Source organism: Microbacterium sp. CIAB417 (assembly GCF_022788845.1).
Genome location: NZ_JAHZUT010000001.1, coordinates 1,241,456 through 1,297,591 on the forward strand (window position 1 = coordinate 1,241,456; position 56,136 = coordinate 1,297,591).

The 56,136-nt window shown below is 70.3% G+C and carries 54 protein-coding genes (2 of these 54 only partly in view); 19 read left to right on the plus strand and 35 right to left on the minus strand.

Annotated features, from left to right (window positions below; all coding sequences use genetic code 11):
• The 17 genes from KYX17_RS06145 to KYX17_RS06225 form a co-directional block, all read right to left on the minus strand.
• On the minus strand, nt 1–153 hold the beginning of the coding sequence (locus tag KYX17_RS06145) for a DivIVA domain-containing protein (protein ID WP_243226022.1). Its footprint begins 438 nt before the window's first position; only the first 153 of its 591 coding nucleotides appear in the window; it begins with the start codon at nt 151–153; its stop codon lies off the left edge, out of view.
• 157 nt (nt 154–310) lie between these two features.
• Complete coding sequence (locus KYX17_RS06150; protein ID WP_243226024.1) at nt 311–622, minus strand: YggT family protein; 312 nt, start codon at nt 620–622, stop codon at nt 311–313.
• Nucleotides 623–625: 3 nt separating this feature from the next.
• Nucleotides 626–1,102 (minus strand): cell division protein SepF, encoded by a 477-nt coding sequence (locus KYX17_RS06155; protein ID WP_243226026.1) that lies wholly within the window; start codon nt 1,100–1,102, stop codon nt 626–628.
• A 45-nt stretch (nt 1,103–1,147) separates the two neighbouring features.
• Nucleotides 1,148–1,825 (minus strand): YggS family pyridoxal phosphate-dependent enzyme, encoded by a 678-nt coding sequence (locus KYX17_RS06160; protein ID WP_243226027.1) that lies wholly within the window; start codon nt 1,823–1,825, stop codon nt 1,148–1,150.
• A gap of 19 nt (nt 1,826–1,844) precedes the next feature.
• Nucleotides 1,845–2,990: a cell division protein FtsZ gene (gene ftsZ, locus KYX17_RS06165; protein WP_243226029.1), complete on the minus strand. Its 1,146-nt coding sequence runs from the start codon at nt 2,988–2,990 to the stop codon at nt 1,845–1,847.
• A gap of 189 nt (nt 2,991–3,179) precedes the next feature.
• Nucleotides 3,180–4,115, minus strand: a complete 936-nt coding sequence (locus tag KYX17_RS06170; protein ID WP_243226031.1) for an FtsQ-type POTRA domain-containing protein — start codon at nt 4,113–4,115, stop codon at nt 3,180–3,182.
• A gap of 3 nt (nt 4,116–4,118) precedes the next feature.
• Nucleotides 4,119–5,519, minus strand: coding sequence for a UDP-N-acetylmuramate--L-alanine ligase (gene murC, locus KYX17_RS06175; RefSeq protein ID WP_243226032.1), 1,401 nt, complete (start codon nt 5,517–5,519; stop codon nt 4,119–4,121).
• 12 nt (nt 5,520–5,531) lie between these two features.
• On the minus strand, nt 5,532–6,611 hold the full coding sequence (locus KYX17_RS06180; protein WP_243226033.1) for a glycosyltransferase: 1,080 nt from the start codon (nt 6,609–6,611) through the stop codon (nt 5,532–5,534).
• Complete coding sequence (locus KYX17_RS06185) at nt 6,608–7,810, minus strand: FtsW/RodA/SpoVE family cell cycle protein (RefSeq protein ID WP_243226034.1); 1,203 nt, start codon at nt 7,808–7,810, stop codon at nt 6,608–6,610. The genes KYX17_RS06180 and KYX17_RS06185 overlap by 4 nt, the downstream gene beginning before the upstream one ends.
• Nucleotides 7,779–9,314: a UDP-N-acetylmuramoyl-L-alanine--D-glutamate ligase gene (murD, locus tag KYX17_RS06190; RefSeq protein ID WP_243226035.1), complete on the minus strand. Its 1,536-nt coding sequence runs from the start codon at nt 9,312–9,314 to the stop codon at nt 7,779–7,781. Before murD ends, KYX17_RS06185 begins: the two co-directional genes overlap by 32 nt.
• The gene (gene mraY, locus KYX17_RS06195) at nt 9,307–10,419 is read right to left on the minus strand and encodes a phospho-N-acetylmuramoyl-pentapeptide-transferase (protein ID WP_243226036.1); all 1,113 of its coding nucleotides are present in this window, start codon (nt 10,417–10,419) and stop codon (nt 9,307–9,309) included. The genes murD and mraY overlap by 8 nt, the downstream gene beginning before the upstream one ends.
• Nucleotides 10,416–11,831, minus strand: a complete 1,416-nt coding sequence (gene murF, locus KYX17_RS06200; RefSeq protein WP_243226037.1) for a UDP-N-acetylmuramoyl-tripeptide--D-alanyl-D-alanine ligase — start codon at nt 11,829–11,831, stop codon at nt 10,416–10,418. Before murF ends, mraY begins: the two co-directional genes overlap by 4 nt.
• A 30-nt stretch (nt 11,832–11,861) precedes the next feature.
• A complete protein-coding gene (locus tag KYX17_RS06205) occupies nt 11,862–13,658 on the minus strand; it encodes a penicillin-binding protein 2 (protein WP_243226038.1) in 1,797 nt (598 codons plus the stop codon).
• A gap of 13 nt (nt 13,659–13,671) precedes the next feature.
• Nucleotides 13,672–14,253, minus strand: coding sequence for a hypothetical protein (locus KYX17_RS06210; protein WP_243226039.1), 582 nt, complete (start codon nt 14,251–14,253; stop codon nt 13,672–13,674).
• Nucleotides 14,250–15,188, minus strand: a complete 939-nt coding sequence (gene rsmH, locus KYX17_RS06215) for a 16S rRNA (cytosine(1402)-N(4))-methyltransferase RsmH (protein WP_243226041.1) — start codon at nt 15,186–15,188, stop codon at nt 14,250–14,252. The genes KYX17_RS06210 and rsmH overlap by 4 nt, the downstream gene beginning before the upstream one ends.
• Before the next feature lie 100 nt (nt 15,189–15,288).
• Nucleotides 15,289–15,720, minus strand: a complete 432-nt coding sequence (mraZ, locus tag KYX17_RS06220) for a division/cell wall cluster transcriptional repressor MraZ (RefSeq protein WP_243226042.1) — start codon at nt 15,718–15,720, stop codon at nt 15,289–15,291.
• A 283-nt stretch (nt 15,721–16,003) separates the two neighbouring features.
• Nucleotides 16,004–16,387 carry a DUF3040 domain-containing protein gene (locus tag KYX17_RS06225; protein ID WP_243226043.1) on the minus strand — a complete coding sequence of 128 codons (384 nt, stop codon included), beginning with the start codon at nt 16,385–16,387 and terminating at the stop codon, nt 16,004–16,006.
• A 102-nt stretch (nt 16,388–16,489) separates the two neighbouring features.
• Between KYX17_RS06225 and KYX17_RS06230 the strand changes: the two genes are divergently transcribed.
• On the plus strand, nt 16,490–17,578 hold the full coding sequence (locus KYX17_RS06230; RefSeq protein WP_243226044.1) for a polyprenyl synthetase family protein: 1,089 nt from the start codon (nt 16,490–16,492) through the stop codon (nt 17,576–17,578).
• Here KYX17_RS06230 and KYX17_RS06235 read toward each other — a convergent pair whose 3' ends face one another.
• The gene (locus tag KYX17_RS06235; protein WP_243226045.1) at nt 17,579–17,929 is read right to left on the minus strand and encodes an Rv2175c family DNA-binding protein; all 351 of its coding nucleotides are present in this window, start codon (nt 17,927–17,929) and stop codon (nt 17,579–17,581) included.
• A 131-nt stretch (nt 17,930–18,060) separates the two neighbouring features.
• On the opposite strand from KYX17_RS06235, the gene KYX17_RS06240 reads away from it, so the two are divergent.
• Nucleotides 18,061–19,236: a LysM peptidoglycan-binding domain-containing protein gene (locus KYX17_RS06240; RefSeq protein WP_243226046.1), complete on the plus strand. Its 1,176-nt coding sequence runs from the start codon at nt 18,061–18,063 to the stop codon at nt 19,234–19,236.
• 77 nt (nt 19,237–19,313) lie between these two features.
• Complete coding sequence (pknB, locus tag KYX17_RS06245) at nt 19,314–21,254, plus strand: Stk1 family PASTA domain-containing Ser/Thr kinase (protein ID WP_243226047.1); 1,941 nt, start codon at nt 19,314–19,316, stop codon at nt 21,252–21,254.
• A 39-nt stretch (nt 21,255–21,293) separates the two neighbouring features.
• Here pknB and KYX17_RS06250 read toward each other — a convergent pair whose 3' ends face one another.
• Complete coding sequence (locus KYX17_RS06250) at nt 21,294–22,634, minus strand: class II 3-deoxy-7-phosphoheptulonate synthase (RefSeq protein ID WP_243226048.1); 1,341 nt, start codon at nt 22,632–22,634, stop codon at nt 21,294–21,296.
• Nucleotides 22,635–22,672: 38 nt separating this feature from the next.
• Nucleotides 22,673–23,371 (minus strand): 1-acyl-sn-glycerol-3-phosphate acyltransferase, encoded by a 699-nt coding sequence (locus KYX17_RS06255; RefSeq protein ID WP_243226049.1) that lies wholly within the window; start codon nt 23,369–23,371, stop codon nt 22,673–22,675.
• A gap of 118 nt (nt 23,372–23,489) precedes the next feature.
• Here KYX17_RS06255 and KYX17_RS06260 point away from each other — a divergent pair, with 118 nt between their 5' ends.
• Nucleotides 23,490–25,319 carry a long-chain fatty acid--CoA ligase gene (locus KYX17_RS06260; RefSeq protein ID WP_243226050.1) on the plus strand — a complete coding sequence of 610 codons (1,830 nt, stop codon included), beginning with the start codon at nt 23,490–23,492 and terminating at the stop codon, nt 25,317–25,319.
• Between the two features lie 244 nt (nt 25,320–25,563).
• Here the strand turns inward: KYX17_RS06260 and KYX17_RS06265 are convergent, their stop codons facing one another.
• The 3 genes from KYX17_RS06265 to KYX17_RS06275 are packed head-to-tail and all read right to left on the minus strand — an operon-like array spanning nt 25,564 to nt 31,613.
• Nucleotides 25,564–26,055 carry a peptide deformylase gene (locus KYX17_RS06265; RefSeq protein ID WP_243226051.1) on the minus strand — a complete coding sequence of 164 codons (492 nt, stop codon included), beginning with the start codon at nt 26,053–26,055 and terminating at the stop codon, nt 25,564–25,566.
• Nucleotides 26,055–28,166 (minus strand): AAA family ATPase, encoded by a 2,112-nt coding sequence (locus KYX17_RS06270; protein WP_243226052.1) that lies wholly within the window; start codon nt 28,164–28,166, stop codon nt 26,055–26,057. Before KYX17_RS06270 ends, KYX17_RS06265 begins: the two co-directional genes overlap by 1 nt.
• 39 nt (nt 28,167–28,205) lie before the next feature.
• Nucleotides 28,206–31,613 carry a pyruvate carboxylase gene (locus KYX17_RS06275; protein ID WP_243226053.1) on the minus strand — a complete coding sequence of 1,136 codons (3,408 nt, stop codon included), beginning with the start codon at nt 31,611–31,613 and terminating at the stop codon, nt 28,206–28,208.
• A gap of 92 nt (nt 31,614–31,705) precedes the next feature.
• Between KYX17_RS06275 and KYX17_RS06280 the strand changes: the two genes are divergently transcribed.
• Complete coding sequence (locus KYX17_RS06280; protein WP_243226054.1) at nt 31,706–32,518, plus strand: ParA family protein; 813 nt, start codon at nt 31,706–31,708, stop codon at nt 32,516–32,518.
• A gap of 204 nt (nt 32,519–32,722) precedes the next feature.
• Here the strand turns inward: KYX17_RS06280 and KYX17_RS06285 are convergent, their stop codons facing one another.
• From KYX17_RS06285 to KYX17_RS06295, 3 genes are all read right to left on the minus strand, one after another.
• Nucleotides 32,723–33,268: a MerR family transcriptional regulator gene (locus tag KYX17_RS06285; protein ID WP_283818074.1), complete on the minus strand. Its 546-nt coding sequence runs from the start codon at nt 33,266–33,268 to the stop codon at nt 32,723–32,725.
• A gap of 99 nt (nt 33,269–33,367) precedes the next feature.
• Nucleotides 33,368–34,060, minus strand: coding sequence for a MerR family transcriptional regulator (locus KYX17_RS06290; RefSeq protein WP_243226055.1), 693 nt, complete (start codon nt 34,058–34,060; stop codon nt 33,368–33,370).
• Nucleotides 34,060–34,545, minus strand: coding sequence for an FHA domain-containing protein (locus tag KYX17_RS06295; RefSeq protein ID WP_243226056.1), 486 nt, complete (start codon nt 34,543–34,545; stop codon nt 34,060–34,062). The genes KYX17_RS06290 and KYX17_RS06295 overlap by 1 nt, the downstream gene beginning before the upstream one ends.
• 103 nt (nt 34,546–34,648) lie before the next feature.
• Here KYX17_RS06295 and KYX17_RS06300 point away from each other — a divergent pair, with 103 nt between their 5' ends.
• Both KYX17_RS06300 and lpdA read left to right on the plus strand, forming a co-directional pair.
• The gene (locus KYX17_RS06300) at nt 34,649–35,302 is read left to right on the plus strand and encodes a copper resistance CopC family protein (RefSeq protein WP_243226057.1); all 654 of its coding nucleotides are present in this window, start codon (nt 34,649–34,651) and stop codon (nt 35,300–35,302) included.
• 9 nt (nt 35,303–35,311) lie between these two features.
• Complete coding sequence (gene lpdA, locus KYX17_RS06305) at nt 35,312–36,709, plus strand: dihydrolipoyl dehydrogenase (protein ID WP_243226058.1); 1,398 nt, start codon at nt 35,312–35,314, stop codon at nt 36,707–36,709.
• 76 nt (nt 36,710–36,785) lie between these two features.
• On the opposite strand, the gene KYX17_RS06310 is transcribed toward lpdA, so the two are convergent.
• From KYX17_RS06310 to KYX17_RS06335, 6 genes are all read right to left on the minus strand, one after another.
• Complete coding sequence (locus KYX17_RS06310; protein ID WP_243226059.1) at nt 36,786–37,898, minus strand: NAD(P)/FAD-dependent oxidoreductase; 1,113 nt, start codon at nt 37,896–37,898, stop codon at nt 36,786–36,788.
• Nucleotides 37,891–38,598, minus strand: coding sequence for a methyltransferase domain-containing protein (locus KYX17_RS06315; RefSeq protein ID WP_243226060.1), 708 nt, complete (start codon nt 38,596–38,598; stop codon nt 37,891–37,893). The genes KYX17_RS06310 and KYX17_RS06315 overlap by 8 nt, the downstream gene beginning before the upstream one ends.
• The gene (locus tag KYX17_RS06320; protein WP_243226061.1) at nt 38,591–39,748 is read right to left on the minus strand and encodes a type III polyketide synthase; all 1,158 of its coding nucleotides are present in this window, start codon (nt 39,746–39,748) and stop codon (nt 38,591–38,593) included. Before KYX17_RS06320 ends, KYX17_RS06315 begins: the two co-directional genes overlap by 8 nt.
• Nucleotides 39,749–39,823: 75 nt before the next feature.
• Complete coding sequence (locus tag KYX17_RS06325) at nt 39,824–40,474, minus strand: CYTH domain-containing protein (RefSeq protein ID WP_243226062.1); 651 nt, start codon at nt 40,472–40,474, stop codon at nt 39,824–39,826.
• On the minus strand, nt 40,467–40,682 hold the full coding sequence (locus KYX17_RS06330; RefSeq protein ID WP_243226063.1) for a response regulator: 216 nt from the start codon (nt 40,680–40,682) through the stop codon (nt 40,467–40,469). Before KYX17_RS06330 ends, KYX17_RS06325 begins: the two co-directional genes overlap by 8 nt.
• Before the next feature lie 18 nt (nt 40,683–40,700).
• Nucleotides 40,701–41,177 (minus strand): A24 family peptidase, encoded by a 477-nt coding sequence (locus KYX17_RS06335; protein WP_243226064.1) that lies wholly within the window; start codon nt 41,175–41,177, stop codon nt 40,701–40,703.
• A 134-nt stretch (nt 41,178–41,311) separates the two neighbouring features.
• Between KYX17_RS06335 and KYX17_RS06340 the strand changes: the two genes are divergently transcribed.
• The 3 genes from KYX17_RS06340 to KYX17_RS06350 are packed head-to-tail and all read left to right on the plus strand — an operon-like array spanning nt 41,312 to nt 46,982.
• A complete protein-coding gene (locus KYX17_RS06340; RefSeq protein WP_243226065.1) occupies nt 41,312–42,070 on the plus strand; it encodes a hypothetical protein in 759 nt (252 codons plus the stop codon).
• Nucleotides 42,067–43,593, plus strand: a complete 1,527-nt coding sequence (locus KYX17_RS06345; RefSeq protein WP_243226066.1) for a DNA polymerase Y family protein — start codon at nt 42,067–42,069, stop codon at nt 43,591–43,593. The genes KYX17_RS06340 and KYX17_RS06345 overlap by 4 nt, the downstream gene beginning before the upstream one ends.
• Nucleotides 43,593–46,982 (plus strand): error-prone DNA polymerase, encoded by a 3,390-nt coding sequence (locus KYX17_RS06350; protein WP_243226067.1) that lies wholly within the window; start codon nt 43,593–43,595, stop codon nt 46,980–46,982. The genes KYX17_RS06345 and KYX17_RS06350 overlap by 1 nt, the downstream gene beginning before the upstream one ends.
• 25 nt (nt 46,983–47,007) lie before the next feature.
• Here KYX17_RS06350 and KYX17_RS06355 read toward each other — a convergent pair whose 3' ends face one another.
• Nucleotides 47,008–47,388, minus strand: a complete 381-nt coding sequence (locus KYX17_RS06355) for a hypothetical protein (RefSeq protein ID WP_243226068.1) — start codon at nt 47,386–47,388, stop codon at nt 47,008–47,010.
• 106 nt (nt 47,389–47,494) lie between these two features.
• Here KYX17_RS06355 and fepB point away from each other — a divergent pair, with 106 nt between their 5' ends.
• Genes fepB through KYX17_RS06385 form a run of 6 tightly spaced genes read left to right on the plus strand, consistent with a single transcriptional unit; the run spans nt 47,495 to nt 53,638 of the window.
• Nucleotides 47,495–48,493 carry a Fe2+-enterobactin ABC transporter substrate-binding protein gene (gene fepB / locus KYX17_RS06360; RefSeq protein WP_243226069.1) on the plus strand — a complete coding sequence of 333 codons (999 nt, stop codon included), beginning with the start codon at nt 47,495–47,497 and terminating at the stop codon, nt 48,491–48,493.
• Nucleotides 48,494–48,540: 47 nt separating this feature from the next.
• Nucleotides 48,541–49,557: an iron ABC transporter permease gene (locus tag KYX17_RS06365; protein ID WP_243226070.1), complete on the plus strand. Its 1,017-nt coding sequence runs from the start codon at nt 48,541–48,543 to the stop codon at nt 49,555–49,557.
• A complete protein-coding gene (locus tag KYX17_RS06370) occupies nt 49,554–50,597 on the plus strand; it encodes an iron chelate uptake ABC transporter family permease subunit (RefSeq protein ID WP_243226071.1) in 1,044 nt (347 codons plus the stop codon). Before KYX17_RS06365 ends, KYX17_RS06370 begins: the two co-directional genes overlap by 4 nt.
• A 16-nt stretch (nt 50,598–50,613) precedes the next feature.
• Nucleotides 50,614–51,417 carry an ABC transporter ATP-binding protein gene (locus KYX17_RS06375; protein WP_243226195.1) on the plus strand — a complete coding sequence of 268 codons (804 nt, stop codon included), beginning with the start codon at nt 50,614–50,616 and terminating at the stop codon, nt 51,415–51,417.
• A complete protein-coding gene (locus tag KYX17_RS06380) occupies nt 51,417–52,493 on the plus strand; it encodes an LLM class flavin-dependent oxidoreductase (RefSeq protein WP_243226072.1) in 1,077 nt (358 codons plus the stop codon). Before KYX17_RS06375 ends, KYX17_RS06380 begins: the two co-directional genes overlap by 1 nt.
• A complete protein-coding gene (locus KYX17_RS06385; protein WP_243226073.1) occupies nt 52,493–53,638 on the plus strand; it encodes an enterochelin esterase domain-containing protein in 1,146 nt (381 codons plus the stop codon). Before KYX17_RS06380 ends, KYX17_RS06385 begins: the two co-directional genes overlap by 1 nt.
• 3 nt (nt 53,639–53,641) lie before the next feature.
• Here the strand turns inward: KYX17_RS06385 and KYX17_RS06390 are convergent, their stop codons facing one another.
• On the minus strand, nt 53,642–53,848 hold the full coding sequence (locus KYX17_RS06390) for a hypothetical protein (protein WP_243226076.1): 207 nt from the start codon (nt 53,846–53,848) through the stop codon (nt 53,642–53,644).
• Between the two features lie 147 nt (nt 53,849–53,995).
• Here KYX17_RS06390 and KYX17_RS06395 point away from each other — a divergent pair, with 147 nt between their 5' ends.
• A complete protein-coding gene (locus KYX17_RS06395; protein ID WP_243226077.1) occupies nt 53,996–54,199 on the plus strand; it encodes a hypothetical protein in 204 nt (67 codons plus the stop codon).
• Nucleotides 54,192–55,310 carry a Vms1/Ankzf1 family peptidyl-tRNA hydrolase gene (locus KYX17_RS06400; RefSeq protein WP_243226078.1) on the plus strand — a complete coding sequence of 373 codons (1,119 nt, stop codon included), beginning with the start codon at nt 54,192–54,194 and terminating at the stop codon, nt 55,308–55,310. The genes KYX17_RS06395 and KYX17_RS06400 overlap by 8 nt, the downstream gene beginning before the upstream one ends.
• A gap of 3 nt (nt 55,311–55,313) precedes the next feature.
• Here the strand turns inward: KYX17_RS06400 and KYX17_RS06405 are convergent, their stop codons facing one another.
• Nucleotides 55,314–55,940, minus strand: coding sequence for an SGNH/GDSL hydrolase family protein (locus KYX17_RS06405; RefSeq protein WP_243226079.1), 627 nt, complete (start codon nt 55,938–55,940; stop codon nt 55,314–55,316).
• A 122-nt stretch (nt 55,941–56,062) separates the two neighbouring features.
• Between KYX17_RS06405 and KYX17_RS06410 the strand changes: the two genes are divergently transcribed.
• Nucleotides 56,063–56,136, plus strand: the 5' end (the start) of a protein-coding gene (locus KYX17_RS06410) for a DedA family protein (RefSeq protein ID WP_243226080.1). Its footprint extends 568 nt past the window's final position; only the first 74 of its 642 coding nucleotides appear in the window; the start codon lies at nt 56,063–56,065; its stop codon lies beyond the right edge, outside the window.

Here is a 56,136-nt window from a genome sequence, read left to right on the forward strand (position 1 = left end):
CTTGGCCTTCAGCTCCGCGTTCTCCTCGAGGGCCTTGCGCCACTCGACGACGATCTCGTCGAGGAAGTCGTCCACCTCGTCGGGGTCGAAGCCGTCCTTGAAGCGGACATGCTGAAACTGCTTGGTGACGACGTCATCCGGGGTCAGTGCCATGGGGTGGCTCCTCTTTCGATGAGTTCGGTTGCCAGTACTTCGACGATGGCGCGGTGTGTTTCCGGCGCGTACCCGGGGCGCGCACCTGGGAGCCAAGCATAGTCCCCGTGCCTGTGCGTCGCGACGGTGCGCGTTCCGCGTGGCGCTGATATGGGGATCAGGCGGCCGCGCCGCCGATGGCGCGGACGATCGCCATGAGGATGAGCACGACGAACATCGTCAGGGCGAATCCGAAGTCCAGCGAGAGCCCGCCGATGCGCAGCGGAGGGATGATCCGGCGGAAGAACCGGATCGGCGGATCCGTGACGGTGTAGACGGCTTCGGCCGCGATCAGCCCGAACCCGCGGGGACGCCATTCCCGGTTGAAGAGCGGGATGTAGTCGAGGATCAGCCGCGCGAACAGCACGAAGATGTACAGCAGCAGCACCAGATGAACGATGCCGGCGATGACGGAGACCAGCGAGCCCACGGGTTACGCGTGGTCGAAGGCTGCGGACTCGGCGTCCGCGTGCGCGATGCCCCCGTGACCGGAGACCGCGATGTTCTCCGGCGAGAGCAGGAACACCTTCGAGGTGACGCGCTCGATCCGACCGTACAGCCCCAGGGAGAGACCGCTCGCGAAGTCGATGAGGCGGCGTGCCTCGGCATCCGACATCTGCGACAGGTTGATGATCACGGGAACGCCCTCGCGGAAGCTCTCGGCGATCAGCTGCGCGTCGCGGTACTGCTTGGGGTGCACCGTGAGGATCTCGTTCACCGCGCCGGCGGCGGGCTGGCGCACCGCCACGGGACGACGCAGCGGAGTGACGGGCGCCGGGGCCTGCTCCTCGACCTCGCGGTCGCGTTCGCGGTGCGCACGAGCGGGCGCCTGGGGCGTCTCCTCCTGGTAGACCTCTTCCTCGTCGGCGAGGCCGAGATACACCATGGTCTTCTTCAGCGGGTTTCCCATCGTGTCCTCCGGTGTTCGAACGTCTGGGGCTGGTCTGATTCGAGGTTATCCCCGCACAGGGCGAGGACCGGTGATTGCGGAGCCGATCCGCAGGTGTGTCGCGCCAGCGACGATGGCCTCGGCGAAGTCGGCCGTCATGCCCGCCGAGATCCAGGACGCGTCGGGATGCTGCGCGCGCACGGCATCCGCGACGGAGCGCAGGCGGGCGAACGCGGAGGCGGGCGCCTCGTCCAGAGGAGCCACGGCCATCACTCCGCGCAGGCGCAGGGACGGCAGGTTCGCGATGCGGTCCGCGAGGGCGAGGGCCCCGTCGGGCTGCACGCCGCCGCGTCCGGGATCCTCTGTCAGGTTGATCTGCACGAGGACGTCGAGCACGTCGTCCCCCTCCGCCGCGCGGTCGAGCGCATCGGCGAGCCGATCCCGGTCCACCGAGTGCACCACGTCCGCCGAGCGGCGGATGGCGGACGCCTTGTTCGTCTGCGCCTGACCGATGTAGTGCCAGCGCATCGGCAGATCCGCGAGCTCCGCGCGCTTCGCCGTGAGCTCCTGCTGACGGTTCTCCCCCACGTCCGTCACGCCGAGGGCGGAGAGCTCCTGGACAAGGGAGGCCGGGTGGAACTTCGTCACGACGATGCGCGTGATGTCCGCGGCATCCCGACCCGCCAGGCGCGCGGCGTCGGCGATCTGCTCGTCGATCGCCGACAGCCGTGCCGCCAGGGTCATCGTGCGGTCGTCCCCGGGATCACTTGAGGAACTCGGGGATGTCGAGGTCGCTGTCGTCGGCGAACGCCGGCTCATAGCTGCTGGTCGCCGAGATCGGAGCGACGGGCTCCTTCTTCTCCTCGGCCACCGGCACCTCGATGCTCTTCTCCTCCGCGACCGCCTGCTCGGGCAGCGGCTCCGGACGGGAGAGGAACGTCGGGTCGAGGCGCAGCGACGGCTCGCCGCCGTCGAACCCGGCCGCGATCACCGTCACGCGCACCTCGTCGCCGAGCGTATCGTCGATGACGGTACCGAAGATGATGTTCGCCTCGGGGTGCGCGGCCTCCTTGACGAGGTCGGCCGCATCGTGGATCTCGAAGATGCCGAGGTTCGAACCGCCCTGGATCGACAGCAGCACCCCGTGCGCTCCTTCGATGGAGGCCTCGAGCAGCGGCGACTCCACCGCGAGCTCGGCGGCCTTGATGGCGCGATCCGCTCCGCGCGCCGAGCCGATGCCCATGAGCGCGGAACCCGCACCCTGCATGACCGACTTGACGTCGGCGAAGTCGAGGTTGATCAGGCCGGGGGTGGTGATGAGGTCCGTGATGCCCTGGACACCGGCGAGGAGCACCTGGTCGGCGGTCGCGAACGCCTCGATCATCGAGATGCCGCGGTCGCTGATCTCCAGGAGCCGGTCGTTCGGCACGACGATGAGCGTGTCGACCTCTTCCTTGAGCTTGGCGACGCCCGCCTCGGCCTGGCTCTGGCGGCGGCGGCCCTCGAAGGAGAACGGCTTGGTGACGACACCGATCGTGAGGGCGCCGATCGACTTCGCGATGCGCGCGACGACGGGAGCGCCACCGGTTCCGGTGCCACCGCCCTCGCCGGCGGTCACGAAGACCATGTCGGCGCCGGTGAGCGCCTGCTCGATCTCCTCGGCGTGGTCCTCCGCGGCGCGGCGGCCGACCTCCGGGTCGGCTCCGGCGCCCAGACCCCGGGTGAGCTCGCGCCCCACGTCGAGCTTGACGTCGGCGTCGCTCATGAGCAGCGCCTGCGCGTCGGTGTTGACGGCGATGAACTCGACACCGCGCAGGCCGAGTTCGATCATGCGATTGACGGCGTTGACGCCGCCACCGCCGACGCCGACGACCTTGATCACGGCGAGGTAGTTCTGGTTCTGGCTCATGGCCGGCCTCCGATATGTCGAGCCTGGAAATCTGTCCTGCGAGGATGTGAACCTTAAACCTCAACTAGAGGTGTAAAGTATTTCCCGGTATTGCGTTCTCTTGATCGAAGGTATGCGCCCGTTCGGCGTGCACGCGCAACGACACGCGCGTGTCTCGCAATCCCGCACCGCGCGGACGGGAACGGGGTGTCAGCCGGCGATGCCGACGTTCGGCGCGGTGACGTCGAAGGTCCGGGCGTCGGGGTTCGTCGCGACGAGCTTGGACAGCACGAACGCCTTGAGCGCGGACTCCTCCGCGCTCCCCCACACGACGGTCCGGTCCCCGAGCGTGAGCGTGACGTCGTCGGGGGACGAGGCCTGCACGCGCGTGAGCTGACCGCGCAGGTCCGCGGGGAGCGAGCGCACCACGAGCCCGGCGGACTCGAAGGCAGGCGTACCGGTACCGCCCTCGATGTCGAGGATCGGCTGCCCCTCGGGCTGCGCGTCCGTCGTCGCGAGTGCGACGCCGGCGGCATCGACCAGCGTGTAGCCGGCGTCGGAGGAGATCACTCCGACCGGGGTGCGCTCCACGATGCGAACAGTGAGCTCGTGCGGCGGCTTGGCCTCGAGCGCGTACGTCTCAATGAGCGGGAAGGCCACCAGCGCGGCCTTCACCTCGCTCGCGTCGACGAGCGCCAGCGGCGTGCCGACCTGATCGGCCAGCGCCTGTTCGATCGCCGCGGGATCGAGCGTCGACGCCCCCACCACCGTGACCTTCTCGACCGCGAACAGCGGGCTGTACGCGGCCAGCGCCGTCGCTCCGACCAGAAGCACGAGCGCGCCGAGACTCCCGATCCAGATCATCCGCCGCCGGCGCGAGCGCTGCGTGAAACGCCGGATCTCGCTCTTGAGCGCCTTCCGCCGTGCTCGCGCCGCCCGCCAGACGTCGCGCTGGGTGAGCGGCCGGCCGTCTTGGTCCCGGATGCCGTCGACGGCTTCCTCGGCGGAGGCGTCGTCATCCGCGGGCGCCATCGGGGTCACGACGGCCCCGGCCTCCTCGTCGCGCGGTACGCGTGGGCGGCGCACCGGCTGCTCGGCCGCTTCGGGCTTCTCCGGTGTGCTCGGGAGGGGCGCAGGCCGACGCATGCGTCAGTCCCCTGGGGTCCGCCGGAGAGCGTCGAGCACCTGCGGGATGATCTGGTAGACGTTCCCGCATCCCAGCGTGATGACGTAGTCCCCCTCGCGCGCGATGCTCGCGGTGTAGTCGGCGGCCTGCTGCCAGTCGGCGACGTAACGCACGTTGCCCTGATCGGCGAAGGCACCGCTGACGAGCTCGCCGGTCACGCCGGGGACCGGGTCCTCACGCGCGCCGTACACGTCGAGCATGACGGTGTGGTCGGCGCCCTGCTCGAGTACCTCGGCGAACTCGCGGAACATGTGCTGCGTGCGGGAGTACGTGTGCGGCTGCTGGATCGCGATGACGCGTCCGGAGCCGGCGACGCTGCGCGCGGTCTCGAGCGCGACCTTGACCTCGGCCGGGTGGTGGGCGTAGTCGTCGAACACCTGCACGCCGCGCTCGACCCCGTGCAGCTCGAAACGGCGCACGGTGCCGGCGAAGCCCTCCAGGGCACGCGCTGCGTCCGCCAGCGAGTGCCCGAGCGCCATCAGCACCGCGACGGCACCGGCGGCGTTGACGGCGTTGTGGGCGCCCGGAACGGCGAGCACGAGACGGACAGACTCCGCGCCGCGCGTCAGGGTGGCGCTGACGGGGCCCTGCGTGTCGATGTCCGTGATGCGCAGGTCGGCGTCCGCCGCGAGACCGAAGGTGATGACGTTCCGGTGCGACAGGCCGGCGGTGACCCGCAGCGCTCCGGGATCGTCGCTGGAGATCACGACGGCCTCGGTCGCGGCATCCGCGAACCGGATGAACGCGTCGTGGAACGCGTCGTCCGAGCCGTAGAAGTCGAGGTGGTCGGGGTCGACGTTGGTGATGAGCGCGACGGCCGTGTCGTACAGCAGGAACGTGCCGTCGGATTCGTCCGCCTCGATGACGAAGAGGTCGTCGGATCCCGTCGCGCTGGAGGCGCCGAGCTGCTCGATCACGCCGCCGTTGACGAAGCTCGGGTCGGCGCCGAGCTCGCGGAGGGCCGTGATGATCATGCCCGTGGAGGTCGTCTTGCCGTGGGCACCAGCGACCGACACGAGCCGGCGCGCGCCGATCAGCCAGTGCAGCGCCTGAGAGCGGTGGATGACATGCAGTCCGCGCTCCTTGGCCAGGAGGAACTCGGGGTTCTCCGGCCAGATCGCCCCGGTGTGGATCACGGTGTCCGCGTCGCCCAGGTGCGCGGCGTCGTGGCCGACGTGGACGGTGGCCCCGGCATCCGCCAGCGCACGCAGGTTGTCACTGTCGGCCCGGTCCGAACCGGACACGCGGATCCCGGCATCCAGGAACATCTTCGCGAGCCCGCTCATGCCCGAGCCGCCGATGCCGATGAAGTGCGCGGCGGTGATGGACTCCGGGATCGGGAGGGTGAGGTCAGGTCTGATCATGTCGTTCTCAGTTTAGTTCGCGGTGGCCAGCGCCCGGTCGACGAGGGCGATGACGTTCTCGGTGCCGGCACGGGTTCCGACGCGTTCGGCGGCGTCCGCCATCGCCCGGATGCGGTCGGCATCGCCGAGCAGCGGCACCACGACCTCGCGGACGGTGTCCCCGGAGAACGTGGCGTCGTCCAGGAGAACCGCGGCGCCGGCCGCGACGGCGGAGGCGGCGTTCAGCCGCTGCTCCCCGTTGCCGACCGAATAGGGCACGTACAGCGCCGGCAGGCCCAGAGCGCTGATCTCGCTCACCGTCGCCGCGCCCGAGCGGGAGACGACGAGATCGGCCAGCGCGAACGCCAGGTCCATCCGGTCGACGTAGCGGCGCAGGACGTACCCCGGTGCTCCCGGGTCTGCGAGGTCGCTGCGCTCCCCCGTCACGTGCAGCAGCTGCCATCCGGCGTCCAGCACGTCCTGCCAGGAGTCCGCCAGAGCGTCGTTCAGGCGCTGAGCTCCGAGCGAGCCCCCGAAGACGAGCAGCACCGGCCGGTCGGCGTCCAGCCCGAACGCCTGCGCGGCTTCGGTCCTGGCGGCCGCACGGTCGAGCTCGATGACCTCCCGGCGCAGAGGCATGCCGACGACATCGGCGTCTCGCATCGGCGTCCCGTCGAAGGCGACGCCGACCGCCGCGGCGCGTCCGGCACCCAGCCGGTTGGCGAGGCCGGGCTTGGCGTTGGCCTCGTGGATGACGTACGGCACTCCCTCACGACGCGCAGCGATGTACGCAGGAGCGGCGGCGTACCCGCCGAAGCCGATCACGACGTCGACGCCGTGCGCGCGGATGTGGTCCCGCGCCTGGCGGATCGCGCGACGGAACCGGGACGGGAACCTCAGCGCCTGCGCGTTCGGCCGGCGGGGAAACGGCACCTTGTCGACGATGAGCAGCTCGTAGCCGCGCTCGGGGACCAGCCGCGCCTCGAGCCCCTCGGCGGTCCCGAGGACGAGCAGGTCCGCTGCGGCGTCGCGCGCGCGCAGTCCATCCGCGACGGCGAGCAGGGGGTTCACATGTCCGGCGGTTCCTCCGCCGGCGAGCAGGTACGTGGTCACCTGGTGACCTTACCCCGTTCGCCTGCGGGGATCGTGCGCGCGAAGGCCAGCAGCACGCCGCACGCGAGGAGCACGGACAGCAGCGCCGTTCCACCCTGGGACATGAACGGCAGGGGCACGCCCATGACCGGGAAGACGCCGATCACGACGCCGATGTTGATGAGCGCCTGCCCGATGATCCACACCGTGATCCCGCCCGCGGCGACACGGACGAACGGGTCGTCCGTCTTGCGGATGATGTGGAAGGCGCCCACCGCGAAGACCGTGAACAGCGCCATGACGACGAGGCAGCCGATGAGCCCGAGCTCCTCGCCGACCACGGCGAAGATGTAGTCGTTCGCCGCGGCCGGCAGCCAGCCGTACTTCTCCTGCGAGTTGCCCAGGCCCAGGCCGAAGACACCCCCGGTCGCCATTCCCCAGAAGCCGTGGATGGCCTGATAGCAGATGCCGGTGTAGGCCGTGGTGTCCACGCTCGGATCGACGTTCGCGCACAGCGCCGTGATGCGCTTCATGCGGTTGTCGCTGGAGAGCGCGTAGAAGAGCACGCCTCCGGCTCCGATCAGCAGCGGCAGGATGAACAGGCGCAGCTTCACGCCGGAGAAGAACAGGCAGGCCAGCAGCACGAGCACGAGCACCATGGCGGTTCCGAGGTCGTCGCCGGCCATGACGGAGCCGATCACCAGCAACGACACCGGCACGACCGGGATGAAGACGTGGTGCCAGACCGCGAGTCGGGTCTGCTTGCGCAGCAGCACATAGGCGATCCACAGGGCGAGGGCGAGCTTGAGGAACTCCGAGGGCTGCAGGGTGAAGCCGGCGACCTTGATCCAGTTGCGGTTTCCTCCGGAATCGACACCGAGCGGAGTGAACACCAGCAGCTGCATGAGCGTCGCGAGGATCAGCGCCGGCCAGGCGAGCCTCTTGAGCCAGTCGAGGGGCATGCGGCTGACCAGGAACATCATCGGGATGCCGACGAGCGCGAACAGGCCCTGCTTGATGGCCGTGTCCATCGTGCCGCTCTCGACCGCGGCGGTGGCGGAGACCACCATGACGAGTCCGAACGCCGTCAGCAGCAGCGCCGCGGAGGCGATCAGCAGGAACTCGGTGGACGGCGGCGTGAACAGCCGCCCCAGCGAGACGCGCGCCGCGAGGCCTGCGGATCCGGGTTCAGTGCGCTTCGGGCGAGCCACCTGCGTCATCGGCGCTCCCCCGATCGATCCAGCTCTGCACCGCCTCGGCGAAGCGGTGGCCGCGATCCGCGTAGCTGGAGAACTGATCGAAGGATGCCGCGGCGGGGGCCAGCAGGACCGTGCCCTCCCCATCGACGATCCCGGTCGCGATCTCCACGACGCGGTTCATGACTTCTCCAGTGTCGCCAGTGACGACCTCGAACACGGGCACCGCCGGCGCGTGTCGTGCGAATGCCGCGACGACCTCCGCCCGCTCGACGCCGATCACCACGGCCGCGCGCGCGGTGGGCCCGACATCGGCCACGAGCTCGGCGATGTCGACGCCCTTCAGGTCGCCGCCGACGACCCATACGGCGCCGGGGTACGCGCGCAGGGAGGACGCCGCCGCATGCGGGTTCGTCGCCTTGGAGTCGTCCACCCATGTGATGCCGCGATGCGTCGCGATCACCTGGATGCGGTGGGAGTCCATGCGGAACGCCGCCAGCGCCCTGGCGATCGCCTCGGGCTCGACACCGAGCGAGCGCGCCAGCGCGCTCGCGGCGAGGATGTTCTGCACGACGTGCGGGGCGGACAGCCCGGCACGTTCCAACTCGGCGACCGTCGTGAGCTCCAGGGCGCTGCGCGCGCGATCGTCCAAGAAAGCGCGGTCAACGACGATGCCATCCACGATGCCGAGATCGCTCGGCCCAGGGACGCCGAGGTCGAATCCGATCGCCCTGGCGCCCTCGACGACGTCGGCCTCTTCGACCATGACGCGTGTCGCGGCATCCGCCTTGTTGTACACGCAGGCGACGCGGGTGTTGCGGTAGACGATCGCCTTGGCGTCGCGATAGGCCTGCGCGCTGCCGTGCCAGACGAGGTGGTCGTCGGCGAGGTTCAGGCAGACCGTGGAGTGCGGGTAGAGCTCGGCCGCCGGCGCGCTCTGTCCGAGATACCAGAGCTGGTGGCTGGAGAGCTCCACGACGAGCACGTCGAAGCCGCCGGGGTCTCGGACCGCGTCCAGGACGGGGACGCCGATGTTGCCGCACGGTGCGGCCCGGAGCCCGCCGTCGACGAGGAGCGCGGCGGTGAGCTGCGTCGTCGTCGTCTTGCCGTTCGTGCCGGTGATGAGCACCCAGTCCGCCGGCGTGCCGTCCTCGCGGAGGACCTTGTCGCGCACGCGCCAGGCGAGTTCGACATCGCCCCACAAGGCGACGCCCTCCTGCTGCGTCCAGCGGATCACGGGATGCGATGGCGGGAAGCCGGGAGACGCGATCACCACGTCGGGACCGAAAGCCGTGAGCGCCTCCGGCACCGCGTCGAGCGGTCCGATCTCCAGAGCTGCTCCGATGACCGGCACAAGCCGCTCGTACTCCTCGGTCGCGCTCTCCGAGAGCACGAGGACCTCGGCGCCGAGCTCCGTGAGCGTGTCCGCGACCGAGAACCCGGTCACCGACAGGCCGAGCACGGCGACGCGCAGACCGGCCCAGTCCGCGTGCCAGCTGGTCAGAGCGTCCAGGCGCGCGTCAGCCATCGAGCTGGCTCAACCACTCGACGTAGAACAGTCCCACCGCCGAGACCGCGAGGAGGCCTGCGATGATCCACAGGCGCACCACGATCGTGACCTCGGGCCAGCCGCGCATCTCCAGATGGTGGTGGAACGGGCTCATCAGGAACAGTCGCTTGCCGCGGGTGATCTTGAAGTACCCCCGCTGCAGGATGACCGAGCCGGACGACAGGACGAAGATGCCCGCGATGACGAGGAGCAGCAGCTCGGTGCGGCTGAGGATCGCCATGGCCGTGATGACGCCGCCGATGGCCATCGAACCGACATCGCCCATGAAGACCTTGGCCTTGGGCGCGTTCCACCAGAGGAATCCGATGAGGCCGGCGGCGAACGAGGCCCCGACGATGGCGAGGCTGAACGGATCGCGCACCTCGTAGCAGGCCGAGAGCACGGAGGGATCGATGTCCTCGCCGCACACCTGCTTGAACTGCCAGAACGTGATGAGGCTGTACGCGCCGACCACGAAGACGCCGGCGCCGGCTGCGAGGCCGTCCAGCCCGTCGGTGAGGTTGACGCTGTTCGACGTCGCGACGCCGATGACCGAGATCCAGAGCAGGTACAGCGCCCACCCCAGGATCACGCCTCCCGCGAAGAGGTTCAGCCACGGAATGTCGCGGAACAGTGAGACGAATCCGCTGGCCGGGGTGTTGCCGAAGTCGTTGGGGAAGTTCAGCGCGAAGATGCCGAACGGGATCATCACGATGAGCTGGCCGACGATCTTGCGCCAGCCGGAGAGCCCGAGGCTGCGCTGCGACCGCACCTTCATGTAGTCGTCGATGAATCCGACCGCGCCGAAGCCGACCATGAGCCACAGCACGAGCATGGCTGAGATCGTCGGCTCGCTCCCGCCGGCGTAGATGCCGGTGAAATAACCCACGATGGTACCGACGATGAAGATCACGCCGCCCATCGTCGGGGTGCCGCGCTTGGCCTCGTGACTCGGGTTCTCGATCGCGTCGGGGGTGCGGATCACCTGCCCCCAGCCCCACTTGCGGAACAGCCGCAGGAAGACGGGGGTCAGGAAGAGCGTGAAGGCGAGCGATATCGCCGCCGCCATAAGCAGGGACCTCACGAGAACAATTCTCCCAGACGATCACCGAGGTGCCGGAGCCCCACGGAATTGGACGACTTGACGAGCACCCGGTCCCCCGGTCGCAGCTCGCTCTCCAGGTACTCGAACGCGGCGTCCTGATCCGGCAGGTGCACCGCCTCGCCGTCCCAGGAGCCCTCCCCGATGGCGGAGATGTACAGCCGGCGCGCCTCGGGGCCGACCACGACGATGCGCTGGATGTTCAGCCGGACGGCGAGCAGACCGACGCGGTCGTGCTCCTCCCCCGCGCTCTCGCCCAGTTCGCTCATCGCACCCAGGACGGCGACCGTGCGCTCGGCGGGGCCGGTGATCTGGGCAAGGGTGCGCAGGGCTGCGGCCATCGAGTCCGGGCTGGCGTTGTACGCGTCGTTGATGATGCGGACGTCGTCGTTGCCCATCGGCTGCATGCGCCATCGCTCGGCGATCTCGAGGGTCTCCAGCCGCGCGACGGCGGTGGCGGTGGGGACGCCGAGCGCGCGTGCCGCCGAGACGGCGGCGAGGGCGTTGGACACGTGGTGCGCTCCGAGGACCTTGAGCTCCAGCGGCCGCGGCTCCTCGCCGTCCGCATGCACGAGGCACCGGGTTCCGGATGCCGAGACGTCGACCTCGCTCGCGCGCACGTCGGCCGCCGCCGTCTGCCCGAAGCCGATCACGGTGATGTCCCGCTCGTCGGCGACGGCGCGCATGGCCGCGACCCGGGGGTCGTCCATGTTCAGGACGGTCGTCCCGCCCCGGCGGGTCGCCGCGACGAGCTCGGACTTGGCCTTGGCGGTCTCCTCGATGCCGCCGAAGCCTCCGGCGTGGGCCATGCCGACCATGAGCACGATGGAGAGATCGGGTTCGACGAGGCCGGCGAGGTGGGCGATGCGCCCCGGCGCGCTGGCGCCGAACTCGCTCACCAGGAACCGGGTGTCCTCGTTCACCCGCAGCATGGTGACAGGGGCGCCGACCTCGTTGTTGTACGAGTTGATCGGCGCGACGGTCTGCCCTTCGCCCTCGAGGATGCGTGCGAGCATGTTCTTGGTGGTCGTCTTCCCGTTGGAACCGGTGATGCCGACGATGCGGAGATGCCCGATGGCGCGGACGCGCGCCACCACCTCGCGCGCGAGGTCCGCGAGCGCGGCCACCGCATCGGCGACGACGATCTGACTGATCGGCTCGTCGACGGCGCTCTCGACGATCGCGAGGACGGCGCCGCGCTGCAGCGCCTGCCCGACGAACGCGTGGCCGTCGGTCGTGGCACCGGGCTTGGCGACGAACACGCTCCCCGGGCCCATCTGGCGGGAGTCGGTGTCGACGACGCCGTCGACGATGCTCTCCGGCGTGTGTTCGCCGAACGTGCGCAGCTCCCCGTTCAGGACAGCGGCGATCTCGGCGAGGGACAGGGCGATCATGACTTCTCCACGCGCGGCGGGTGGGCCGGCTTACTTGAACTTGGGCAGCAGCTCGTCCATGGGTTCTGTGGACGGCTTGACCCGATAGGTCTTGAGCACCTGCGTCATCGCCTTCTGGAAGGCTGTGGCGGTGGCGGCAGACGTCCTCAGCTTAGTCGGCTCGTCCATCGTCACCACGACGACGTACTCAGGATCCTCCGCCGGAGCGTACCCGACGATGCTCACGTCGAAGATGCCGGACTTGTATCCGCCGTGTCCGTCCGGAGTCTGGGCCGTACCGGTCTTGGTGGCGATGCGGTAGCCCGGGATCTCGATCCGCTCGGACAGCCCGCCCTGCACGGCGACGTTCTCGAGCATGCGCTGGACCTGCGCCGCTGTGCTCTCGCTGATGACCTGCTCGTGCTCGGGCGCGTCCGCCTCGACGACCGTGCCGTCGGCCTTCGTGCAGGACTCGATGAGGGACAGGTCGATGCGCTCGCCGTCGTTCGCGAAGGTCTGGTAGGTGCTCGCCAGCTGGGCCGCCGTGATCGTGAAGTGCTGACCGAACGTCGTGGTGTACAGCGACTGGTTGTCCCACTCGCTGGCGGGATGCAGCACGCCGGAGAGCTCGTCGTAGAAGTCCACGGCCGTCTTCTGGCCGACGCCGAACTTCTCCAGGTAGTCGTGTCGCACCTCGGGAGAGACCATGGTCCCGTACTTCGAGAGCGCGACGTTCGACGAGTCGATCAGTGCCCCCGCGAGGGTGTACTCGTAGCGCGGATGCGAGAACGGATCGTTGATCTCGGCGCCGTTGTCGAAGTACTCGCGGCTGTCCGCCGTGACGCTGGTGGACCAGTCCGCGACGCCCTGATCGATGATGGTTGCCGCCGTGACCGCCTTGAACGTGGATCCCGGCTCGAACTGCTTGGAGAAGATCTGCGACTTCCAGTAGTCCTGCGGTGTGCCGTCGACGTTGTTCGGGTCCACCGAGGGCCACTCCGCCGCTGCGCGGATCTTGCCGGTCTTCACCTCGACGACGGTCACGGTCGCGCTCTGTGCGCCCTGCCGCTGGGCCTCCTCGGCGATCATCTGCTGCAGATACCAGTTCAGGTCGCTGTTGAGCGTGAGCTGCACGGTGCCGCCGTCCACGGCTTCCGTCGTCGTCTCGCTGCCGGGGATCACGACGCCGTCCTCGCCGCGACGGTAGGTCTGCTCGCCGTCCGTCGCCGCCAGGCACTCCGCGGCCATCCGCTCGACGCCGTACTGGCCCTCGCCCGCACCGTTGACGAATCCGACCATGGTCCCGGCGACGGCGCCGTTGGGATACACGCGGACGCTCCGGGACTTCATGGCGAGGTAGGACAGCCCCGCGTCCTTGAGCTCCTTCAGCTCCAGGTACTGCGCGGTGTTGAGACCGGTCTTGAGCGGCAGGTACTGCGATTCGGGGTTCTTCTCGAGATCAGCGGCGACATCCGCGCGCAGCTTCTCCCCGGTGGTGCCGATGATCGCGGCGATCCGGTCGGAGGCCTCGGCCCACAGGTACTTCGGCGGGTTCTTGTTGTCCTCGTCGTCGACGATCGCGATGAGCGACGGCGACAGCTGCACGTCGTAGACGAGCGTGCTCGCGGCGAGCACGGTGCCGTTCGCGTCGACGATGCTCCCGCGGTTGCCTTCGATCGTGGTCGTCAGGCCCAGTTTGCCGATGTCGAGCGAGTCGGCCACGTGGTCATCGGCGTTGACCACCTGGATGTCCACGAGCCGGACCACGAACGCCGCGAGGACGGAGAGGACGACGGCGAGGGCGACGACGGTGCGCCGACGGGGACCACGGGTTGCTCGCGTCGTCATCATCTCTCCTGTCTCAGTGTGTGCTCGGGGTCGGGAGCCCCTCGGTGATCGCCGGCGGCGTGTCGGATTGCTGCGGAGTGGTGGACTCGGTCGAGGTCGCGGATTCGGCCGATGCCGCCGCCTCGGTCGCCTTCTGGTCCACCAGCAGCGAGTTCGCGACCGCACCGGGACCGTTCGGGTCGACCGTCGAGGTCCAGTCGGCTCCGTCGGCCGCGCCGACCACCGCCCCGTCGCTGAGGCGTAGGTAGGACGCGCTGCCTGCGACGACCATGCCCAGCTCGCTCGCCTTGGTGGCGAGCGCCTGCGGAGAGGTCGTGCCGGCGAGCTGCTCCTCGAGCGCCTGGGTCTCGAGGGTCAGCGAGCGCTGCTCGGACTTCAGGTCGGCGAGGACGAACGAGTCGTGCGTCGTCGCGAGCGTCAGGCCCATCTGCACCGCGGCGATGACCGCCGCGCCGGCCAGGGCGACGAGCGCGTAGGCGAGCTTGGGCCGGCGTCGAGGAGCCGGCTGTTCGACGGGACGCAGGCGGTGTCCGCGCTCCTCACGGGCCGGAGCACTCGGTGCGGGCAGCAGACGTGCGGTGGCTTCGGCGCTCATGACCGCTCCCTCAGCTTCTCGGCGGCGCGCAGACGCACCGGGATCGCGCGCGGGTTGCGCGCGCGCTCTTCCTCACCCGCGAGTTCGGCGCCCTTGGTCAGCATCCGGAACCGCGGTGCGTGCTCGGGGAGCTCCACGGGGAGCCCTGCCGGAGCGGTGGAGGCGGATGCCGCGGCGAACGCCTGCTTGACGAGGCGGTCCTCCAGCGACTGGTACGACATCACCACGATGCGGCCGTCGATGCTCAGGGCGTCCATGGCCGACGGGATCGCGTCGGCCAGCACGCTCAGCTCGGAGTTGACCTCGATCCGCAGCGCCTGGAACACCCGCTTGGCGGGGTGACCGGCCCGCTGGGCCGCTGCGGGCGTCGCGGCGATCAGCAGGTCGACGAGCTGCCCGGAGCGCTCCAGCGGCGCGCTCTGCCGCGCCTGGACGATGAAGCGGGCGTACCGCGCGGCGAGCTTCTCCTCGCCGTAGCGCTCGAAGATGCGCCGCAGGTTGCCCTCGCTGTACGTGGCGAGCACCTCCGCCGCGGTCGTGCCCTTGGTCTGATCCATCCGCATGTCCAGCGGGGCGTCCTGGGAGTACGCGAACCCGCGATCCGCCTCGTCCAGCTGCAGGGACGAGACGCCCAGGTCGAAGAGGATGCCGTCCGCGCCCTGCGCATGCAGGCCGATCTCGTCGTACACCGAGTGCACGAACGACACGCGCCCGCCGAAGCGCGCGAGCCGCTCCGAAGCGATGCGCAGCGCATCGGTGTCGCGGTCGAGGCCGATGAGGCGGATGTTCTCGAAGCGCTCGAGGAACGCCTCGGCGTGACCGCCCATGCCGAGCGTGGCGTCGACGAGCACGGCGCCGTCGTGCGCCAGCACGGGGGCCAGCAGCTCGACGCAGCGCTCCAGGAGAACCGGGGTGTGGATGTCGCGGATGCTCATGATGTCTTCGGGAGACCTTCGACTCTGATCCCCCTCCGCTTCTCGACCCGGCACCGGGGAAGTGTGTCGGGGCGGGAGCGGCGGGGCATCACAGTCGAGGTCAGAACAATCCCGGAATCACCTCCTGCTCCAGTTCTGCGTACGATTCCTCGTTTCCTTCGAGGTAGGCGTTCCAGGCCGCGGCATCCCAGATCTCGGCGTGGGCGCCGACACCGGTGACGACGAGCTCCTTCTCGAGCCCCGCGTACTGACGCAGGTGCGCCGGGATGGTGATGCGGTTCTGGCTGTCGGGCATCTCGGCGCTCGCCCCGGAGAGGAACATGCGCAGGAAGTCGCGGGCCTGCTTGTTGCTGAGCGGCGCTTGCCGGATCCGCTCATGCATCTGCTCGAACTCGGCCGTGCTGAAGACGTACAGGCAGCGCTCCTGTCCGCGGGTGACGACGATGCCGCCGGCCAGATCCTCGCGGAACTTCGCCGGCAGGATGACCCGACCTTTGTCGTCGAGCTTCGGTGAGTGCGTCCCCAGCAGCATCGGCCTTCACCCCCTCTTCGTCCGGCCAACTCGAGGTGTGCCCCACTTTACTCCACTTTCCTCCACATTCCTACGACCAAACCCAAGGATCATGACAGACCGCGGCGATCCGCGCCAACGCGAACGCCAGGGATCCGCGGAAACACGGGGAGGAATCAGCGGTGGAGGGAAGTGGAGTGCCGGTGGAGGGCAGGTGGAGGCCCGGAGAGCTCACCGGCTCCGGAAACGCGAAGAACCCGGATGCTCAGAGCATCCGGGTTCTTCGAAGTGGAGAGAAGTGGGGTCAGCGGCCCTCTTGGCGGCGATCCCAGCGATCGTTCATACGGTCCATGAACCCGCCCGAGGCGGCGTCGCTCTTGCGCCGCGGCGCCTTGGGCGCCGAGCCGGGCGCACGACGCACCGGGGTCACCGCGAGCATGACGCCCCCGAGCATGGCCAGGAAGCCGATGACGCCGATGACGACGGCGAAGGCGCCGAGTTCTCCGGCGAGGGCGACGCCGACGACCAGCGCCCCGATGCCGACGAGCAGCAGGACCGCGCCGTAGACGAGGTTCCGGTAGCTCAGCACGCGGTCTCCGGACGGCGCGCTGACGACGTCTGCGTCGTTCTTGAGGAGATGGCGTTCCATCTCGTCGAGCAGACGCTGCTCCTGTTCGGACAGTGGCATTCCGTCCCCCTCGGGTTTCGTGTCCTTCATTCTACTCGTGCGCAGGGCCAGAGGCTAGAGATCGGCTGAGAGGTCTTCGCATCGTCGCCGTAGGCTGGAGCCGTGCCCTCGACCTCCTCCGTCACCGACGCCGTCTCGCGCGCCCTCGACCTCTTCCTCGATCGGATGCGCGCCGAAGCCGGCGACTACGGACCGGAAGGGCGCCGCTTCATCGAGGCCGCAGCACGGACGCTGAGCGGCGGCAAGCGACTGCGTGCCCGGTTCTGCCACGCCGGCTGGAGCGCGGTCGCGCGAGCCGCCGATCGGCGGGCCGCGGAACCCGAGGCGCTGTGGCAGCTGTGCGCCTCCCTCGAGGTGTTCCAGGCCGCGGCGCTCGTGCACGACGACCTCATCGACAATTCCGACACGCGCCGCGGGCGGCCGGCCGCGCACCGCGCGCTCGAGGCGGAGCATGTCGCCGCGCGGTGGAGCGGAGACGCCGAGGACTTCGGACGCGCCTCCGCGATCCTGCTCGGCGACCTCCTCGTCGCGTGGAGCGATGACCTGCTCGAGCAGGCGCTGGCGCAGCACCCGAACGCGGCGGCCGTGCGTGCCGAGTACGGACGGATGCGCCGGGATGTCACGACCGGGCAGTTCCTCGACATCGCCGAGGAGTCCGCGTGGAGCGTCAATCCGTTCGCCGAGCACGCCGAGCGCGCACTGCGCGTGGTGTCCTTCAAGTCCGCTCGCTACAGCGTCGCGCAGCCGCTGCTGCTCGGGGCGCTGCTCGCCGGCGCCGACCTGCCTCAGCAGGAGGCCCTGGAGCGGTTCGGCATGCCGCTCGGCATGGCGTTCCAGCTGCGGGACGACGTCCTGGGCGTCTTCGGCGACCCTGCTCTCACGGGAAAGCCCAGCGGCGACGACCTGCGGGAGGGCAAGCGCACCGTGCTCATCGCCTTCACGCGCGAGCGCCTGGCGTCGCCGGCTCGGACCCTGCTCGACGAGATGCTCGGCGATCCCGACCTCGACGACCATCAGATCGCGGCTCTGCAGTCCACCGTGCGCGACAGCGGCGCGCTGGATCGCGTCGAGACGCTGATCTCCGACTATGCGCAGACGGCAGACCGAGCACTCAGCGGTGCGAAGCTCGACAATGCGGCGGTCGGAGAGCTGCGCGACCTCGCACGAGCCGCGACGGCACGCGTCGCCTGATCAGGCGAGCGTGCGCGCGATGCGCCGCACCTCGCTCTTGTGCCCGTCCAGCAGCGCGGCGATCGGGGCGCGTCCCAGAGTGTCCTCCTCGGCGAGGAGCCAGTCGATGATCTCGTCGTCCGTGAATCCGGCGTCCTGCAGCACGATGATCGTCCCCCGCAGGGACGAGAGCGGATGCCCGTCCACGATGAAGACCGCAGGGACCGCGAGCACGCCCGTACGACGCGAGGCGATCAGATGATGCTCATCGATCAGGCGGCGCACACGGCTCTGGGTCTCCCCCAGGACCTCGACGAGATCGGGCAGGGTCAGCCAGTCGGTGGGGGTCGCTTCGGGGGCAGTCTCAGACACGTTGTTCACTATCTCACCTTGGGGCGGGAGATGCATGTCGCCTCATTCGTCACAACAGTCACATTCTCCACTTCTGTTGACTTACGTATACATCCGTGTCAGCGTGGATTCGGCGATTTAAGGGGGGAACCTTGATCCAGCAGACCATGCGACGCCGCACCCGCCACCTGCGGGTGGGAGTGCCGGCCGCGCTTCTGAGCACGCTCGCGGGCACGCTCACCGCCGCACCGGCCTCGGCGGCCGGGACCGTGACGGGAGCCCTCGACGGGGTCCATGTCCTCGGCTCCCGCACCCTTCCTGCCGCTGCTCCGACCCCCGCCACGCACACCGTGCGCTCGGGTGACACCGTGTGGGCGATCGCGAAGCGGTACGGCCTGCGCTCCGCGGACCTGCTGTCGTGGAACGGGCTCGGCGCGAACGCGCTGATCCGTCCGGGGCAGGTGCTGCGGCTGACCGCTCCCAGCGCACCCGCGGCGCCGGCGACTTCGGCCCCGGCCCCGCAGACGCAGACCCACACCGTCGTCGCCGGCGACACGATCACGCGCATCGCCGCGAAGTACGGCACCACGATCGACGCCGTCCTGGCCGCCAACGGCCTGTCCCGCTCCTCCATCATCTACCCCGGTCAGAAGATCCGCGTCGCGGGCTCGGCCGCATCGGCACCGGCATCCACCCCGGCCCCTGCTCCCGCGCCCGCGCCCAGCAGCTCGTCGACGAGCCACACGGTCGCGGCGGGCGACACCATCACCGGGATCGCGGCGAAGCACGGCACCACGATCAGCGCCGTCCTCGCCGCCAACGGCCTGTCCCGCTCGTCGATCATCTATCCGGGCCAGAAGCTCACGATCCCCGGCTCCGCCACCGTGGCGGCGACCTCGAACACTGGCCAGAAGACCGCGGAGCTGAACGCGCCTCAGGCCGAGAACGCCGCCATGATCATCCGGATCGGCCGCGACCTCGGCGTCTCGGATCGCGGCATCGCCATCGCCCTCGCCACCAGCATGGTGGAATCCTGGCTGCGCAACCTCGACTGGGGCGATCGCGATTCGCTCGGCCTGTTCCAGCAGCGGCCGAGCACCGGGTGGGGCACCGCCGAGCAGATCCGGCACCGCGACTACGCGATCCGCGCCTTCTACACCGGCACGACCAACGCCGACGGCACGATGACGCATGGACTGCTCGACATCGACGGCTGGGAGTCCATGCGCTTCACGGACGCGGCGCAGGCCGTGCAGAACTCCGCCTTCCCCGAGCGGTACGGGCAGTGGGAGCAGGCCGCGTACCGATGGCTGGCCCAGTACGGGTGACCCCGCAGAGCCGCGCGTATCGCCGCAGGGGTGCGCCGTTGCCCGAGCTTGCAGGCTGTTCTCCGTAGACTTTCTTCGTGACGACGAATCAGCAGGCCGACCCCCTCATCGGGCGGCTTGTCGACGGTCGCTATCGTGTCCGCGCCCGGATCGCCCGCGGCGGCATGGCCACGGTGTACGTCGCCACGGATCTGCGCCTGGAGCGCCGCATCGCCCTGAAGGTCATGCACGCGCACCTCAGCGACGACTCGAACTTCCAGAGCCGGTTCATCCAGGAGGCGCGCGCGGCCGCGCGCCTGGCCGATCCTCACGTGGTGAACGTGTTCGACCAGGGCCAGGACGGCGAGCTGGCCTACCTGGTGATGGAGTACCTGCCCGGCATCACGCTGCGTGAGCTGCTGCGCGAACAGCGCCGGCTCACCATCCCGCAGACCATCACGATCATGGACGCGGTGCTGTCCGGTCTGGCCGCCGCGCATCGCGCGGGCATCGTGCACCGCGACGTCAAGCCCGAGAACGTGCTGCTCGCCGAGGACGGCCGGATCAAGATCGGCGACTTCGGCCTCGCCAGGGCCACCACGGCGAACACCGCGACGGGAGCGCAGCTCCTCGGCACCATCGCGTATCTCGCGCCGGAGCTCGTGACGCGCGGCACCGCCGACGCCCGCAGCGACATCTACGCGCTGGGCATCATGCTCTACGAGATGCTCACCGGCGAGCAGCCGTACAAGGGCGAGCAGCCCATGCAGATCGCGTTCCAGCATGCGACCGAGTCGGTGCCGCGACCGAGCGTGCGCAATCCCGGCGTCCCCGAGCCGCTGGACGAGCTCGTGCTCTGGGCGACCGAGCGCTCCCCGCAGGAGCGTCCCGACGACGCGCAGGCGATGCTGAACCGGCTCCGCGAGATCGAACAGGATCTCGGCATCGCCCCTCAAGTCGCCGCGGCGACCTCTCCTCCCGCGCGCTCGCAGCTGGACTCCGGGGACGTGACCAAGGTACTTCCGGGAACCGCCGTGATCGCGGACCCGACGGGCCCGGTCGCCCAGCAGGTCGACAACGCGACGCTCCTGCGGCGGCGCGCGTCGCGCCGCCGCGCCCGCGGAGCCTTCCTGCTCGCGCTCGTCCTGCTGCTCGCTACGGTCGCCGGTGGAGTGGGCTGGTGGTTCGGATCCGGACCCGGGTCGCTGGTCGCCGTCCCCGATGTCGCGGGTCTGACGTTCGAGGCCGCCGAGGCCGAACTGGCCGAGCACGAGCTCGTCGCGGTCCGCGCCGAGGCGGATTCGATCGACGTCGACGCCGGTCAGACCATCCGCACCGATCCCGAACCGGGGCAGCGCCTGGACAAGGGCACCGAGGTCACTGTCGTGATCTCCACCGGGCCGGCCGCGCACACGCTGGACCCGCTCGCCGGTCAGAGCGCCGAGGACGTCCGCAGCATCCTCACCGGCGCGAAGCTCAACGTCACCGACGACGAGACGTACTTCTCCAGCGATGTGCCGGAGGGCTCCGTCCTCAACGTGCGCATCACTCCCCGGGCCGGCGGCGACGCGTACGCGTGCGGAGAGGGCTGCGAGGTCCTCGAGGACGACACAGCGACGATCCAGGTCTCGCTGGGCGAGGTCCCCGACGTCACGGGCATGACGGTGAACCAGGCGACCAAGACCCTCACCGACAAGGGCCTCGTGGTCACCGAGGAGCCGAGCCTGCGCTTCAGCGACGACATCGCGGACGGCGACGTCATCGGCATCGAGGACCGGGCCGAGGAGGGCCTGTGGCGTCCAGGCGACGAGGCCACCCTGATCGTCTCGAAGGGACCAGAGCTGTTCGAGGTGCCGGATGTGGTCGGGATGACCAGGGACGAGGCGAAGAAGGCCCTGGACGACGCCGGCTTCACCTACTCCTACAACAGCTTCTGGGACTTCCCCGCCAACGAGAGCACCCGCGTCGAAGCGCAGTCGCCCACGGAACCGCAGCGCAAGGGCGCCACGATCGAGCTCACGATCGGCGGAACGTTCTAGGACGTCCCTGCGCAGAACGGCGGGACGTCCTCAGTCGGTTCAGCGGGACTCGAGCTCCTCGGCCACGAGGAACGCCAGCTCGAGGGACTGCATGTGGTTCAGGCGAGGATCGCACAGCGACTCGTAGCGGGTCGCGAGATCCGCCTCGTCGATGTGCTCGGAGCCGCCGAGGCACTCCGTGACGTCGTCTCCGGTGAGTTCGACGTGGATGCCGCCGGGGAACGTGCCGACCGCGCGATGCGCCTCGAAGAAGCCGCGCACCTCGTCGACGACGTCGTCGAAGCGGCGCGTCTTGTAGCCGGTCGGCGTCGTGATGCCGTTGCCGTGCATCGGGTCCGTGACCCAGAGCGGTGCGGCTCCGGCATCCTTCACGGCCTCGAGAAGCGGCGGGAGCGCGTCGCGGATCTTTCCCGACCCCATGCGCGTGATGAAGGTGAGACGGCCCGGCTCGCGCTCGGGGTCGAGCTTGTCGATCAGCGCCAGCGCCGTCTCCGGGGTCGTGGTGGGACCGAGCTTCACGCCGATGGGGTTGCGGATGCGCGAGAAGTAATCGATGTGCGCGCCGTCGAGGTCGCGCGTGCGCTCCCCGATCCAGAGGAAGTGCGCCGACGTGTTGTAGGGCGTGTCCGTGCGGGAGTCGATGCGGGTCATCGGGCGCTCGTAGTCCATGAGCAGACCCTCGTGCCCGGTGAAGAACTCGACGCGCTTGAGCTCGTCGAAGTCGGCGCCGGCCGCCTCCATGAACTTGATCGCCCTGTCGATCTCGTTCGCCATGCGCTCGTAGCGCTGGTTGGCCGGGTTCTGGGCGAAGCCGCGGTTCCACGAGTGCACCTCGCGCAGGTCAGCGAAGCCGCCCTGCGTGAACGCGCGGATGAGGTTCAGCGTCGACGCGGCGGTGTGATAGCCCTGCAGCAGACGCGCGGGGTCCGCCTGACGCGAGACCTCGGTGAAGTCGTAGCCGTTGACGATGTCGCCGCGGTAGGCCGGCAGGGTCACGTCGCCCCTGGTCTCCGTGTCGCTGGAGCGCGGCTTGGCGAACTGCCCGGCCATTCGTCCCATCTTGACGACGGGCATGGACGCCCCGTAGGTGAGCACGACGGCCATCTGCAGCACGGTCTTGATCCGGTTGCGGATCTGCTCGGCGGTGGCACCCGCGAACGTCTCGGCGCAGTCACCGCCCTGGAGCAGGAACGCCTGACCGGAGGCCGCGCGGGCGAGCCGATCGCGCAGGTTGTCGACCTCGCCGGCGAACACCAGCGGAGGCAGTGCCGCGATCTGGCCGGAGACCTCGGCGACGCGCTCGGCGTCCGGCCACTGCGGCTGCTGCTTGATCGGGAGGGAGCGCCATGCGTCGAGAGCGGCGTCATGCGGGTTCGGCATCTCCCCAGCTTACTGGGCGGCGCTCCCCGCCAGAGCCGTCAGGACCGTCGTGTGACGCGGGCCGGGAGGCGGTCCTTGACGGTCGACGCGTAGACGTCGTCGTACTCCTGCTCCCCCAGTCGCTGCAGGGCGATCATGATCTCGTCCGTGACGGAGCGGAGGATGTACCGGTCGTTCTCCATGCCCGCGTAGCGGGAGAAGTCCAGCGGCTCTCCGATCACGATGCCGACCCTGACGATGTTCGGCAGGCGCTGCCCGATCGGCATCGCCGTGTCGGTGTCGACCATGACGACGGGGATCACCGGGACCCTGGCCTCCAGCGCCATGCGCGCGATGCCCGTGCGGCCGCGGTAGAGGCGTCCGTCGGGGCTGCGGGTCCCCTCGGGATAAATGCCCAGCAGGTCGCCGCGTCCGAGCACCTGCAGGCCGGTGTTCAGGGAGGCTTCCGAGGCCTTGCCACCGGATCGGTCGATGGGCAGCTGACCGGTGGCCTTCATGAAGAAGCGCGTCGCCCACCCCTTGATCCCACGGCCGGTGAAGTAGTCGCTCTTGGCGAGGAACGACATGGGACGATCGATCATGAGCGGCAGGAAGATCGAGTCCGCGAACGAGAGATGATTGCTGGCGAGAATCGCCGCTCCCGTCGTCGGCACGTTGCGCCGGCCCACGATCCAGGGGCGGAAGATCGCCTTGACGATGGGGCCGATCGCGACGTACTTCATCAGCCAGTAGAACATCGTTGTGCAGTCTAGCGCCCGGCCATGCCTTGCGACGCAGTACCAGTGATCGCGCGACTGAATCCCATGCCTTAGACTCGACGCAACACCGTGCCCGACCGGTACCGAAGGAGCTGCCGTGGTCCAGTTCGAAGTCCCCGCGATCGTCCCCGCCGACCCGCAGGCGAACGTCACCGACCTGCTGGTGGAGAGGGCGAAGGCGACACCGGATCTCGCCCTGTTCTCCGTCCCGCAGGGCGAAGGATGGCGCGACATCAGCGCCGCCGATTTCCAGACGGCCGTGATCGCCCTGGCCAAGGGCTTCGCCGCGGCCGGCATCCAGCCCGGCGACAAGGTCGGTTTCATCGCGCGTACCACGTACGAGTGGTCGCTGATCGACTTCGCCCTGTTCTACGCCGGCGCGGTCATGGTTCCGATCTACGAGACCAGCTCCCCCGCGCAGATCCAGTGGATCATGGAGGACTCCGGGGCGATCGCGATCATCGTGGAGTCCTCGGACCACTTCCAGCGCTTCGACGAGGTGCGCGGTGATCTCCCGCTCGTCCGTGAGGTCTGGCAGATGCACCTGGGCGCGATCGACGCGCTGACCGCGCAGGGCGAGGCGATCGAGGATGCCGAGATCGAACGCCGCCGTCAGATCGCCGTCGGCAGCGACATCGCGACGCTGATCTACACCTCGGGCTCCACCGGCCGTCCGAAGGGCTGCGTCCTGACGCACAGCAACTTCGTCGAGCTCTCGCGCAACTCCGCCAAGGCGCTGGACGCCGTGGTCACGACCCCCGGCGCGTCGACCGTGCTGTTCATCACGACCGCGCACGTGTTCGCGCGGTTCATCTCGATCCTGAACATCCACGCGGGCGTGCGCACAGGGCACCAGCCGGACACGAAGCAGCTCCTCCCCGCCCTCGGCTCCTTCAAGCCCACGTTCCTCCTGGCCGTCCCCCGCGTGTTCGAGAAGGTCTACAACTCGGCGGAGCAGAAGGCCGAGGCCGGCGGCAAGGGCAAGATCTTCCATGCCGCCGCGGCGGCCGCGATCGAGCACTCGCGCCTCGTCGAGGAGGGACGCCGGATCCCGCTCGGCCTGCGGATCAAGTTCGCACTGTTCGACAAGCTGGTGTTCTCGAAGCTGCGCGCCGCGATGGGCGGCAACGTCGTGTACGCGATCTCCGGCTCCGCACCCCTGGGCGCCCGCCTCGGACACTTCTTCCACAGCCTCGGCGTCGTCATCCTCGAGGGCTACGGCCTGACCGAGACCACCGCTCCGGCATCCGTCAACCTCGCCGACAAGGCGAAGATCGGCACGGTCGGGCCGGCGCTGCCCGGCGTGGGCATCCGCCTCGCCGAGGACGGCGAGATCGAGGTCAAGGGCATCAACGTCTTCAAGGAGTACTGGAACAACCCCGAGGCGACGGCCGCGGCGTTCGACGACGGATGGTTCCGCACCGGTGACCTGGGAAGCTTCGACAGCGAGGGCTTCCTCACGATCACCGGGCGCAAGAAGGAGATCATCGTCACGGCAGGCGGGAAGAACGTCGCCCCCGCCGCCCTCGAGGACCCGATCCGTGCGAACCCCGTCGTCGGCCAGGTGGTCGTGGTCGGCGACCAGAAGCCGTTCATCTCGGCCCTGGTCACGCTCGACCCCGAGATGCTGCCGACCTGGCTCGCGAACAACGGCCTGTCCGGCGACATGTCCCTCGCCGACGCCGCGAAGCATGAGGCCGTCCGCGCCGAGGTGCAGCGTGCGGTGGATGCCGCGAACGCGACCGTCTCGCGGGCCGAGTCGATCCGCAAGTTCACGATCCTGGGCTCGGAATGGACCGAGGCCTCCGGCCACCTCACGCCGAAGCTGTCGATCAAGCGGAACGTGATCCTGCAGGACTTCGCCGAGGAGATCTCCGCGATCTACGACGAGCCGGTGCAGACGACCAACGTCGCCCTCGGCGGCTGACGCCCCTCGCTCGTTGAGCGAGCGGAGCGAGTCGAAACGCGGTTTCCATCCGGAACGCCGTTTCGACTCCTCGCTCCGTCCGTTCAGCGAGCGTCTCCCACCTCGCTCGTTGAGCGAGCGGAGCGAGTCGAAACGCGGTTTCCATCCAGAACGCCGTTTCGACTCCTCGCTCCGCTCGTCGCTCAACGCTGATGCGCGACCGCTTCAACGCCGCTTCGCGGCATTGATCCGGTCCGCATCAGTATCAGAACCAGTTGCTCTCGCGCACCTCGCGCATGGCGATCTTGCGGGTCTCGGGGGCCAGCCTCGAGAGGTAGACCGTGCCGTCGAGGTGGTCGGTCTCGTGCTGCAGCGCCTGCGCGAGCAGGCCCTCCCCTTCGAGGACGACGGGATTCCCGTCGAGGTCGATGCCCTCGACGCGCGCCCACGGGTGGCGCAGGGCGTCGTGCCAGAGACCGGGGACGGACAGGCATCCCTCCCCCGTCGGGACGGGCTCGCCGCGGACCTCGACCAGGACCGGGTTGAGGACGTAGCCGATGTCGCCGTCGATGTTGTAGCTGAAGGCGCGCTGCGCGACACCGATCTGGTTCGCGGCGACACCCGCGCGGCCCGGGAGCTCCACGGTGTCGACCAGGTCCGTCACCAGAGCACGGACGCCCTCGTCGATGTCCTCGATCGGGGCGCAGACCGTGCGCAGCACGGGGTCGCCGAACAGGCGGATGTCGCGGACGGCCATCAGGCGGCGCTCGCGCGCAGGCCTTCGACGAGCAGAGCCGCCAGCTCCCTGGCAGCCTGCCTGGTCTCCGGCTGGAGCGAGGTGAAGACGATCGGTCCGCCGCCGGCGATCTGCGGGTCGTACGGCATCCGCACCACGTGGCGTGCACGGGTCGCGAAGTGCGCCTCGAGCTCGTTCAGCCGCACGAGCGGGGCTCCCGGCGTCGACTGGTTGAGCACCACGATCGCGTCGCGCGCCTGAGCCGCGTACCCGTTGGTCTCGAGCCAGGTCAGCGTCTCCGAGGCCAGGCGGGCCTCGTCCACGCTCAGCCCCGACACGATCACGAGCTGATCGGCCAGTTCGAGGGTCGCTCCCATGACCGAGTGCACGATGCCGGTGCCCGTGTCGGTGAGCACGAGGGAATAGTAGTGCGCCGCGACGTCCGCGACGTCGCGGTAGTCGGCATCGCCGAACGCGTCGGCGATGCGCGGGTCGGCGTCCGAGGCGAGCACGTCGAGGCGCGTCGTGTCCCGCGCGACGATCGCGGAGATGTCGTGGTAGCCGCGCACCTCGTCGTGGATGCGGACGAGGTCGCGCACGGATCGGGTGTGCGAGCGCACGATGCGTTCGGCCAGGGTGCCGCGGTCGGGGTTCGCGTCCACGGCGATGACCCGGTCGTCCCTGGCATCCGCGAGCGCCATGCCGAGCAGTGCGGTGACGGTCGTCTTGCCTACACCGCCCTTGCGGGACAGCACCGGGACGAAGCGCGCACCTCCGCTCAGGGGCGAGGCGATCTTCGCGGTCAGCGCCTTCCGCGCCTTGGCCTTCTTCCCGTCGCCGATGTTGATGCGGCGGCCAGAGACGGTGTACAGGAAGTGGCTCCAGGCCCCTTCCGGCTCGGGCTTGGTCACCTGATGCGGATCCAGCAGGCGGTCGGCGGTCAGCAGGTCCGCCGACTCGCGGGACGCCTGTCCCAGCTGGTCGCCGAGTCGCTTCGAGGTCAGCTCGACGTCGCTCCTCGCCGGCGCGGCCGCCGTCCGGGGTGCGAGCGAGGTGTCGGTCGACGCCTTCTCGGCATCCATCTCGGTGCTCACGGTCTCGTCCTCTTCCTCTGCGGGGTCGGATGCTCCGCCGGCCGCCGCCCGCTCCACCGTGGCGACCCAGGGAGAGCGGGAACGCTCGACGGCGCTTCGTGCCGGCTCTGTCCGCGCGGCCGCGGATGCGGACTCGCCGACGGCCGGAGCGGCCGCCGGTTGCGCGGAGGCCGACGGCTGAGCGGCCGCGGTCGGCTCCTCGGCATCCGGCTCCGCGTTCCCGGTCTCGGACGCGTCCTCGGTCGCGGTCTCAGTCTCGGACGCGATCGTCTCGGCCTTCGCGGCTTCGGCCTTCGCAGTCTCGGGCTTCGCAGTCTCGGGCTGCACGGTCACCGACTCTTCGGTCGCCGGCTCGGCGGTCGTCGATTCCGGCACGGAAGGTTCGGCGGACTCCGCGGGTCCGGCAGGTGCGCTGGTCTCGATCGGCTCGGGCTCGGCGGGTCGAGGGGCGACGGGCTCGGTCGTCCGTGCCTTCTTCGCCGTCGCGGGCTTCGCCGCGGTCGTCTTCGTCGTCTTGCCGGCCTTGGTTGCGGCGGAGGCCTTCTTCACCGGCGCCGCCGGCTTGGCACCTCCGGCGGGCGCGGACTTCTTCGCGACGGGGGTCGCCGGAACAGCATCCTGTTCGACGATGATGTCCTCGGCGGCGTCCGCCGACTCCTTCGCGGCGATCCGCTCGGCCAGCTCGTCCTGGTCTAGGACCACCTCGGCGGTGACCGCGTCCTCGGAGTCCGCGACGGGCTCGTAGGTCCGCTCCTCGGCGGGCACCTCGATCACGATGTCGATGCTGCCGTCCTGGATGCGTCCGACTTCGGGCTCCGGCGCGGGTTCCGGGGCGGGCTCGATGATCAGATCGGCCGCCACCTCGCCGTCGATGACGCCGTCGTCGAGCAGGTCGTCCTCGTCTCCGGTCGGGATCGCCACGCGGACCTGGGCGGTGCCGCCGAGGATGCCGATGCCCGCCGTGTCCAGCGACGCGGCGTCATCCAGCACCCCGAGCGAATCATCGTCGTCGGGTCGAGCGGTGTTCTTCGCGGTCATTTCTCACTCCCAGCCGTGCGGAATGCACGCCGGACAAGATTACTGGGCCGGGCGGATGACGACCAAAAGGTCGCCGGCGTCCACCTGGGCGGTCGCGGCGATCGCGAGGCGGTCGACCACCCCGTCCACGGGCGCCGTGATCGCAGCCTCCATCTTCATCGCCTCGATCGAGGCGACCGGCTCCCCGGCGCGTACGGACGCCCCGACCTCGGTCTTGAGGGTGACCACGCCCGAGAACGGAGCGGCGACCTGACCGGGCTTGGAGGTGTCCGCCTTCTCGACCTCGTGCACCTCCACCGCGACGGAGCGATCGCGCACGAAGACCGGGCGGAGCTGACCGTTCAGCGTCGTCATGACCGTGCGCATGCCGCGTTCGTCCGCCTCTCCGATCGCCTCGAGTCCGACGTACAGCTGCACGCCGCGATCGATCTCCACGAGGTGCTCCTGACCGGGCACGAGGCCGAACAGATAGTCCCCGGTGTCGAGGACGGAGAGGTCTCCGAACAGCTCCCTCATCTGCGCGAACTCGCGGGTCGGAGCAGGGAACAGCAGAGTGTTCAGGCGTGCCCGGCGCTGGGCGCTCGTGCCGGCGAGCTCGCGCTCGTCCTCGGCCGTGATGTCGGTGAGAGCCGGACGCACGGTGCGTCCGGCGAGCACCTTGGAACGGAACGGCTCCGGCCACCCGCCGGGCAGGTCGCCGAGCTCGCCCGCCATGAACCCGACCACCGAGTCCGGGACGTCGTACTTCTCGGGATGCGCCTCGAAGTCGGCGGGATCGGCCTTCACGGCGGCGAGGTGCAGCGCGAGATCGCCGACGACCTTGGACGAGGGCGTGACCTTCGGAACACGCCCGAGGATGCGGTCGGCAGCGGCGTACATGTCCTCGATGAGCTCGAAGTCGTCCGCCAGGCCCAGCGCCTTGGCCTGCTGGCGCAGGTTGGAGAGTTGACCGCCCGGGATCTCGTGATGGTAGACGCGTCCGGTGGGTCCGGGCAGCCCCGATTCGAAGGGGGCGTAGGTGTTGCGCACGGCCTCCCAGTACGGCTCGAGGTCACTGACACCGGCGAGATCGATCCCGGTGTCGCGCTCGGTGTGCGCCAGCGCCGCGATCAGCGAGGACAGCGAGGGCTGGCTGGTCGTCCCGGACAGCGGTGCGGATGCCGCGTCCACGGCGTCGACGCCGGCGGCACTGGCCGCGAGCAGCGTGGCGAGCTGACCTCCGGGGGTGTCGTGCGTGTGCAGATGCACCGGAAGCTCGAAGCGCTCGCGCAGCGCCGACACGAGACGAGCCGCCGCCGCGGGACGCAGGAGCCCCGCCATGTCCTTGATCGCGAGCACATGTGCGCCCGAGTCCACGATCTGCTCGGCGAGACGCAGGTAGTAGTCGAGGGTGTACAGGTCCTCGTCGGGGTTCAGCAGGTCGCCCGTGTAACACAGCGCGACCTCGGCCACGGCCGTGCCTGTGGAGCGGACGGCGTCGATCGCGGGACGCATCTGGGAGACGTCGTTGAGGGCGTCGAAGATGCGGAAGACATCCACCCCGCTGGAGGCGGCCTCGTGCACGAACGCGTCGGTGACGGCCGTGGGATAGGGCGTGTACCCCACGGTGTTGCGCCCGCGCAGCAGCATCTGGATGGCGACGTTCGGAAGCGCCGTACGCAGCTTGTCGAGCCGCTCCCACGGGTCCTCGCCGAGGAAGCGCAGCGCCACATCGTAGGTCGCTCCTCCCCAGGCCTCCACGGACAGCAGACCGGGCGTCAGGCGCGCGAGATACGGGGCGACGGCGACGAGGTCGCGCGTGCGCACGCGGGTCGCCAGCAGCGATTGGTGCGCGTCGCGGAACGTCGTGTCGGTGACCGCGAGGGCCTTCTGCCGGCGCAGTTCGGCGGCGAAGGCATCCGGACCCAGCTCCAGGAGGCGCTGCCGGGACCCGGCCGGCGGCGCCGACGAGAGGTCGAGCTCCGGGAGCTTGGTGCGCGGATCCGCCGTGCCGGGGTGCGCGCCGTTCGGCTTGTTCACCGTGACGTCGACGAGCCAGTTCAGGATCTTCGTCCCGCGGTCCTTCGAGACGCGGCCCTTCAGCAGCTCCGGGCGTTCGTCGATGAAGGCCGTGCTGACGTCCCCGGCGATGAACGCCTCGTCCTCGAGCAGCGCCTGAAGGAACGGGATGTTCGTCGAGACGCCGCGGATGCGGAACTCCGCCAGCGCACGCCGGGCACGCGCGACGGCCGCCGGGAAGTCGCGTCCGCGACACGTCAGCTTCGACAGCATGGAGTCGAAGTGCGGGCTGATCTGTGCCCCCTGGTGCACCGTGCCGCCGTCGAGGCGGATGCCGGCGCCGCCGGGCGAGCGGTAGGTGGTGATCTTGCCGGTGTCCGGGCGGAAGCCCTGCGTCGGATCCTCGGTCGTGATGCGGCACTGCAGGGCGGCGCCGCGCAGGTGGATGCGGTCCTGGGTCAGCCCGAGGTCGGCCAGCGTCTCGCCGGCCGCGATGCGCATCTGGGTCTGGACGAGGTCGACGTCGGTGACCTCCTCCGTGACCGTGTGCTCGACCTGGATGCGGGGATTCATCTCGATGAAGACGACCTCGCCGGCGCGTTCTCCCGCGGTCTCGAGGAGGAACTCGACGGTTCCGGCGTTCTCGTAGCCGATCGAACGAGCGAACGCCGTCGCGTATCCGTGCAGCGCCTCGCGGATGTCGTCGTCGAGGTTCGGGGCAGGGGCGATCTCGACCACCTTCTGGTGGCGGCGCTGGACCGAGCAGTCCCGCTCGAACAGGTGCACGGTCTCGCCGGTCTTGTCCGCCAGGACCTGCACCTCGATGTGGCGCGGGCGCACGACGGCCTGCTCGAGAAACATCCGCGGATCGCCGAAGGCGCTGGCCGCCTCGCGCATCGCCTCGGCGAGGGCCGGCGCGAGCTCGGCCTTCGTCTCGACCCGGCGCATGCCGCGACCGCCGCCTCCGGCGACGGCCTTCGCGAACAGGGGGAATCCGATCTCGTCCGCCTGCACGAGCAGCGCGTCCACGTCGTCCGAGGCCTCGGTGGAGCGCAGCACCGGCACTCCCGCCTCGATGGCGTGGCGCTTGGCCTCGACCTTGTTTCCCGCCATCTCGAGTACAGCGGCGGGCGGGCCGATGAAGACGATGCCGTTGGCCGCGGCCTTCTCGGCCAGTTCCGGGTTCTCGGAGAGGAAGCCGTAGCCGGGATAGATCGCATCGGCGCCGGACTCGAGGGCTACGCGGATGATCTCGTCCACGTCGAGATAGGCGCGCACCGGATGACCCCGCTCGCCGATCACATAGGCCTCGTCGGCCTTCAACCGATGCAGCGAGCCACGGTCCTCGTGGGGGAAGACGGCGACCGTCCTCGCCCCCACCTCGAACGCCGCACGGAAGGCCCGGATCGCGATCTCGCCACGATTGGCCACAAGGATCTTCTGGAACATGCACACCTCTGGATGCTCGATGCGCGCGAGGATCCGCGCACAAGGGCGGGGCTGAGTGTCTGTCCAGACTAGGGCAATGTAACGTGGAGTCCGTGCACGTACTCAGCGTCAGCTCTCTCAAGGGAGGCGTCGGCAAGACGACCGTGACCCTCGGCCTGGCCTCCGCGGCCTTCGCCCGGGGCGTCCGGACCCTCGTCGTCGACCTCGACCCGCAGTCCGACGTCTCCACCGGAATGGACATCCAGGTCGCGGGGCGGCTCAACGTCGCCGACGTCCTGGCCAACCCCAAGGAGAAGGTGGTCCGTCAGGCGATCACCGCCAGCGGCTGGGCGAAGGTGCACCCCGGGACGATCGACGTGCTGATCGGCAGCCCCTCGGCCATCAACTTCGACGGCCCCCACCCGAGCGTGCGCGACGTCTGGAAGCTCGAAGAGGCCCTGGCCGCCGTCGAAGCCGATTACGACCTCGTGCTCATCGACTGCGCCCCGTCGCTGAACGCGCTCACGCGCACCGCGTGGGCCGCCAGCGACCGCGTCATGGTCGTCACCGAGCCAGGACTGTTCTCGGTCGCCGCGGCCGACCGCGCCCTGCGCGCCATCGAGGAGATCCGTCGCGGTCTCTCCCCCCGCCTTCAGCCGCTCGGCATCGTCGTGAACCGCGTGCGTCCGCAGTCGATCGAGCACCAGTTCCGCATCAAGGAGCTGCGCGACATGTTCGGCCCCCTCGTGCTGTCGCCGCAGCTGCCGGAGCGCACCTCCCTGCAGCAGGCGCAGGGCGCGGCCAAACCCCTGCACATCTGGCCGGGCGACTCCGCCCAGGAGCTCGCCGCGGACTTCGACCTGCTGCTGGACCGCATCGTCCGCACCGGCCGCATCCCGGTGCCGGAGAAGGGCCCTCAGGCCTGAGCGCCTCTCACATCCGTCCAGACCTCTCGCACATCCGCCGAGACCTCTCCCTGCTTACGAGACCCCGTGTCATTCGCGTGAATGATGCGGGGTCTCGTCAATTCCGAGAGGTCTCCTGCGGGTGAGGAGAGGTCTCGGGACGGGGACAGCGGGTCAGGATGCTGTCAGCGGGAGCAGGATGCCGCCAGACGAAACGGATGAGGATCAGGCGGAGCGCTTGCTGCGGCGGGCCGCGAGCTCGTCGACGGGATCCGGCGCGGTCGGGTCGAACTCGACCAGCGTGGACTCGACCTCGCGCAGCACCTTGCCCACGGCGATGCCGAACACGCCCTGACCGCGGCTCACCAGGTCGATGACCTCGTCATTGGATGTGCAGAGGTACACCGATGCACCGTCGCTCATGAGGGTCGTTCCGGCGAGGTCGCGGATGCCGGCGGCGCGGAGCTGGTCGACGGCCGTGCGGATCTGCTGAAGCGAGATGCCGGTGTCGAGCAGGCGCTTGACGAGCTTGAGCACCAGGATGTCGCGGAAACCGTACAGGCGCTGCGAGCCGGACCCGTTCGCTCCGCGCACGGTCGGCACGACGAGCTCGGTGCGGGCCCAGTAGTCCAGCTGCCGGTAGGTGATACCCGCGGCGCGAGCGGCGACCGCACCGCGGTAGCCGACCTCGTCGTCCATGGCGGGCAGACCGTCCGTGAAGAGGAGTTCGGTCACGAACCGCGGGTCGCCTGCAAGCTCGTCCGCATTCATCTGAAATCCTCCCTGGAGCGCTTACTTCCACGCTAGAGCAGTGCCCCTCGCCCGGCAACGACATCCGCGCCGCGGCGAAGGTGTGTCGCAACCAGTTCGTTACGAAAGGATGCGGCCGAGCGCGTCCTTCATGAACAGCGCGCGCACCTCGTCGATCTGACCCGCCAGCTCCGGACCGAGCTCGTTCGCCTTGCCGCGGGAGGCGGCATCCGCGCGTCGCAGCAGAGCGGACATGGCCGACTCGATCAGCGCGACGTCACGTTCCGCGCTCTGGCGCACCGAGCGCAGGTGACGCGGCTCGATGCCGTGCCGATCCAGCGCGACCAGGCCGCGCATCAGGGTGACCGTCGACTCCGGATAGGTCTCCCCCGCCGCGATGATCCCCGTGCTGATGGCGTCGTTGAGCAGCTGCGGGCCGGCACCGGCGGCCGCCAGCAGCTCGTCGCGACGATAGCGGCGGGCGGCGGGCGTGATCGAGGGCGGCGGAGTGAGCGCTCCGGACAGGTCGCCGTTCGCCTCGGCTTCGTCGAGCTGCTCACGGATGACGTTCAGCGGCAGGTAGTGATCGCGCTGCAGGGTGAGCGCGAGGCGCAGGCGCTCGACGTCCGCCGCGGAGAACTTGCGGTACCCGGAATCCGTGCGCGCCGGCGTGACGATGCCGCGCATCTCGAGGAAGCGCAGCTTGCTCGCGGACACATCGGGGAACTCGGGGGTGAGCCTGGCCAGCACCTGACCGATGCTCAGAAGACCCGGGGACGCTGTGCGTTCCCGGGCGGGGGTGGCAGCCGCCATCAGTCGTTCGCCGCCGCGAGGTCGACGGGTGAGGCGAAGAAGTTCAGGCGGAACTTGCCGACGCGCACCTCGTAGCCGTTGGCGAGGGCGCTGCGATCGGCGCGTTCGCCGTTGACATAGGTGCCGTTCAGAGAGCGCTGGTCGATGATCTCGAAGGAGGTGCCGTTGCGCGTGATCTCGGCGTGACGACGGGACACGGTCACGTCGTCGAAGAAGATGTCGGCCTCGGGGTGGCGCCCGACCGTGGTGACGTCGGTGTCCAGCAGGTACCGTGCGCCCGCCAGGGCGCCGGAGCGCACCAGGAGCAGCGCCGATCCGGACGGCAGCGCCGCGATGGCCGCCTGCTCCGCCTCGCTCAGTTCCACGCCGAAGGGCACGAAGGACAGATCGGAGTCATGTCCGAACGTCTGCGTCACATCGTTCTTCTGCTCTCCGTCGCGGTGGATCGCGGCGTTCCCGATGTGTCGGCTCTCGCTGTCTGTCACGGTGCCCTCCCTAGACGTCCCAGCCTAACCGATCGAGCGGGTCCACCGGGAGGGCGAATCCGCGTTCGGACCTCCCGGAGGGCTCACGCGTAGGGTGGAGGACGTGCATGCCTCCGCCCTGAGACGCCCTGTCCTGCCCATCGCCATCGCCGCCGCCCTGCTGACCGCTCTGCTCGTCCTCGTCCCGACCGGTCGCGCAGCGGCGCACGACGAACTGGTCTCCTCCGATCCGGCCCCCGGCTCGACCGTCGAGACCCTGCCCGAGGAGCTCACGCTCACCTTCAGCGCGGCGCTCATCGCGTCCGAGGGCGGGACGGCGGTCGTCGTGACGGATGCCGAGGGCAACGACGTCGCCGACGGCGCCCCCGAGATCGACGGCGCCGTGGTGATCCAGAAGCTGTCCCCCGACGCCGCGATCGCCGGGGAGTACACCGTGCTGTGGCAGGTCGTCTCCAGCGACGGGCACCCCACCGACGGGGAGTTCACGTTCACCGTGGCGAGCGGCTCGACTCCGACCACGACGCCGAGCACCGCTCCGGCACCGGAGGAGACCGCCACCGAGGCCACCACGACGGCGAGCCCCGAGGCGACGACCACGCCGGCCCCCGACGAGGAGGACTCGTCCGCGGCATCCGTGTGGATCTGGGTGCTCTCGATCGCCGGTGTCCTCATCGCCGCGGGGATCGTCACCTGGCTGGTCCTGCGCAGTCGCCGAGGTGCGGGCGACTCCGATTCCGACGCACCCGCAGAGCGATAGGCTGGAGCCATGCCACATTACGATGTCGTCATCCTCGGTGCGGGCCCCGGCGGCTACGTCGCCGCCGTCCGCAGTGCACAGCTCGGGCTGTCCACCGCCATCATCGAAGAGAAGTACTGGGGAGGCGTGTGCCTCAACGTCGGCTGCATCCCCTCGAAGGCTCTGCTGAAGAACGCGGAGCTGGCGCACACGCTGAAGCACAAGGCCGACTTCTTCGGAATCTCCGGTGACTTCACGATCGACTTCGGCAAGGCCTGGGACCGGTCGCGCGAGGTCGCGGACGGCCGCGTCAAGGGCATCCACTTCCTGATGAAGAAGAACAAGGTGACCGAGTACAACGGTCGCGGCACCTTCACCGGCCCCAAGGCGATCTCGGTCGCGAAGGCCGACGGGACGACCGAAGAGGTCACGTTCGACAACGTCATCATCGCCACCGGCTCGAAGGTGCGGCTGCTGCCGGGCGTCACGCTCAGCGAGAACGTCGTGACCTACGAGGAGCAGATCCTCTCGCGCGAGCTGCCGGAGTCGATCGTCATCGTCGGCGCCGGCGCGATCGGCATGGAGTTCGCGTACGTCCTGACCAACTACGGCGTCAAGGTCACGATCATCGAGTTCCTCGACCGCGCGCTTCCCAACGAGGACGCGGACGTGTCGAAGGAGATCACCAAGCAGTACAAGAACTACGGCGTCGACATCCTCACCTCCACCAAGGTCGAGACGATCGTCGACAACGGCTCCTCGGTCACCGTCAGTTACACCGGCAAGGACGGCCAGCCGGGCTCGATCGAGGCAGGCAAGGTCCTCATGTCCGTCGGCTTCGCGCCGAACGTCGAGGGCTTCGGGCTGGAGAACACCGGCGTGAAGCTCACCGAGCGCGGCGCCATCGACATCGACGACCACATGCGCACGAACGTCGAGGGCATCTACGCGATCGGCGACGTCACGGCGAAGCTGCAGCTGGCGCACGTCGCCGAGGCGCAGGGCGTCGTGGCCGCCGAGACGATCGGCGGAGCGGAGACCCAGACGCTGGGCGACTACCGCATGATGCCGCGCGCCACGTTCTGCTCTCCGCAGGTCGCGTCGTTCGGCCTCACCGAGGCGCAGGCCAAGGAGACCGGTCGCGAGATCAAGGTGGTCTCCTTCCCGTTCATGGCGAACGGCAAGGCGCACGGCCTGGGCGAGCCGGTCGGCTTCGTGAAGATGATCGCGGATGCCGAGCACCTCGAGCTCCTCGGCGCGCACATGATCGGCCCTGACGTCTCGGAGCTGCTGCCGGAGCTGACGCTCGCGCAGAAGTGGGACCTCACCGCTCTCGAGCTCGCTCGCAACGTCCACACGCACCCGACGCTGTCGGAGGCTCTGCAGGAGGGCTTCCACGGTCTCGCGGGGCACATGATCAACTTCTGATCGAACGCGACGAGCCGGGACCCGGCTCCTCCGCACGACGGCCCGGTCCGCCTCTCGGCGGCCGGGCCGTCGTCGGTCACAGCCCGCTCATGGTCATGGTCCCCAGCAGCCGGCGCCCGCTGCCGCCCCTGGCGAGAGTCCGGATCGCGACGTCCCTGGCGGAACGTCGCGCGGCGCCCATCGGCGCCCCCATCGCCATGTTGAACCGCGCGCGCCGCTGCGCAGTCGCGGCCGCCCGCAGCGACACGCGCGCGTAGGCCTCGAGCGCGGCCTCCCGATCTCCGGGCCCCGTCAACGCCGCAGCGAGGCGGCAGGCGGCGATCCATGCGAGGTTCATGCCCTGCCCGCCGATCGGGCTGATCTCATGCGCGGCGTCTCCGAGGAGCACGAGCGGGCCGAACACGAGGCGACCCGCCCGGTGCTGGGCGGCACGGAAGCTCTGCGGCAGGGCGTCGCCGGTGTCGCCGATGTCCTCGCCGGTGCGCTGCCGGACCATGTCGGCGAACGCCGCCGTGGAACGGAACGGCGCGTCGGCTCGGATCACCCAGCGACGCCCTCCCCCGGGAAGCGGGAAGGACTCGACGACGCCGCCCGGCTCGAGGTGAAGTCGAGCCCTGTCGTCGCCGGCCGCTCCGCCGACGTCGAGCATCGTGTAGTCGGCCTCCCCGGGGACCCGTCGCCAGCCGAACGCCAGCACGTCCCGGATGCCGCTGTGCACGCCGTCCGCGATGACGATCCGTCGCGCCGAGACCTCGCCCTCACGGCCGTCCCGCTCGATGAGCGCCCGCGCCGCGTGCCCTTCGGGGAGCACATTGCGCACGAGGACCCCCGTACGCAAGGCACCCGGGGCCAGATCGGCCAGCCGATCCGCGAGCAGCGCCTGGGTCCGTGCCTGCGGCAGCGTCAGCACCTCCTGCCCCGGGGCGAAGTCGAGGTCGGCGAGGACCCGGCCCCGTGAAGTCACCGTGCCTCCGGTCAGCGCCAGCGCCTCGGCGCGGAACGCATCGGCGACGCCGGCTGTGCTCAGGGCGGCGACCCCGGGCGGATGGATGCCGATCGCCCGCGACCGGTCGTCGCGCCCCGACGTCTTCTCGAGCACGATCACGGAGACCCCGCGTCGCGCGAGCACGCACGCCAGCAGGAGTCCGGCGGGCCCCGCGCCGACCACGGCGACATCGCACTCAGGCACGCCCGCCTCCCCGGACCAGCAGGACGCGGCACGGAGCCGCCGGTTTCGCCGACCAGCCGGACGGAGCCAGCGCGGCGAGCTCGGCGACGGTGTACGACCGACGGATGCTCGTGAGTCCGTCCGCGCGGATGAAAGATCCCGCGAGCAGATCCGGCTGGAACGGCCGCGTCAGGGCATCGAAGAGCGCGTAGGCGCGAGGGCTTCGGGCGATGTCGGCGTGCACGGCGACGCCGTCGGGCTCCAGCAGCGTCTCCGTGTCGCGCAGCAGTCCGGGCAGGTCGTCGAGGTGGTGCAGCAGATGGTTCGACACGACCGCATCGAAGCGCTCGCCGTCCGCGGCGAGCTCGGCGGAGGTGCCGGTGCGGTACTCGACGTTCGCCTGAGCACGGTGTCTCGCCGCCCAGGCCGTCGCCCTCGGATCGGCGTCCAGGGCGACCACGCGGGCCCGCGAGGCGTCCCGTGCCGCCCACCGCGCGATCCGGCGTGTGACGTCGCCGCCTCCCGAGCCGATGTCCAGGATCCGCACATCCCCACCCCGTACCCGCGGCCGCAGACGCTGCCGGTAGATGCGGCGCCAGCCGCCGACGACCGGATTGACCAGGCGGAACAGCTCGTAGGTGCGCTCGAGTGCGACGCGATCGGCGTCGGAGGCGTCCATGAGCTCGCGCGCCCCGGTGTCGCGCGAGCTCAGGTCAGGCACCGCCCTCCGTACCGCCGAGCACGGTCATGACGCCGCCCTCCATCGTGAGCCCCGGGCCGAACGCCATTGCGAGCAGCCGCTCCCCCGTGCGCGACGACGGGTCGAGCAGGATGCGTCGGATCACGAACAGGACCGTTGCGCTCGACATGTTGCCGCATGTGCGCAGCACCTCGCGGGCGGCATCCAGCTGGGTGTCCGCCAGCCCGACCCTGTGCTGCACGCGATCGAGGATGTCCCGGCCTCCGGGATGCACGGCCCAGTGCGTGACAGTACCGGCGAGATCGTCGCAGGAGCGGGCGAAGGCCAGTTCCTCGTCCGCCGCGCAGAGCACGCCGAGCGCGTCGTCGATGTTCGCCTCGATGACCTTCGGCACGGCGGTGGAGAGGATCATCTCGAAGCCGTGGTCGCCGATCGTCCACGCCATGTGCTCCACGGAGTCCGGTGCGATGGCCGTGGCGAAGGAGTCCAGTTCCGCACCGGGGACGCCGGGAGCCGGCGGACGCCCCGTCACGAGTGCGCCCGCGGCGCCGTCGGCGAAGAGCGAGGACGCGATGATCGTGTCCGGGTCGTCGGACGAGCGCAGATGCAGCGTGCACAGCTCGGCGCTGACCACGAGGACGACCGCCGCGGCGTCCGCGTGGCAGAACTGGGCTGCGGCCCGCAGAGCAGGGATCGACGCGTAGCAGCCCATGAACCCGAAGTGGTACCGCTCGACGCCGGGGCGCAGGCCCAGCTGCGTCACGATCTGGAAGTCCGGCCCCGGCGCGTGGAAGCCGGTGCAGGACACCGTGATGAGGTGCGTGACGTCCTCCGGCCGGATGTCGTCGGAGGCGTCCAGCGCCTGCCGGGCGGCCTCGACGAACATCGGGGTGGCCGCGCGGACGTACAGCTCGTTGCGCTCGGCCGTGCCCGGCGAGAGGAGCAGGTTCGACGAGCGATCGTAGAACGTGGCCTCTCCGTCGTACTCGGCGCCCAGCTCGGCGATCGCCGTGTAGCGGGTGTCGATGCCCGAGCCGGTGAACGAGGCGTTCACGATCCGCACGGCACGGCGATCCCGTTCCGGCTGGGCTGCGAAGACGTCGCGCACCTGTTCCTGATCCAGCGGTGTCTGCGGAAGGACGGTCTGCGGCACTCGGAGGTAGGCGCTCATGAGCACACGCTGGCACGTCGGGCCGCCCGGCACCAGGGGCTTGTCAGCGCATCCCGGTGCGACTATCGGGCCGCGTCAGAATCCGAGGGCGCGTGCGAGCTTGGATCCGGATGCCGCGTGCCGTCCGCCCGCGGCGAAGATCGCCCGCTCGGCCGCCGCGAAGAGGAGCTCCCTCCCCGCCGGATCGGCGGGTGCGGCAGGCCCCAGTTCGAACTCCCACTCGCGCCAGGAGCGCTGCGTGCCCTGCCGCAGATCCGTTGCGCGGACGTCGTCGTCGACGAACTCGGCGACGACTCCGGCCGGTCCGGTCAGCAGGTAGGCCGTGCGCGCGTTCTCGATCCGGGCGAGCGGAATCAGCGGCTCGGTGGTCCAGCGTGCAAGAGCCGCGGTCACAGCTTCCGGGACGCCGTCGCCCTCGCCCAGCGGCCAGCCGATCTCCACTCTCCCGTCGCCGTCGCGCGGACCCTTGATGTGCCAGCCCGCGTCGGGGCCGCCCGTCCGGCGGCGCAGTGCGACGCCGGCGCGCGCGAGCGCGGCATCCGCGGTGTCGAGGTAGCGGGCGTCGAGGGCGCGATGCTCCCCCGCCGTGACGACGTCGACGCCGGGGATGTCCTCCCAGGCGGGCAGCGGCGTGCCCGGGTCGACGTCGTACTTGCGCTCGACCTCGACGGCGCGCGAGGGCTCGGATCCGGCCGAGGCGCCGGCCGTCCGCCGTGGTTCAGTCATCCGACGGATTGAGGTCCTCGAGGGACTCCTCGTACCAGTAGTCCACCTCGGTGGGCCCGTCGTCTTGGCCGGTGTTCTGCGGCTGGCCGCGCCGGGTGTAGACCACCTGGGTCTCGCTGTACGGGACGATCAGCTTGTCGTCGGCGTCCGCCTCGAGCGGAAGGATCTGCCCGTCCAGCGGGCCGCCGTGGAGTCGTGCGAGTGCCATGAGTTCACCATAGACCCCTCACCCCACGGCGACGCCCAATGCCGCCCCGACGATCATCCACGGGCCGAAGGCGATGCGGGTGCTGCGCTGCGCCCGGCGCAGCGTCATCAGGACGAGCACGTAGAGCGCGCCGAGGACGAAGGCCGCCGCCGCGCCGATCAGGAGCGTCTGCCAGCCGTGCCACGCCAGGACGAGTCCGATCACGGCCGCCAGCTTCACGTCGCCGCCGCCGACGCCTCCGCCGGCGAGATGCATGACGGCGTAGACGCCGCCGAGGATCACGAGGCCGGCGAGGGAGCGCAGGAGCACCGATGCCTCCCCCGTGACGAGCGCCTCGATGCCCACGAGGACGAGGAGTGCGCCGCCGGTGGGAAGGACGATCCGGTTCGGCAGGCGGTGGGTGCGCGCGTCGACGACGATCAGCCAGATGCCGACGCCGATCAGCCCCGCGTGCGCCACGACGACGAGCGCATCGTGCACGGACGGCGAAGACATGTCCGAAGGTTATTCGATCGGGGAGCCGGGCGTTTCCGGCCTGTGGACAACTCCGGGCACCCGGATGTCCGATGTCCGAATTAGCCTCAGGGCATCACTTGATTTATTAGTAGATATCTTCGAGGATGGTTTCCATGGGCATCGCACTCTCCGCCCCGACCGCTCTGCACGCCGAGAGCACCCCCTCCCGCGCGCAGGAGCTGCACCGCCTGCGCAGCGAGATCTCGCGCATGCAGCGTCGGCGCAGCGACGTCCCCCTCCTCCCCATCGACCCCGCACTGGAGGGGCTGCTGCCCGACGACGGGCTGCGCACCGGCGCCGCCTACTCCCTCATGCCGTCTCCGAGCCTGCTGGGCGCCCTGCTCTCCGCTCCGTCGCAGAAGGGGTCCTGGTGCGCCGTCATCGGCATGCCCACCCTCGGCATCGAGGCGATGGCGGGCTTCGGCGTCGAGCTGTCGCGGCTCATCCTCGTGCCGGATCCCGGTCCGCGCTGGCTCACCGTGGCCTCTGCGCTGTCCGAGGTCGTCCCCCTCATCGCCGTCCATCCGCGCAGCCGGGTGTCGGATGCCGACATCCAGCGCATGAACGCACGCCTGCGCGATCGCGCCTGCACGCTCCTGGTCACCGCCCGATGGCCGCAGAGCGAGGCGACACTGCGGGTGGAGGAGACCGAATGGCACGGCCTCGGCGACGGCTGGGGTCTGCTGGCCGACCGCACGGTCACTCTCAGCTCCACATCCCGCCGACTGGAGACGCCCCGGCGCATCCGGGTGCGGCTTCCCGGTGCGCTGGGGCGGGTGGATGCCGCCCCCGCCGCGCTGCGTCCGGTGGCGCCGCTGCGTCTGCCGGCCGACGAGGGCACCGGCACCGAGCACTGGGCGGTCGCCGGATGATGCCTCCCCGACATCTCGTGCTGTGGCTGCCGGACTGGCCGGTGCGCGCGGCGGTCGGCGCCCCACCGCCGTACGGTCCGGTGGCCGTCGTGCAGGCGAACACGATCGTCGCCTGCTCCGCAGAGGCGCGCGCACAGGGAGTGCGCCGCGGTCAGCGCCGCCGCCTGGCCCAGTCCCGCTCCCCTGCGCTGCGCCTGCTGAACGCGGATCCGCTGCGCGATGAGAGCGCCTTCCTCCCCGTGCTGCGGCTGCTCGAGGAGCAGGTACCCGGTGTCCAGCCGCTGCGCCCCGGACTCGCCGCCCTCCGCGCTCGCGGAGCTGCCCGGTACTACGGCGGAGAGGTCGAGGCCGCGAGCGTGCTCATCGGCGTGCTCGCGGACCATGGGCATCCCGGGGCGAGGGCGGGCGTCGCCGACGGCCTGTTCACCGCCGAACAGGCGGCGCGACTGGCCGACCCCGCCTTCGTCGTGCCTCCGGGCGGCGCGCGTTCCTTCCTCGCACCGCTGCCGGTGCAGGTCCTCGGAGACGGAGAGATCACCGCCCTGCTCGACCGGCTCGGAGTGCGCACGCTCGCCGACTTCGCCCGGCTCGACGAGGGCATGATCCGCGACCGCTTCGGCGAGCGCGGCGTGCGCCTGCACGCCCTCGCGGCGGGAGCGGACTCCCGTCCCCTCCCCACCGGCTCCCCTCCACCGGAGCTCTCGCGCGAGGTGGTGTTCGAGACGCCGCTCGGCCAGGCCGACCAGGTGGCGTTCGCCGTGCGGCAGACCGCGGACGCCGTCTTCGCAGGTCTGGCCGACGCCTCCCTCGTCTGCACCGAGGTGCGCATCGAGTTCACCGACGACGACGGCGCCGTCTCGTCCCGGGTGTGGATGCATCCGACCTGCTTCGAGGCGGCCGACCTCGTCGACCGGGTCCGCTGGCAGCTGGAGACGCTCCGCCCCGCGCGACCGGATGACTCCGATCGCGTCCCCGCCGGGATCGTGTCCGTGCGGATCATCCCGACCCGCACGGACGACTCCCGAAACCACCAGCCCGGCCTGTTCGGCCAGGGGCCCGAAGAGCGGCTGCACCATGCGGTCTCCCGCGTCCAGGCACTGCTCGGCCACCGCGGCGTCGTGACGCCGATGATCATCGGCGGGAGGCGGATGGCCGATCGTCAGCAGCTGCAGCCCTGGGGAGATCGGGCTCCGCTCGAACGCGACCCTGCCCTGCCCTGGCCGGGAAGCCTGCCTGCCCCGCACCCCGCCGAGGTCTTCACTCCGCCGCGCCCCATCGCCGTCGCGGCGGCGGACCATTCGATCCCCTCCGTCGACGCGCGGGGGCGGATGTCGGCGGCACCGGCGTTCATCGCGGACTCCCCTGTGCTGTCCTGGGCCGGTCCCTGGCCGCTGCGCGAGCACGGCTGGGATCCGGATGCCGCGCACAGCGCGCACCGCTTCCAGATCGTCGACGAGGCGCAGCGCGCCTGGCTCGTGCTGTGGGAGGACCAGGCCTGGTGGGCCGAGGGGAGGTACGCCTGATGGGCTGGCAGAACCATCCGGGCATGAGCTGGCGCGAGCTGGAGGAGACCCTGAGCGCCCGCGAGCCGCCCGCGGGCGTCCCGGTTCGCCCCGATCCCGGTCCGACCAGCCGGAAGCGGCGGACGGACCCGCCGATCGCGGTCACCCGTCCGAAGGACGCCGTTCCCTACGCCGAGCTGCACGCGCACTCCACGTTCTCCTTCCTGGACGGCGCCTCCTCCCCCGAGGATCTGCTCCTCGAGGCCGAGCGGCTCGGGCTCACCGCCCTGGCGATCACGGACCACGACGGCTTCTACGGTGCGGCGCGCTTCGCGGAGGCCGCCGACGTCGGCGGGTTCGGCGTGCAGACCGTGTTCGGCGCTGAGCTCTCACTGAACCTCACGGCACCGCGCACGGGTGCCCCGGACCCGGTCGGCGAGCATCTGCTGGTCCTCGCCCGCGGGATGGACGGGTACCACCGTCTCTCCGGAGCGATCACCCGCGCCCAGCTGCGAGGCGGCGAGAAGGGTCGTCCCCGTTACGACCTCGACGAGCTCGCCGCGAGCGCCGACGGGCACTGGACGATCCTCACCGGATGCCGCAAGGGCGCCGTGCGACGCGGACTCGCCGCCGGTGACGCCGTCACCCCGGTTCGCCGCCTCGTCGATCTGTTCGGCAGGGATCATGTCGCGGTCGAGCTCATCGACCACGGCGACCCGAGGGACTCGAGCCGCAACGACGCCCTGGCCGACCTCGCCCGCGCCGAGCGGCTGCCGGTGGTCGCGACGAACAACGTGCACTACGCGGTGCCCGAGCGCGTCGGCATGGCCGAGGCCGTCGCCGCGGTGCGCGCCACCCGAGGCATGGACGAGCTGGACGGCTGGCTGCCCGTGCACGGTTCGGCGCATCTGCGCAGCGGGGCGGAGATGACCGAGCGCTTCCGCCGCTTCCCCGGCGCGATCAGCCACGGGCTCGCCATCGCCCGCGACAGCGCGTTCGAGCTGCGCCGCGCCAGGCCCGCTCTTCCGCGGATGACGTTCTCCGACGGGCAGACCCCCATGGGCCACCTGCGCGAGCTGGTCTGGGGGGCTGTCCCCCGGATCTATCCCCGACTGGACGACGACGGCCGCGCGCGCATCGAGCGGGAGCTGAACGTGATCGAGGAGAAGGACTTCCCGGGGTACTTCCTCATCGTGCACGGCATCGTGACCGAGGCGCGACGGCGCGGCATCCTCTGCCAAGGACGAGGATCGGCCGCGGCGAGCGCGGTCTGCTATCTGCTCGGGATCACCGCCGTCGACCCGATCCTGTACCGCCTCCCCTTCGAGCGCTTCCTCGCCACCACACGGGAGGAGGAGCCGGACATCGACGTGGACTTCGACTCCGACCGCCGCGAGGAGATCATCCAGTGGGTGTACGACCAGTACGGACGAGAGCGCGCCGCGCAGGTGGCGAACGTCATCCAGTACCGTCCGAAGAACGCCGTGCGCGACATGGCGAGAGCGCTGGGGCACTCCCCCGGTCAGCAGGACGCCTGGTCCAAGCAGGTCGAGGGCTGGGGCGCCGATCTGCAGCCTGCCGAGGGGCATGACATCCCCGCACCGGTGCTGGCGTACGCGGCGGACCTGCTCAAGGCTCCCCGGCATCTCGGCATCCACTCCGGCGGCATGGTGCTCACCGCGCGTCCGGTCGGGGAGGTGGTGCCGGTCGAGCACGCCAGGATGGAGAACCGCACGGTCATCCAGTGGGACAAGGACGACGCGGCGTGGATGGGGCTGGTGAAGTTCGACCTGCTGGGCCTGGGGATGCTCGCCGCTCTGCAGCACTGCTTCGACCTCGTCGCCGCGGCCACCGGGGAGCGATGGACGCTGCAGTCCCTCCCGAAGGAGGAGCCGGCGGTGTACGACATGCTGTGCCGGGCCGATTCGATCGGCGTGTTCCAGGTCGAGTCCCGGGCGCAGATGGGACTGCTCCCGCGTCTGCAGCCGCGGGAGTTCTACGACCTCGTCATCCAGATCGCCCTCATCCGTCCCGGCCCGATCCAGGGCGGCGCGGTGCACCCGTTCGTGCGCCGCAAGCTCGGGGACGAGGAGGTCACCTATGCCCACCCGGCCCTCGAGCCGATCCTGCATCGCACGCTGGGCATCCCGGTGTTCCAGGAGCAGCTCATCCAGATGGCGACGACCCTCGGCGACTGCACGGCCGATGAGGCCGACCTGCTGCGCCGGGCGATGGGGTCCAAGCGCGGACTCGAGAAGATCGAGCGCATCCGCGAGAAGCTGTACGCCGGCATGGCGCGGCATGGGCTCGACGAGGCGAGCGCCGATCGGATCTACGCGCAGATCCAGGCGTTCTCGAACTTCGGCTTCGCCGAATCGCATTCGCTGTCGTTCGCGCTGCTCGTGTACGCGAGCTCATGGCTGAAGCTGCACTATCCGGCCGCTTTCCTGGCCGGACTCCTGCGCTCCCAGCCGATGGGCTTCTATTCGGCGGCGACGCTCACCTCGGATGCGCGCCGGCACGGCGTCGAGGTGCGCAGGCCCGACCTGCACGCCTCCGAGGCGCAGGCGTCGCTCGAGCCCCTCGGCGATGACCGTGGGCCCACCGGCCTGGCGTCGTGCCTGATCGACGGGGATCCGGCTGCCGCGGTGCGCTTCGACCGCTCGGCGCCGGACGAGTCGGCAGCCCATCGCCGTGACGGCGGGTCAGCCGTCCGGTTGGGGCTCTCCGACGTCCGCGGCATCGGGGTGCCGTTCGCCGAGAGGATCGTGCACGAACGCGAGGAGAACGGTCCGTTCCGCGACCTCAACGACCTCGTGCGACGGACGGATGCGACGGCGGCGCAGGTGGAGGCGCTGGCGACGGCCGGTGCCTTCGAGAGCATGGGGTTGAAGCGCCGGGAGGCGGTGTGGCTGGCGGGGAACGCCGCCGAGGACCGCGCCCGCTATCTCCCCGGTACCGTGATCGCCGTGCAGCCGCCGCTGTTCCCCGATCAGACCGGGTACGAGCGCCTGTCCGCCGATCTCTGGGCCACCGGCATCGCCACGGATGACCACCCTCTGGCGCACTTCCGCGCGCAGCTGGACGAACGGGGGGTCCTCGCCTCGGCACGGCTGCCCGAGCACGAGGTCGGTCGCCGCATCGAGGTGGCCGGCCTGGTCACCCATCGGCAGCGCCCCGCGACGGCATCCGGCATCACGTTCCTCAACCTCGAGGACGAGCACGGCCTGGTCAACGTGGTCTGCTCGCCGGGGGTCTGGAAGAGGTATCAGCGCATCGCCCGCGACTCGCCGGCACTCATCGTGCGCGGCATCCTGGAACGGTCGACCGAGGGCGTCGTGAACGTGCTGGCCGACGCCTTCGAGGACCTGCGCACCGGCATCGAGCACCGCTCGCGCGACTTCCGGTGACGTCGACGAGAAGCGCCGTGTCACCTCACCAGAAGCGATCCGGCTCGCTCTCCGGGAACGGGTCCGACCCCCAGCGGTCGGCTTCCACCCTGGCCGCGTCTGCTGCGGCATCCGCACCGCGCAGAGCGATGTCCGCGCCCGCCGCACCGCTGCGCACGGCATCGATCTTCATGGCCGTGCGCGGACCGTCCGCCGTCGAGGTGACGGTCGTGGTGAGCACGACTCCCTGCCAGACCGAGAGCTCTCCAGACGGCTCCTCGGCGCGCTGATACCGCACGCCGGTCTCGAGATCGGTGATCGCGACCACCGCGCTCGTCCCGCCGACGAGATCGAGCTGTTCGGCGACCTCGACACGGTGGCCGACCGGGATCGGTGCGGATGCCGCCAGCACGAGCGTTCTGTCCATGACACCACTCTAGGAACTCCACCCGAGGAGCGCACTCGGATTGACAGATCAGACAATGGTTAGGTTAGGCTTACCAGCATCCCTCCTGCTCCCGAAAGGAACACCCATGCCTCACGCGTTCGCCCAGCGCTCCCGTCTTCTCGCCGGCGCCGCCCTGCTCGCCGCCGGCGCCGTCGCCCTGGCCGGCTGCACGTCCGCCACCGAGGCCCAGGAGACCGCGCCGTCCGAGTCGGAGGGGTCCGACTCCGGCTGGCCGCGCACGTTCGAGAACGCCGACGGCACCACCACCGAGATCCCGGCGCAGCCCGAGAGCATCGTGTCCACCTCGGTGTCGGTCGCGGGCACGCTGCTGGCCTTCGATGCGCCCGTCGTGGCGTCCGGTTCCGCCGGCAACGGCCAGTTCTTCACCCAGTGGGCGGATGTCGCCGAGGAGCGCGAGGTCGCGAACCTGTGGACCGCGGGCGACGTCGACCTCGAGGCCGTCTACGCCTACGAGCCGGACCTCATCGTCGTCTCGGCCTCGGGCGCGGACTCCGTCGCCGACCAGGTCGCCGAGCTGCAGCAGATCGCCCCCACCATCGTCGTCGACTACGGCGGGCAGACCTGGCAGGAGCTCGCCACTGAGCTCGGTGAGGCCACCGGACTCGAGGCCGAGGCGGAGCAGACGGTCGCCGACTTCGACGCCTACGTCGCGGACGCGGCGGATCGGATCACCGTCCCCGAGGGACTCGCCAACGTGATCTCCTACAACGGCGCCGGCGAGAGCAACCCGATCGCGCGCGCAGGTTCAGCGCAGGGTGAACTGCTCGCCTCCCTCGGCTTCACGATCGAGGACCCCGACACCGCGTGGCACACGCAGGACGCCCTGCGCGAGGACTTCGTGTGGGCCTCCTACGAGAACCTCACCGAGCTGACCGCCGATACGACCTTCATCCTCAGTCAGGACGACGCGGGCGCCCAGGCGTTCGCGGATGACCCGGTGCTGGCGAACCTGCCGTCGGTTCAGGCCGGACAGGTGTACGGGCTCGGCCTGAACTCGTTCCGCATCGACAAGTACTCGGCCACCGAGATCGTCGACGGCATCGTCGCGACCTTCGCGAAGTGATCCACCGGACGGCATCGGGTCCTCTGCCCGGTGCCGTCCGCGCTGTCATGCGCCCCGAATCCCCTCGATCCGCCCGACGCCGGATCGGCCTCATCGTCCTTCTCGTCCTCATCACCGTGGGCGTCTTCGTCAGCGCGTGCGTCGGCACCCGCGACATCTCTCTCGAGAGCACCTGGAACGCCGTGCTCTCGTTCGACCCCGCCGACTCGGAGCACCTGCTCGTCGTGCACCAGCGCATCCCGCGCGCACTGCTCGCCGTCGTCGTCGGCCTGTGCCTCGGCGTCGCCGGTGCCGTCATGCAGGCGCTGACCCGCAATCCGCTGGCCGAACCCGGCATCCTGGGCGTGAACGCCGGGGCCGCGGTGGCGATCGCGGTCGGGATCGCCTTCTTCGGGATCACCGACGTGTCCGGGTACATGTGGCTCGGACTGGTCGGAGCCGCCGTCGCCGGCGTCGCCGTGTATCTCCTGGGCGGCGTGCGCCGCGGCACGAACCCGGTCCGGCTCGTGCTCGCCGGCGCCGCGCTCACGGTCGTGCTGGGAGCGCTCACCCAGCTCGTGCTCGTCAACAGTCCCGATCAGGTCTTCGACCGCTACCGGCATTGGATGGTCGGCTCGCTCGCGGGCCGCGGGTACGAGGTGCTCGCCTCGATCGGGCTGCTCGCCGCCGCCGGGCTCCTGCTGGCGCTGGTGCTGGCGCGCCCGCTGGACTCCGCCCTGCTCGGCGAGGATCTCAGCCGCTCCCTCGGCGGCAGCCCTGGACGGGTGTGGGCGCTTGCCGGCATCGTGGTCATCGTCCTGGCCGGCACGGCCACGGCAGCCGCAGGACCGATCGCCTTCCTCGGACTCGCCGCGCCCCACCTCGCGCGTCTCGTGGCCGGGGTGGATCACCGGTGGGTGCTGCCGTACTCCGCGCTCATCGCCTCGCTCCTCATCGTCGTCGCCGACACGCTGGGCCGCATCATCCCGCCGCGCGGCGAGATCAGCGTCGGCATCATGGTGGCGCTGCTCGGCGGTCCGTTCTTCGTCTTCCTCGTCCGTCGTCGCCGGATGGTCCAGCTGTGAGCGCCCCCGTGATCGCCGGACGCGTGCGGCGCTTCGGCCGGCTGTCCATCGTCCTGCACCCCCGGGCGATCGCCGTCACGTCGGCGCTGATCGCGCTCGTACTCGTGCTGGGCGTCGTCGGGATGACCGTGGGCACCCTGCCGATCCCGTTCGGGGACGTCGTCGCCGCCCTGTTCGGCGGCGCCGAGACCGTGCAGCAGGAGCAAGTGGTCCGAGGCCTGCGTCTCCCCCGCGTCATCACGGCGATCTTCGCGGGGGCGGCGCTGGGCGTCTCCGGCGCCGTGTTCCAGTCGGTGTCACGCAACGCGCTCGGATCTCCCGACGTGATCGGCTTCACGACGGGAGCCGCCACCGGAGCCATCATGCAGATCGTCATGTTCCAGGCCCCGCCGCTGCAGGTGTCCTTCGGCGCCGTGATCGGCGGGCTGCTGACCGCGGCCGTGGTCTACGTCTTGTCCCGCAAGGGCGGAGTCACCGGCGGCTATCGGCTGATCCTGATCGGCATCGGCGTGGGCGCCGTCCTGGGCGCGCTGAACGGGCTGCTGCTCGTGACCGGCGACCTGGACAACGCCATCGCCGCCAACCTGTGGCTCTCCGGATCGCTGGACGCCCGCAACTGGGGCCACGCCCTCCCGGTCATGATCGGCACTCTCGTGATCGTCCCGCTCGTCGGGGCGCTGGCGCGCCGTGCCTCCCTCATGGAGATGGGCGACGACCTGGCCCAGCAGCTCGGGGTGCGCGTGGAGCGCACGCGGGTGCTGCTGATGCTGGCCGCCGTCGCGCTGGCGGGCCTCGCCACGGGAGCCGCGGGCCCGATCGCGTTCATCGCGCTCGCCGCTCCCCAGCTCGTCATCCGACTGACCGCGTCGCGCGGGATGCCGGTGCTGAGCGCCGCCGCGATGGGGGCGTGCCTCCTGGTGCTGGCGGACATCCTCACCCAGGTGCTGCCGATCACGGCGTCCGTCCCCATCGGCCGGATGACCGGGATCATCGGCGGCCTGTATCTGATCTGGCTGCTCACCCGCTCGAAGCAGGTGTGACGTGCGAAAGGACGACATGACCACGGCATCCGCCCTGCACGCGCAGGACCTCACGCTCTCCTACGATTCGCGGCGCGTGTCGCAGGGCCTCGACGTCGAGATCCCGGCAGGCGAGGTCACCGTCATCATCGGGCCGAACGCGTGCGGCAAGTCCACGCTGCTGCGCGCCCTGGCGCGTCTGCTCACGCCCTCGACAGGCCGTGTGCTCCTCGGCGACGCGGACGTCCGCTCGTTCTCGCCGAAGGAGCTGGCCCGGCGGCTGGGGCTTCTGCCGCAGTCCTCCACCGCCCCGTTCGGGATCACGGTCGCCGACCTCGTGGGCCGCGGCCGCTTCCCGCATCAGCGGATGCTGCAGCAGTGGTCGCTCGAGGACGAGGAGGCGGTGCGCCGAGCAATGGCGGCGACCGGGACGGCGGATCTCGCCGACCGCGCCGTCGAGGAGCTCTCCGGAGGCCAGCGCCAACGGGTGTGGATCGCGCTGCTGCTGGCGCAGGACGCCCCGGTCATGCTGCTGGACGAGCCGACGACCTTCCTCGACATCGCGCATCAGCTCGACGTCCTCGAGCTGTGCCGCAGACTCAACCGCGAGGAGGGCCGGACGATGGTGCTCGTCCTGCATGATCTGAACCAGGCGGCGCGGTACGCCGATCACCTCGTCGTCATGAAGGACGGCGCGCTCGCGGCATCCGGTCGACCTGCCGACGTCCTGACCGAGGAACTCCTCGTCGACGTCTTCGGGCTCACCGCCCGCGTGCTGGCGGACCCGGTCTTCGGAACGCCGATGGTCATCCCCATCTCCAGCTCCGCGGAGCACCGCTGATGCCGCCGCTCACGATCGGTCTCTCCCTGTCGGCCACGTGGCTGCGCGGCGGGGCCTGGCGGGCGGCGTCGAGCCGAGCCGAGGAGCTGTTCTCCGCCGGCCCCTTCCTCGACGCCGCCCGTCTGGCCGAAGAGGCCCACCTGGACTTCCTGTTCAAGCCGGACGCCCTAGGCCTCGACCCGGCGACGGTCGAGAATGGCCCCGGATTCAGCTCGCTCGACCCGGTCGTCCTCATGGCGCTGATCGCGTCGGCGACCCGGCGCATCGGGCTCGTGCCGACCGTCTCGGCGACCTACGCGCACCCGCACACCATCGCGCGTCAGCTGCAGTCGCTGGACCGGATGACCGGCGGGCGGGTGGGATGGAACGTCGTGACCTCGCTCGGCGGCGCGGAGAACTTCGGGGAGCAGGCACGACCGGACGACGTCTACGCGAACGCCGCCGACTTCGTCGCCGTGGTGGAGCAGCTGCGGCAGACATTCCCGGCCGACGCTCTGCTGATCGACCGGGAGCACGGCCGCTTCGCCGAGCCGGAACGCCTGTCCCGCGTCGCCCCGCGGGGCCGGTACGACTCGGCGGGTCCCCTGACCGTGGCAGCCGTCGGCGACGCCCCGTGGCCGCTGCTGCACGCCGGCGGGTCGCCGTCCTCCCACGCCTTCGCACGGGCGCACGCCGACGCGGTGTTCGCGATGACGGCGTCCCCCGCCGAGGCGGCCGCTCTCCGCGCCGCGCTTAACGCAGGAGACGCCGATCGGAAGGTCCGCATCCTCCCGGGGCTCTCGCTGTGCCTCGCCGACACCCGCGCTCGGGCCCGAGCGCTCGCCCAGGACACGGGAGACTCCCCCGCTCACGTGCGGCACTGGAGCATCGTCGGCACGCCGCAGGACGCGGTCGATGCCATCCTGCGCTGGCACGGAACCGGCGCGATCGACGGATTCATCGCGCTGCCGACCGGATCATGGCGGTCACTCGAGCTGTTCTGCCGAGAAGTCGTGCCCGAGCTCGCCGCAGCCGGTGCATTCCGAACGCACTACTCCGCGACGACACTGCGCGGCCACCTTCAGGAGAACCGATGATGAGCACCCTCGACAGCCTGCGCTCAGCCGTCGCAGCGGCGCCCGGAGACCGATCGGCCCTCGTCGACGCGTTCTGGGCCGGCCCCGCACGGCGCACGCCGATCGTCGAGGAGGTGCCCGAGCATCCGGACGAACGGCAGGTCACCTTCCTGTGGCGGGACGCCGACGCCCACGCAGTGCTGCTGACGGTGAACAAGATCACCCTGAGCGCGGCGGACGGGCTGATGGAGCGCATCCACGGCACCGACGTGTGGTTCCGCACCTTCCGGCTCGGCTCGGACTGGCGCGGCAGTTACACGATCCTGCCGCTGGATGCCGCGGGGCTCGCAGAGCTCGAGGAGATGGAATCGCGGTGGGCGATGCGCACCGTGCGCGAGCAGGGCCGGACAGATCCGCGCAACCCGCTCACGATCGGCACGCACGGCGGGGCGGCGTCCGTCGCCGAGCTCCCGCAGGCACGGGCGGCGGAGTGGACGGATGCCGTGCCCGCCCGTCGCGGAACGTCCACCGAGCATCGGCTGCCCAACGGCCGCCGGGTTTGGCTGCACCGTCCTGCCGGCGACGACGGCTCGGTGGCTCGCCCGCTCGTCGTGATGCTGGACGGCGAGATCTGGCAGCGCGGCGGGGACGCGGCGACCGCCGTGGACGCACTGCATGAGGCCGGATCGATCCGCACGCCGTATCTGCTGCTCGTCGACGCCGAGGGCTCGCGCCGCATGACTGATCTGCACATCGACGGGGACATGAGCACCGAGATCGCCGAGGTGCTGGTCCCCTGGGCGCGGTCGACCGTGCCGATCAGCGACGACCCCTCCGACGTGATCGTCTCGGGTGAGAGCCTGGGAGGTCTGACCGCGCTGAAGACGGTCTTCGATCACCCCGACGTCGCGGGTGCGGCACTGGCGCAGTCCTCGTCGCTGTGGATGCACGACATGCTCGAGCGGGCGACGAACGCGACGCCCGTGCGTCTGTTCCTCACCGCCGGACGCCACGAGGACGGGCTGATCGAGCCGAACCGCGTCCTCGTCGCGCACCTGGGCTCGCTCGCGCACGAGCACGTCTTCCTCGAGTTCAACGGCGGCCACGACATCGCGTGGTGGCGCGTTCTCTGGGCGGACGGCATCCGGCACCTGCTGCCGCGCTGACGCTCAGTCGTCGTCCCAGCGCTCCTCGTCGGGAACGTCGATGGACTGCTCCAGGGCGTCGACGATGTCCGCATCGGTGCTCGCGGCATCCGGATACCGGTCGTCGACCGGCTCCTCGGCATCCTCCGGGTCGTCCACCAGCTCACGCTGCTGCTCCCAGCGGTCCGGCAGCGGAGCCTCCTCGTCGATGGAGTCAGATGGATCGCGCATCGCTTCCTCCCCTCACGGTCTGTGCTTCCAGGATGCCCCGTGCCGACGGGATCCGCGAGGGGTAGCGCGGACCGGCGGCGGCGTCAACCGGGTCCGTGTTCGACGGAGCCCGACCTACGGTTGCCGGAGACGATGAAGGGAGCAGAGATGAGTGACGCAGAACGCGGGAACACGAAGCACGGTCCCGCCCTCGATGACCAGATGGAGCAGGAGACGCGAGGACTCGTTCAAGGACACGGCCGGCCTCATGCGGAGGAGTTCCGCGAGACAGAGCCCCTCCCGGACGACACCGATCCCGACGACGTGGAGCGGGCCTTCACCCACGAGGATCCGGATGCCGAGCATGACTGATCTCACACGGATGGCCTCTCTGCTGCGGGATTCGGGACCATGGACGGTCGCCTACGTGGACGGGGCGGGCGATGAGCCGCAGGTGATCGAGGAGAAGAAGCAGGACTCGGTCCGACGCCGGCTGAACGAAGAGGGCGCCCCGCCCGCGGACGTCGAGGCGGTCGCGACGGCGCTGCGCGACGGGGCGGGTCTGCCGTCGCCGTCGTCGCGCTACATCGTGGTCGTCGACGGAGCCGTGGTCCTGGACAGCGCGTTGAGCGGACAGCGCCACGGCGAGGAGATCCTGACCCACGGCCCCGTGCCGCCGTTGCGACCGCTCCTGCTGCACGGCTCGGCCGATGTCGGGTACCTCGTGGTCGAGGCGGGACGAGAAGGCGCGCAGCTGCGCTGGGAGCGCGCGGAGCGTTCCCCCGAGCCACCGCAGGAGGTGGAGGGCCGCACGGACGCTCTGCCCAAGGTGCAGGCCGGCGGGTGGTCGCACGCGAAGCACCAGCGCGCCTCAGAGGAGATCTGGAAGCTCAATCAGCGCGAGGTGGCCGAGGCCGTCGACACCGTCGTCCGCGAGCGTCAGCCCGCGTTCGTCGCGCTCGCCGGCGACGTCCGCGCACGGCAGCTCCTTCGGGACGACCTCGCCGACGCGAGCAGGGCGCTCGTCCTCGACGTCGACGCGCACACGCGGGCCGACGGCGCCGACGACTCCGCCCTCGAGGATGCGATCGCCCGGCGACTGGCCGAGCTCGAGACGGAGGATCTCTCGACCGCCAGGAGCCGGGCGCGCGTCGATCACGGCAGCCACGGGGTCGAAGGGGTTGAGCCGGTCCTGCGTGCTCTCCAGGAGGCCGCGGTCGACACGCTCGTGCTGGATGAGCGGATGTGGGACGACGAGCGGATGCTGGATGCTCTGGCGGATGTCCCGTGGGTCGACGACGGAGATGCGCTGGGAGTCGGGTCTCTCGGCCGCGTTCCCGCAGCCGAGGCGCTGGCCCGTGCCGCCCTGTTGACCGACGCCGACGTGCTCGTCGAACAGGACGAGTACGCGGCGGAGGACGAGGCGCGCGAGCAGCGGCTGGCCAGGGAGCCTCTCGCCGTGCTGCGCCGGCCCGCCGCGTGAGCGTCAGGCCCGCAGCAGGGCGGAGGCCCCGTCCAGCCACGCCTCGGCGATGATGCGGTGACCGTCCGGCGACGGGTGGATGCCGTCGCCGGCGATCGCCTCCGGGCTGCTCTGCTCGCCATGGCGGGCCAGCAGATCGTCGAGCGGGATGAAGGTCGCGCCGAACTCCGCCGCGAGGCGCCGCTCGATCGCGATCTTCGGATCGAGATCCTCGCGGAAGCGCAGCTTGTCGGCGACGGGGAGCAGGAACGGTTCGAGGATCACGAGCGATGCCCCCGCGCGGTCGCGGATGCCAGTCAGGATCGTCCGCAGGTTCGCCTCGAACTGCTCGGGACTCGTCGCGTCGTCGTCGTCGTAGCGGCGCCACACGTCGTTGATGCCGATCATGATGGTCACGACGTCCGGGTTCTCGTCGATGCAGTCCGCGTCGAGGCGGTCGATGAGGTCTCCCGTGCGGTTGCCTCCGATCCCGCGGTTGACGACGCGGATCTCGGGGTGCTCCTGCGCCAGGTGCTCCGCGATCACGCGGACGTAGCCGTCCCCCAGCTCCTGCGGGTCCGTGCGGCGGCCGGCATCCGTGATGCTGTCGCCGTAGAAGAGGATGGTGCGGGGGCGAGCGTCGCTGCTCATGTCTGGGGATTCCGTTCCTGTCGGGATTCGCTTCGGTGCCGGCACAGGCACCGCGCGCCATCCTATCGATTCACCGGCGGCGCTCTGCGATCACTCAGCTTGGCTCCCCTAGCGTTGTCGACATGACGTCGAGCGCCGAGAACCTCAACGCCATCGCCGCGTGGGCGGTCTCGCTGATGGAGACGCTGGGCGGCCC

Coding starts and splice junctions, on each gene's coding strand:
- KYX17_RS06155 (WP_243226026.1), bottom strand. CDS start 1,102: ATGGGAAACCCGCTGAAGAAGACCATGGTGTATCTCGGCCTCGCCGAC.
- KYX17_RS06160 (WP_243226027.1), bottom strand. CDS start 1,825: ATGACCCTGGCGGCACGGCTGTCGGCGATCGACGAGCAGATCGCCGAC.
- ftsZ (WP_243226029.1), bottom strand. CDS start 2,990: ATGAGCCAGAACCAGAACTACCTCGCCGTGATCAAGGTCGTCGGCGTC.
- KYX17_RS06170 (WP_243226031.1), bottom strand. CDS start 4,115: ATGCGTCGGCCTGCGCCCCTCCCGAGCACACCGGAGAAGCCCGAAGCG.
- murC (WP_243226032.1), bottom strand. CDS start 5,519: ATGATCAGACCTGACCTCACCCTCCCGATCCCGGAGTCCATCACCGCC.
- KYX17_RS06185 (WP_243226034.1), bottom strand. CDS start 7,810: ATGACGCAGGTGGCTCGCCCGAAGCGCACTGAACCCGGATCCGCAGGC.
- murD (WP_243226035.1), bottom strand. CDS start 9,314: ATGGCTGACGCGCGCCTGGACGCTCTGACCAGCTGGCACGCGGACTGG.
- murF (WP_243226037.1), bottom strand. CDS start 11,831: ATGATCGCCCTGTCCCTCGCCGAGATCGCCGCTGTCCTGAACGGGGAG.
- KYX17_RS06205 (WP_243226038.1), bottom strand. CDS start 13,658: ATGACGACGCGAGCAACCCGTGGTCCCCGTCGGCGCACCGTCGTCGCC.
- KYX17_RS06210 (WP_243226039.1), bottom strand. CDS start 14,253: ATGAGCGCCGAAGCCACCGCACGTCTGCTGCCCGCACCGAGTGCTCCG.
- rsmH (WP_243226041.1), bottom strand. CDS start 15,188: ATGAGCATCCGCGACATCCACACCCCGGTTCTCCTGGAGCGCTGCGTC.
- mraZ (WP_243226042.1), bottom strand. CDS start 15,720: ATGCTGCTGGGGACGCACTCACCGAAGCTCGACGACAAAGGTCGGGTC.
- KYX17_RS06225 (WP_243226043.1), bottom strand. CDS start 16,387: ATGCCACTGTCCGAACAGGAGCAGCGTCTGCTCGACGAGATGGAACGC.
- KYX17_RS06250 (WP_243226048.1), bottom strand. CDS start 22,634: ATGCCGAACCCGCATGACGCCGCTCTCGACGCATGGCGCTCCCTCCCG.
- KYX17_RS06255 (WP_243226049.1), bottom strand. CDS start 23,371: ATGTTCTACTGGCTGATGAAGTACGTCGCGATCGGCCCCATCGTCAAG.
- KYX17_RS06265 (WP_243226051.1), bottom strand. CDS start 26,055: ATGGCCGTCCGCGACATCCGCCTGTTCGGCGACCCCGTGCTGCGCACG.
- KYX17_RS06270 (WP_243226052.1), bottom strand. CDS start 28,166: ATGACCGCGAAGAACACCGCTCGACCCGACGACGATGATTCGCTCGGG.
- KYX17_RS06275 (WP_243226053.1), bottom strand. CDS start 31,613: ATGTTCCAGAAGATCCTTGTGGCCAATCGTGGCGAGATCGCGATCCGG.
- KYX17_RS06285 (WP_283818074.1), bottom strand. CDS start 33,268: ATGAATGCGGACGAGCTTGCAGGCGACCCGCGGTTCGTGACCGAACTC.
- KYX17_RS06290 (WP_243226055.1), bottom strand. CDS start 34,060: ATGGCGGCTGCCACCCCCGCCCGGGAACGCACAGCGTCCCCGGGTCTT.
- lpdA (WP_243226058.1), top strand. CDS start 35,312: ATGCCACATTACGATGTCGTCATCCTCGGTGCGGGCCCCGGCGGCTAC.
- KYX17_RS06320 (WP_243226061.1), bottom strand. CDS start 39,748: ATGAGCGCCTACCTCCGAGTGCCGCAGACCGTCCTTCCGCAGACACCG.
- KYX17_RS06325 (WP_243226062.1), bottom strand. CDS start 40,474: ATGACTGAACCACGGCGGACGGCCGGCGCCTCGGCCGGATCCGAGCCC.
- KYX17_RS06330 (WP_243226063.1), bottom strand. CDS start 40,682: ATGGCACTCGCACGACTCCACGGCGGCCCGCTGGACGGGCAGATCCTT.
- KYX17_RS06335 (WP_243226064.1), bottom strand. CDS start 41,177: ATGTCTTCGCCGTCCGTGCACGATGCGCTCGTCGTCGTGGCGCACGCG.
- KYX17_RS06340 (WP_243226065.1), top strand. CDS start 41,312: ATGGGCATCGCACTCTCCGCCCCGACCGCTCTGCACGCCGAGAGCACC.
- KYX17_RS06345 (WP_243226066.1), top strand. CDS start 42,067: ATGATGCCTCCCCGACATCTCGTGCTGTGGCTGCCGGACTGGCCGGTG.
- KYX17_RS06350 (WP_243226067.1), top strand. CDS start 43,593: ATGGGCTGGCAGAACCATCCGGGCATGAGCTGGCGCGAGCTGGAGGAG.
- KYX17_RS06355 (WP_243226068.1), bottom strand. CDS start 47,388: ATGGACAGAACGCTCGTGCTGGCGGCATCCGCACCGATCCCGGTCGGC.
- fepB (WP_243226069.1), top strand. CDS start 47,495: ATGCCTCACGCGTTCGCCCAGCGCTCCCGTCTTCTCGCCGGCGCCGCC.
- KYX17_RS06365 (WP_243226070.1), top strand. CDS start 48,541: ATGCGCCCCGAATCCCCTCGATCCGCCCGACGCCGGATCGGCCTCATC.
- KYX17_RS06375 (WP_243226195.1), top strand. CDS start 50,614: ATGACCACGGCATCCGCCCTGCACGCGCAGGACCTCACGCTCTCCTAC.
- KYX17_RS06380 (WP_243226072.1), top strand. CDS start 51,417: ATGCCGCCGCTCACGATCGGTCTCTCCCTGTCGGCCACGTGGCTGCGC.
- KYX17_RS06385 (WP_243226073.1), top strand. CDS start 52,493: ATGAGCACCCTCGACAGCCTGCGCTCAGCCGTCGCAGCGGCGCCCGGA.
- KYX17_RS06390 (WP_243226076.1), bottom strand. CDS start 53,848: ATGCGCGATCCATCTGACTCCATCGACGAGGAGGCTCCGCTGCCGGAC.
- KYX17_RS06395 (WP_243226077.1), top strand. CDS start 53,996: ATGAGTGACGCAGAACGCGGGAACACGAAGCACGGTCCCGCCCTCGAT.
- KYX17_RS06400 (WP_243226078.1), top strand. CDS start 54,192: ATGACTGATCTCACACGGATGGCCTCTCTGCTGCGGGATTCGGGACCA.
- KYX17_RS06405 (WP_243226079.1), bottom strand. CDS start 55,940: ATGAGCAGCGACGCTCGCCCCCGCACCATCCTCTTCTACGGCGACAGC.